This window comes from Longispora albida DSM 44784 (assembly GCF_000379825.1).
Taxonomy (GTDB): domain Bacteria; phylum Actinomycetota; class Actinomycetes; order Mycobacteriales; family Micromonosporaceae; genus Longispora; species Longispora albida.
On sequence record NZ_KB903839.1, the window covers coordinates 166,673 to 222,095 of the forward strand.

At 70.3% G+C, this 55,423-nt stretch carries 55 protein-coding genes (2 of these 55 cut by a window edge); 32 read left to right on the plus strand and 23 right to left on the minus strand.

Annotated features, from left to right (window positions below):
• The 3 genes from A3G1_RS0132055 to A3G1_RS0132065 all read right to left on the minus strand — a co-directional run.
• On the minus strand, nt 1-137 hold the start of the coding sequence (locus A3G1_RS0132055; protein WP_018353596.1) for a DUF2617 family protein. Its footprint begins 337 nt before the window's first position; only the first 137 of its 474 coding nucleotides appear in the window; the start codon lies at nt 135-137; its stop codon lies beyond the left edge, outside the window.
• Entirely contained in the window at nt 134-772 is a 639-nt protein-coding gene (locus tag A3G1_RS0132060; protein WP_018353597.1) for a DUF4178 domain-containing protein, read from the minus strand. Before A3G1_RS0132060 ends, A3G1_RS0132055 begins: the two co-directional genes overlap by 4 nt.
• An 86-nt stretch (nt 773-858) precedes the next feature.
• Nucleotides 859-1,596, minus strand: coding sequence for a CPBP family intramembrane glutamic endopeptidase (locus tag A3G1_RS0132065; RefSeq protein ID WP_018353598.1), 738 nt, complete (start codon nt 1,594-1,596; stop codon nt 859-861).
• Nucleotides 1,597-1,642: 46 nt separating this feature from the next.
• On the opposite strand from A3G1_RS0132065, the gene A3G1_RS0132070 reads away from it, so the two are divergent.
• On the plus strand, nt 1,643-2,758 hold the full coding sequence (locus A3G1_RS0132070; RefSeq protein WP_018353599.1) for an acyltransferase family protein: 1,116 nt from the start codon (nt 1,643-1,645) through the stop codon (nt 2,756-2,758).
• Nucleotides 2,759-2,762: 4 nt separating this feature from the next.
• On the opposite strand, the gene leuE is transcribed toward A3G1_RS0132070, so the two are convergent.
• Complete coding sequence (leuE, locus tag A3G1_RS0132075) at nt 2,763-3,410, minus strand: leucine efflux protein LeuE (protein WP_157641552.1); 648 nt, start codon at nt 3,408-3,410, stop codon at nt 2,763-2,765.
• A complete protein-coding gene (locus tag A3G1_RS0132080) occupies nt 3,362-4,594 on the minus strand; it encodes a bifunctional pyridoxamine 5'-phosphate oxidase family protein/GNAT family N-acetyltransferase (RefSeq protein ID WP_018353601.1) in 1,233 nt (410 codons plus the stop codon). Before A3G1_RS0132080 ends, leuE begins: the two co-directional genes overlap by 49 nt.
• Nucleotides 4,595-4,630: 36 nt before the next feature.
• Between A3G1_RS0132080 and A3G1_RS0132085 the strand changes: the two genes are divergently transcribed.
• From A3G1_RS0132085 to A3G1_RS0132120, 7 genes are all read left to right on the plus strand, one after another.
• Entirely contained in the window at nt 4,631-5,956 is a 1,326-nt protein-coding gene (locus A3G1_RS0132085; protein ID WP_018353602.1) for an aminotransferase class I/II-fold pyridoxal phosphate-dependent enzyme, read from the plus strand.
• 47 nt (nt 5,957-6,003) lie between these two features.
• Nucleotides 6,004-7,311: an MFS transporter gene (locus A3G1_RS0132090; protein ID WP_051110734.1), complete on the plus strand. Its 1,308-nt coding sequence runs from the start codon at nt 6,004-6,006 to the stop codon at nt 7,309-7,311.
• A gap of 70 nt (nt 7,312-7,381) precedes the next feature.
• A complete protein-coding gene (locus A3G1_RS0132095) occupies nt 7,382-7,582 on the plus strand; it encodes a DUF3046 domain-containing protein (protein ID WP_026212735.1) in 201 nt (66 codons plus the stop codon).
• Between the two features lie 266 nt (nt 7,583-7,848).
• Entirely contained in the window at nt 7,849-8,892 is a 1,044-nt protein-coding gene (gene recA, locus A3G1_RS0132100; RefSeq protein WP_026212736.1) for a recombinase RecA, read from the plus strand.
• A gap of 1,332 nt (nt 8,893-10,224) precedes the next feature.
• Nucleotides 10,225-10,761: a regulatory protein RecX gene (locus tag A3G1_RS37865; protein ID WP_083937258.1), complete on the plus strand. Its 537-nt coding sequence runs from the start codon at nt 10,225-10,227 to the stop codon at nt 10,759-10,761.
• 852 nt (nt 10,762-11,613) lie between these two features.
• Complete coding sequence (gene rny / locus A3G1_RS0132115) at nt 11,614-13,266, plus strand: ribonuclease Y (protein WP_425411419.1); 1,653 nt, start codon at nt 11,614-11,616, stop codon at nt 13,264-13,266.
• A gap of 78 nt (nt 13,267-13,344) precedes the next feature.
• A complete protein-coding gene (locus A3G1_RS0132120) occupies nt 13,345-13,875 on the plus strand; it encodes a GNAT family N-acetyltransferase (RefSeq protein WP_026212738.1) in 531 nt (176 codons plus the stop codon).
• Between the two features lie 56 nt (nt 13,876-13,931).
• On the opposite strand, the gene A3G1_RS0132125 is transcribed toward A3G1_RS0132120, so the two are convergent.
• The 4 genes from A3G1_RS0132125 to A3G1_RS0132140 all read right to left on the minus strand — a co-directional run bounded on the left by A3G1_RS0132125 (nt 13,932) and on the right by A3G1_RS0132140 (nt 17,442).
• Nucleotides 13,932-14,969: an amino acid ABC transporter permease gene (locus A3G1_RS0132125; protein WP_018353609.1), complete on the minus strand. Its 1,038-nt coding sequence runs from the start codon at nt 14,967-14,969 to the stop codon at nt 13,932-13,934.
• Complete coding sequence (locus A3G1_RS0132130; RefSeq protein ID WP_018353610.1) at nt 14,966-15,673, minus strand: amino acid ABC transporter permease; 708 nt, start codon at nt 15,671-15,673, stop codon at nt 14,966-14,968. Before A3G1_RS0132130 ends, A3G1_RS0132125 begins: the two co-directional genes overlap by 4 nt.
• A gap of 38 nt (nt 15,674-15,711) precedes the next feature.
• Nucleotides 15,712-16,596 (minus strand): glutamate ABC transporter substrate-binding protein, encoded by an 885-nt coding sequence (locus A3G1_RS0132135; protein ID WP_018353611.1) that lies wholly within the window; start codon nt 16,594-16,596, stop codon nt 15,712-15,714.
• 105 nt (nt 16,597-16,701) lie between these two features.
• Complete coding sequence (locus A3G1_RS0132140) at nt 16,702-17,442, minus strand: amino acid ABC transporter ATP-binding protein (RefSeq protein WP_018353612.1); 741 nt, start codon at nt 17,440-17,442, stop codon at nt 16,702-16,704.
• A gap of 78 nt (nt 17,443-17,520) precedes the next feature.
• Between A3G1_RS0132140 and miaB the strand changes: the two genes are divergently transcribed.
• A complete protein-coding gene (gene miaB, locus A3G1_RS0132145) occupies nt 17,521-18,987 on the plus strand; it encodes a tRNA (N6-isopentenyl adenosine(37)-C2)-methylthiotransferase MiaB (RefSeq protein WP_026212739.1) in 1,467 nt (488 codons plus the stop codon).
• 127 nt (nt 18,988-19,114) lie between these two features.
• Here the strand turns inward: miaB and A3G1_RS0132150 are convergent, their stop codons facing one another.
• Nucleotides 19,115-20,323 carry a DUF349 domain-containing protein gene (locus A3G1_RS0132150; protein WP_018353614.1) on the minus strand — a complete coding sequence of 403 codons (1,209 nt, stop codon included), beginning with the start codon at nt 20,321-20,323 and terminating at the stop codon, nt 19,115-19,117.
• Nucleotides 20,324-20,465: 142 nt separating this feature from the next.
• Here A3G1_RS0132150 and miaA point away from each other — a divergent pair, with 142 nt between their 5' ends.
• Nucleotides 20,466-21,386, plus strand: a complete 921-nt coding sequence (gene miaA / locus A3G1_RS0132155; RefSeq protein ID WP_018353615.1) for a tRNA (adenosine(37)-N6)-dimethylallyltransferase MiaA — start codon at nt 20,466-20,468, stop codon at nt 21,384-21,386.
• Here miaA and dapF read toward each other — a convergent pair.
• Together dapF and A3G1_RS0132165 are read right to left on the minus strand one after the other, a co-directional pair.
• Complete coding sequence (gene dapF, locus A3G1_RS0132160; RefSeq protein ID WP_018353616.1) at nt 21,383-22,159, minus strand: diaminopimelate epimerase; 777 nt, start codon at nt 22,157-22,159, stop codon at nt 21,383-21,385. The genes miaA and dapF overlap by 4 nt on opposite strands.
• 124 nt (nt 22,160-22,283) lie before the next feature.
• Nucleotides 22,284-23,765, minus strand: a complete 1,482-nt coding sequence (locus A3G1_RS0132165) for a malic enzyme-like NAD(P)-binding protein (protein WP_083937244.1) — start codon at nt 23,763-23,765, stop codon at nt 22,284-22,286.
• 141 nt (nt 23,766-23,906) lie between these two features.
• Here A3G1_RS0132165 and hflX point away from each other — a divergent pair, with 141 nt between their 5' ends.
• Both hflX and A3G1_RS37870 read left to right on the plus strand, forming a co-directional pair.
• The gene (hflX, locus tag A3G1_RS0132170) at nt 23,907-25,307 is read left to right on the plus strand and encodes a GTPase HflX (RefSeq protein ID WP_245563652.1); all 1,401 of its coding nucleotides are present in this window, start codon (nt 23,907-23,909) and stop codon (nt 25,305-25,307) included.
• Nucleotides 25,308-25,379: 72 nt separating this feature from the next.
• Nucleotides 25,380-27,122, plus strand: coding sequence for an NHL repeat-containing protein (locus A3G1_RS37870; protein ID WP_051110736.1), 1,743 nt, complete (start codon nt 25,380-25,382; stop codon nt 27,120-27,122).
• 153 nt (nt 27,123-27,275) lie between these two features.
• Here the strand turns inward: A3G1_RS37870 and lexA are convergent, their stop codons facing one another.
• Nucleotides 27,276-28,064, minus strand: coding sequence for a transcriptional repressor LexA (gene lexA / locus A3G1_RS0132180; RefSeq protein WP_425411420.1), 789 nt, complete (start codon nt 28,062-28,064; stop codon nt 27,276-27,278).
• A gap of 250 nt (nt 28,065-28,314) precedes the next feature.
• Between lexA and A3G1_RS37875 the strand changes: the two genes are divergently transcribed.
• From A3G1_RS37875 to A3G1_RS0132205, 5 genes are all read left to right on the plus strand, one after another.
• Entirely contained in the window at nt 28,315-28,599 is a 285-nt protein-coding gene (locus A3G1_RS37875) for a LysM peptidoglycan-binding domain-containing protein (protein ID WP_018353620.1), read from the plus strand.
• A 261-nt stretch (nt 28,600-28,860) separates the two neighbouring features.
• Entirely contained in the window at nt 28,861-29,445 is a 585-nt protein-coding gene (gene nrdR / locus A3G1_RS37880) for a transcriptional regulator NrdR (RefSeq protein WP_083937249.1), read from the plus strand.
• The gene (locus A3G1_RS0132195) at nt 29,442-32,249 is read left to right on the plus strand and encodes a vitamin B12-dependent ribonucleotide reductase (RefSeq protein WP_018353622.1); all 2,808 of its coding nucleotides are present in this window, start codon (nt 29,442-29,444) and stop codon (nt 32,247-32,249) included. Before nrdR ends, A3G1_RS0132195 begins: the two co-directional genes overlap by 4 nt.
• A gap of 75 nt (nt 32,250-32,324) precedes the next feature.
• Nucleotides 32,325-32,627, plus strand: a complete 303-nt coding sequence (locus A3G1_RS37885) for a hypothetical protein (protein WP_018353623.1) — start codon at nt 32,325-32,327, stop codon at nt 32,625-32,627.
• A gap of 48 nt (nt 32,628-32,675) precedes the next feature.
• Entirely contained in the window at nt 32,676-33,530 is an 855-nt protein-coding gene (locus A3G1_RS0132205) for an alpha/beta fold hydrolase (protein WP_281167864.1), read from the plus strand.
• On the opposite strand, the gene A3G1_RS0132210 is transcribed toward A3G1_RS0132205, so the two are convergent.
• The gene (locus tag A3G1_RS0132210) at nt 33,503-34,474 is read right to left on the minus strand and encodes a GlxA family transcriptional regulator (protein WP_018353625.1); all 972 of its coding nucleotides are present in this window, start codon (nt 34,472-34,474) and stop codon (nt 33,503-33,505) included. The two genes, A3G1_RS0132205 and A3G1_RS0132210, sit on opposite strands and share 28 nt — an antisense overlap.
• Before the next feature lie 40 nt (nt 34,475-34,514).
• Between A3G1_RS0132210 and A3G1_RS0132215 the strand changes: the two genes are divergently transcribed.
• Entirely contained in the window at nt 34,515-35,390 is an 876-nt protein-coding gene (locus tag A3G1_RS0132215; RefSeq protein ID WP_026212745.1) for an NAD-dependent epimerase/dehydratase family protein, read from the plus strand.
• Here A3G1_RS0132215 and A3G1_RS42030 read toward each other — a convergent pair.
• The 3 genes from A3G1_RS42030 to A3G1_RS0132230 are packed head-to-tail and all read right to left on the minus strand — an operon-like array spanning nt 35,380 to nt 38,107.
• Complete coding sequence (locus A3G1_RS42030; protein WP_018353627.1) at nt 35,380-36,651, minus strand: alpha/beta fold hydrolase; 1,272 nt, start codon at nt 36,649-36,651, stop codon at nt 35,380-35,382. The two genes, A3G1_RS0132215 and A3G1_RS42030, sit on opposite strands and share 11 nt — an antisense overlap.
• 25 nt (nt 36,652-36,676) lie before the next feature.
• A complete protein-coding gene (locus A3G1_RS0132225; protein ID WP_018353628.1) occupies nt 36,677-37,156 on the minus strand; it encodes a GNAT family N-acetyltransferase in 480 nt (159 codons plus the stop codon).
• 21 nt (nt 37,157-37,177) lie between these two features.
• Nucleotides 37,178-38,107 carry a GlxA family transcriptional regulator gene (locus A3G1_RS0132230; protein ID WP_018353629.1) on the minus strand — a complete coding sequence of 310 codons (930 nt, stop codon included), beginning with the start codon at nt 38,105-38,107 and terminating at the stop codon, nt 37,178-37,180.
• 73 nt (nt 38,108-38,180) lie between these two features.
• Here A3G1_RS0132230 and A3G1_RS0132235 point away from each other — a divergent pair, with 73 nt between their 5' ends.
• Complete coding sequence (locus A3G1_RS0132235; protein ID WP_018353630.1) at nt 38,181-38,774, plus strand: MBL fold metallo-hydrolase; 594 nt, start codon at nt 38,181-38,183, stop codon at nt 38,772-38,774.
• Here A3G1_RS0132235 and A3G1_RS0132240 read toward each other — a convergent pair.
• Nucleotides 38,764-39,702: an NADP-dependent oxidoreductase gene (locus A3G1_RS0132240; protein WP_040480504.1), complete on the minus strand. Its 939-nt coding sequence runs from the start codon at nt 39,700-39,702 to the stop codon at nt 38,764-38,766. The genes A3G1_RS0132235 and A3G1_RS0132240 overlap by 11 nt on opposite strands.
• Nucleotides 39,703-39,786: 84 nt before the next feature.
• Here A3G1_RS0132240 and A3G1_RS0132245 point away from each other — a divergent pair, with 84 nt between their 5' ends.
• Together A3G1_RS0132245 and A3G1_RS0132250 are read left to right on the plus strand one after the other, a co-directional pair.
• Nucleotides 39,787-40,179, plus strand: coding sequence for a winged helix-turn-helix transcriptional regulator (locus tag A3G1_RS0132245; protein ID WP_018353632.1), 393 nt, complete (start codon nt 39,787-39,789; stop codon nt 40,177-40,179).
• Nucleotides 40,180-40,258: 79 nt separating this feature from the next.
• A complete protein-coding gene (locus tag A3G1_RS0132250) occupies nt 40,259-40,705 on the plus strand; it encodes a hypothetical protein (RefSeq protein ID WP_018353633.1) in 447 nt (148 codons plus the stop codon).
• A 103-nt stretch (nt 40,706-40,808) separates the two neighbouring features.
• On the opposite strand, the gene A3G1_RS0132255 is transcribed toward A3G1_RS0132250, so the two are convergent.
• Together A3G1_RS0132255 and A3G1_RS0132260 are read right to left on the minus strand one after the other, a co-directional pair.
• Nucleotides 40,809-41,432 carry an RraA family protein gene (locus A3G1_RS0132255; RefSeq protein WP_018353634.1) on the minus strand — a complete coding sequence of 208 codons (624 nt, stop codon included), beginning with the start codon at nt 41,430-41,432 and terminating at the stop codon, nt 40,809-40,811.
• A gap of 152 nt (nt 41,433-41,584) precedes the next feature.
• A complete protein-coding gene (locus tag A3G1_RS0132260; protein WP_018353635.1) occupies nt 41,585-42,238 on the minus strand; it encodes an MBL fold metallo-hydrolase in 654 nt (217 codons plus the stop codon).
• Nucleotides 42,239-42,375: 137 nt separating this feature from the next.
• Here A3G1_RS0132260 and A3G1_RS0132265 point away from each other — a divergent pair, with 137 nt between their 5' ends.
• The 3 genes from A3G1_RS0132265 (at nt 42,376) to A3G1_RS0132275 (ending at nt 44,698) form a co-directional block, all read left to right on the plus strand.
• On the plus strand, nt 42,376-43,401 hold the full coding sequence (locus tag A3G1_RS0132265) for an aspartate-semialdehyde dehydrogenase (protein ID WP_026212748.1): 1,026 nt from the start codon (nt 42,376-42,378) through the stop codon (nt 43,399-43,401).
• Between the two features lie 96 nt (nt 43,402-43,497).
• Entirely contained in the window at nt 43,498-44,376 is an 879-nt protein-coding gene (locus A3G1_RS0132270; protein ID WP_018353637.1) for an NAD(P)H-binding protein, read from the plus strand.
• A gap of 124 nt (nt 44,377-44,500) precedes the next feature.
• Nucleotides 44,501-44,698, plus strand: a complete 198-nt coding sequence (locus tag A3G1_RS0132275) for a hypothetical protein (RefSeq protein ID WP_018353638.1) — start codon at nt 44,501-44,503, stop codon at nt 44,696-44,698.
• Nucleotides 44,699-44,757: 59 nt separating this feature from the next.
• Here the strand turns inward: A3G1_RS0132275 and A3G1_RS39290 are convergent, their stop codons facing one another.
• Complete coding sequence (locus A3G1_RS39290) at nt 44,758-45,243, minus strand: hypothetical protein (protein WP_018353639.1); 486 nt, start codon at nt 45,241-45,243, stop codon at nt 44,758-44,760.
• A 380-nt stretch (nt 45,244-45,623) separates the two neighbouring features.
• Between A3G1_RS39290 and A3G1_RS0132285 the strand changes: the two genes are divergently transcribed.
• The 6 genes from A3G1_RS0132285 to A3G1_RS0132310 are packed head-to-tail and all read left to right on the plus strand — an operon-like array spanning nt 45,624 to nt 50,905.
• On the plus strand, nt 45,624-46,322 hold the full coding sequence (locus A3G1_RS0132285) for an acyl-ACP--UDP-N-acetylglucosamine O-acyltransferase family protein (RefSeq protein WP_018353640.1): 699 nt from the start codon (nt 45,624-45,626) through the stop codon (nt 46,320-46,322).
• Between the two features lies 1 nt (nt 46,323).
• Nucleotides 46,324-46,563, plus strand: coding sequence for an acyl carrier protein (locus tag A3G1_RS0132290; protein WP_018353641.1), 240 nt, complete (start codon nt 46,324-46,326; stop codon nt 46,561-46,563).
• Nucleotides 46,556-47,287 carry an SDR family NAD(P)-dependent oxidoreductase gene (locus A3G1_RS0132295; RefSeq protein WP_018353642.1) on the plus strand — a complete coding sequence of 244 codons (732 nt, stop codon included), beginning with the start codon at nt 46,556-46,558 and terminating at the stop codon, nt 47,285-47,287. The genes A3G1_RS0132290 and A3G1_RS0132295 overlap by 8 nt, the downstream gene beginning before the upstream one ends.
• Nucleotides 47,287-48,636 (plus strand): AMP-binding protein, encoded by a 1,350-nt coding sequence (locus tag A3G1_RS0132300; protein ID WP_018353643.1) that lies wholly within the window; start codon nt 47,287-47,289, stop codon nt 48,634-48,636. Before A3G1_RS0132295 ends, A3G1_RS0132300 begins: the two co-directional genes overlap by 1 nt.
• A complete protein-coding gene (locus A3G1_RS0132305) occupies nt 48,633-49,685 on the plus strand; it encodes a LuxE/PaaK family acyltransferase (RefSeq protein ID WP_018353644.1) in 1,053 nt (350 codons plus the stop codon). The genes A3G1_RS0132300 and A3G1_RS0132305 overlap by 4 nt, the downstream gene beginning before the upstream one ends.
• Nucleotides 49,682-50,905, plus strand: a complete 1,224-nt coding sequence (locus tag A3G1_RS0132310) for an acyl-CoA reductase (protein WP_018353645.1) — start codon at nt 49,682-49,684, stop codon at nt 50,903-50,905. The genes A3G1_RS0132305 and A3G1_RS0132310 overlap by 4 nt, the downstream gene beginning before the upstream one ends.
• Before the next feature lie 310 nt (nt 50,906-51,215).
• Here the strand turns inward: A3G1_RS0132310 and A3G1_RS0132315 are convergent, their stop codons facing one another.
• Nucleotides 51,216-52,253 (minus strand): lysylphosphatidylglycerol synthase transmembrane domain-containing protein, encoded by a 1,038-nt coding sequence (locus A3G1_RS0132315; protein WP_245563645.1) that lies wholly within the window; start codon nt 52,251-52,253, stop codon nt 51,216-51,218.
• Nucleotides 52,254-52,452: 199 nt separating this feature from the next.
• Here A3G1_RS0132315 and A3G1_RS0132320 point away from each other — a divergent pair, with 199 nt between their 5' ends.
• Nucleotides 52,453-53,553 (plus strand): DegT/DnrJ/EryC1/StrS family aminotransferase, encoded by a 1,101-nt coding sequence (locus tag A3G1_RS0132320; RefSeq protein WP_018353647.1) that lies wholly within the window; start codon nt 52,453-52,455, stop codon nt 53,551-53,553.
• Nucleotides 53,550-54,500, plus strand: coding sequence for a Gfo/Idh/MocA family protein (locus tag A3G1_RS0132325; protein ID WP_018353648.1), 951 nt, complete (start codon nt 53,550-53,552; stop codon nt 54,498-54,500). Before A3G1_RS0132320 ends, A3G1_RS0132325 begins: the two co-directional genes overlap by 4 nt.
• Before the next feature lie 59 nt (nt 54,501-54,559).
• Here the strand turns inward: A3G1_RS0132325 and A3G1_RS0132330 are convergent, their stop codons facing one another.
• Nucleotides 54,560-55,423, minus strand: partial view of a glycosyltransferase family 4 protein gene (locus A3G1_RS0132330; protein ID WP_018353649.1) — the 3' portion only. It continues 342 nt past the right edge of the window; only the last 864 of its 1,206 coding nucleotides appear in the window; the start codon falls outside the window, past its right edge — the gene reads right to left on this strand; it ends in the stop codon at nt 54,560-54,562.

A 55,423-nucleotide genomic window follows, 5' to 3' on the forward strand; every position in this document is an offset into this window, starting at 1 on the left:
AGCAGCCGCAGCTCCAGCCGGTACCCGTGGCCGGAGACGACCAGCGCGTCGAGGGGCTCGATGAGCTCGCCGCCCAGCCGGAAGGACAGCTCGGCGGCGCTGGTGTCCACATAGGGCACCGAGATCGTGGTGATCATGCGGAGGAGGAGGGGAACACGCGCAGCTCGTGCCGCTGGACGCGCTCGCCGCGCCCGGCCTCCCAGCTCTCGGAGTCACCCCAGCGCTCGAAGGACAGCTGGGTGCCGTCGGCCGCCTCGTAGTCGTGGTACCTGACGGTGCCCTGCGGGTCGAGCCCGGTGTGCCCGGCAGCCGTGTACGTGGCCCGCCCCGACTCGTCGGACGTGTACCGCCGGCCATCGAGATCGATGGTCTTCGGGCCGGGGGAGACGGTGAGGCCGCGCAGCTCGGTCCACAGTACGAGCTGGAGGTCTGGATCTTCTTCCACCGACAGCCAGAGCTTGGGGCCGGTCGCGTCGTCGAGCAGGTGCTCCTGCCAGGACCACGCGCCTTCCTTGCAGTGGATCGACCCGCGCACGGCGTAGGCGTGCCCGCGGACCTCCACGGTGTCGCCCGGCTTGAGCTGCCGGGGGTCGCCGAGCATGGCGTCGGTCTCCGGCGAGGCGAACGGATCGGCTCCGGAGGCGCGCTTGAGCGTCGCCGCGTCGGAGGCCTGCTGCCGCTGGGCGGCCCGGCGCGCGGCGAGCAGCACGATCGCCACTACGGCCAGCAACGCGATCACTACGAGCAGCAGCACGATGACCAGGGTGTCCACCGCTTGTCCAGCCTTCTGCGTCAGTTGTTCCCAGTGGGTTGGCTCGTCAATATAACGGAGCCGGGCGACACTGCTGGGACGTGCCGCTAGGACACCAGCAGCCAGGCGAGCAGGTAGCCGCCCGAATTTGTCGCGGTGTGCAGCAGAATCGGCGCCAGCAGGCCCCGGCCGGCGTGACGCCAAGCTGACAGGAAGATCCCGGCGCCCATCGCGGCGAGCATGGCCGCGACCGGCGCGATCACGGCCCCGGTCGAGCCGAGCAGGTCGTGGACAGCCTGGTTGCGCTGGGCGAGGTGCAGGGCCGGGAAGAAATGCCAGAGCCCGAACATTGCGCTCGCCGCCAGTACCGGGCGCCAGCGCCACTCGCCGTGCCGCGCGCCGAACAGCGCGGGCAGGACGCCACGGAAGGCCACTTCCTCCAGCAGTACCGTGCCGAAGGGAACCCGGATCAGCATCGCCCAGGCCACGGCGCCGGCGGTCAGCCCTGCGGCCCGCGAGTCGCGGAACGCCGCCTGGGTCTCGGGGAGGGCCATGCCGACCGCGTACACGGCGGCGACCCCGGCCACGCCGAGTGCCGCGACGAGAGCCGTACGGCGGGTGATCGTGAGGCCGAGCGTGCGCGGTGTGAAGCCGGCGGCGAGGGCCATCGCGATGAGGAGGAGTGCGGCCGCCGAGTTCCACAGGGGGTAGGCCCAGGACGGCAGGTAGAAGGCGACCATCAATGCCGTCGCGGCGAGGAGCGCTGCCGATCCGGCCACAGCGGAGCGGACGCGCAGCCTGGCCGGGGTTGTGAGCTGCGCCTCTTCGCGTACGAGAAGGTCCATACTAGGGGGCAACGATACCGGCGGATGCGGCGGAAGTGAGGGCGCAGTGGCGACGGACACCCGGGCTGAGCGCAATCGTTACGTCGACTTCCTGCGCGGGTTCAGCCTGGTTGTGGTGGTGGTCTGGCACTGGGCCTTCACGATCATCCGGTGGCGGGCCGACGGGCCGCACGCGACCAGCCCGCTGCGCTTCACCACCGGGATGTGGATCCTCACCTGGCTGTTCCAGGTCATGCCGCTGTTCTTCTACATCGGCGGCTTCGTGCACCTGCGGTCGTGGGAGCGGGCCAGGGAACGCGGTACCGGACTGGCGGTCTTCGTCTGGCGGCGGATCAAGCAGCTCGCGATCCCCTCGCTGGCCCTGCTGCTGACCTGGGTCGCGCTCGGCCTGGCGCTGGAGGGCGCGTACGGCCTGACCTGGATCAAGCAGGCGGTCAAGCTGGTGGTGAGCCCGCTGTGGTTCATCGGGGTGTACCTGATGCTGGTCACCCTGCTGCCGGTCGCGCTGTGGCTGCACCGCCGGTTCGGCTCGCTGACCCTGGTGTGGCTGGCTGGCCTGGCGATGATGATGGACATCCTGCGCTTCAACTACGGCCAGTCGTGGGCTGGCTGGGCCAACCTCGTCATCGTCTGGGGCCTGGCCCACCAGGCCGGGTTCTTCTACCAGCGGGTCGTGGCGGCGCCGAGGCGTTCCGACTGGGTCCTGCTGTGGATCGGCCTGTTCGGCCTGATGGGGCTGGTGTTCTCCGGCCTGTACCCGGGCTCGATGGTCGGCGTCCCCGGCGACAAGTGGTCGAACATGGCCCCGCCGACCTTCGTGATCGTGGCGCTGCTGCTGTTCCAGATGGGCGTGGTCGAGGTCGCCAGGCCCCGGATGGAGTCCCTGCTGACCAGGTCGCGCTGGCAGGCCTTCACCGAGATGATGAGCCGGTTCGCCCTGCCGCTGTTCCTCTTCCACACCACCGGCATGGCGATCTCGCGGTTCATCGGGTGGCTGGTCTTCGACCAGAAGATCGACGACCGGGTGCCCCCGGACGTGGTCTGGTGGCTCTACCGGCCGCTGGCCATCATCGGCCCGCTGATCTGCACCCTGCCGGTGATCTGGCTCTTCGGCCGGCGCTGGGTCCGCAAACCCGTGCCGGTCACCGAAGCGGCCGGCTGACTCGCTAGTTGAGGGATGCGGTGGCCAGCTTCGCGCTGAACCCGACGAACAGCGCGCCTGCGCCGGAGGTCAGCCCGGCGGCCAGCTTCCGGCGGCGGCGGAAGTGCGTGGCCAGCAGCGTGCCCGAGAAGATCAGCGTGCTCAGGTAGGCGAAGCTGAACAGCTGGACCACGGCACCGAGCACGAGGAACGACAGGGCCGGGTGCGCGTAACCCGGGTCGACGAACTGGATGAAGAACGAGACGAAGAACAGGATCGCCTTCGGGTTGAGCAGGCTGATCGTCAGCGCCTTGCGGAACGGCCTCGGTGACTCCAGCTCCGGCTCGGCGGCCTCCGACTCCGCCGCCGGCGTCCGCCACGACTTGATCGCGCCCCACAGCATCCGCAGCCCGATGTACGCCAGGTACCCGGCGCCGGCGTACTTGATCACCATGAAGGCGGCCGGCACGGCACGGAGCAGCGAGGCCACCCCGGCCGCGGACAGCACCATCAGCACCGTGTCGCCGGCGAACACGCCGCACGCCGCCCGGTACCCGGCCTTGACGCCGTGCCTGGCGGCCGTGGTCAGCACGTAGAGCGAGTTGGGGCCGGGGAGCAGGACGATCAGGAACGTGCCGAGGACATATGTCCAGAAGTCGGTGACACCCAACACAGCGACTCCTCCATCCGAGCGCGCGCGGCTGGCCACTCGGCGGCGGTCATGCCATAGAGATACGTGTCCCGCATCGTCCCGTCCGGCCGGATCCTGTGGTTACGGATGACGCCTTCGAGCGTGGCGCCGAGCCGTTCGATCGCGGCCTGCGACCTGGTGTTCATGCGGTCGGTGTGCCACGTTACCCGCAGCGCGCCCAGGTCGTCGAACGCTCTTGTGAGGAGCAGGTACTTCGATTCGCTGTTGACGCCCGAGCGCCACCACGGCTTGCCGATCCAGGTGTACCCGATGCCGAGCGAGCGGTTCGCCTCGTCGATCTCGTAGAAGGAGGTCGTGCCGATGACCCGGCCGGTCGCCGTGTCGATCTGCGCCCACGGCACCCGGTCGGCTGTCGTCAGCGCCGCCCGGATCACCGCGGCCATGCCGTCGGGAGTGGACGGTCGCGGGGTCGACAGCCACGACCACACGTCGTCGTCCTGGCTCGACTCGAACAGCTCCTGCGCGTGGGCCGGGGACAGCGGCTCCAGCCGGACCTTCTCGCCTTCGAGTACCTCGGGGAACAGCCAGGGGCTGCGGGCCAGGTAGGAGGGCTGTGGCTCGGTGCCGTGAGGAACCGGTACACCCCGCACTGTGGACATGGGCAGCACGCCGGACCAGAACGGGAGAGCCAGATCCTCGTCGTCGTCCATCGGGCCGCCGGCCCTGGCCTTGATCGTGGCCTCGGTCAGGTCGATGGCGAGCAGGGAGGTCTGGGCGAGTTCCTTGTCGTTCGCCGGGCGGGCGTCGGCGGACCGGCCAGCCGCGATCTTGTCGACGAAGGCCGCGAGCACGGTGTCGCGCTCGACCGGATCGGTGACGACCCTGGCCGCGCCGTGCACGACAACGGACCGGTAGTTGGCGGTGTGGTGGAACTGGGACTTCGCCAGCACCAGCCCGTCGAGCAGCGTGACGCTCAGGCACAGGCGCAGCTCACCATCGCGGGCCCCGAGCCCGAACCGGCCGCCGGTCGACCCGTGCACGTACACGTGCTCGCCGACCCGGACGTGGAACATCGGGAGCACGCGGGGCTCCCCGTCCACGACCATCCCGATGTGGGCGACGTAGCCCTCGTCGAGCACCTGGTGCAGCACCGTGCGGTCGTCGGTGAACCGGATCGAGCGCCGGAGGGGAGTGGTGCGGCTCATTTGACTCCGCCTTTGTTCTAGTACAAACTGTTGACTGTGCCAGTACATTATCAGCTCACCGGGCGGTCAGCGAGTGCCATCTCGGCCAGCGTCGAGGCGGGCATCCGCACGGGCGGGCTCCCGCCGGGCAGCCCGCTGCCGCCGATCCGCACCCTCGCCGCCGAGCTGGGAGTCAGCCCGGCGACGGTCGCGTCCGCGTACACGGCACTGCGGCAGCGCGGGCTGCTGGAGAGCGCCGGCCGGGCTGGCACGCGGGTCAGGGAAAGGCCTGCGGTCAGTTTCCGGAGCGCCGAGCTGCTCGCGGTACCGGAGAATGCTGTTGATCTGTCGTCCGGAGCGCCTGCGCTGGACCGGCTGCCGCGGCTCGCCCCGATCCTGGCCAGCCTCGATCCGGCCCCGGTCAGCTACCGCGACGCCGGGGTGCTGCCGGAGCTGGCCGCGATGGCGCGTGACCGGCTCGCCGCCGAGGACATTCCCGCCACCGAGATCGTGCTGACCAGTGGCGCGCTGGACGGGATCGAGAGGCTGCTCGGCGCGTATGTCGCCCCCGGTGACGCGGTCGGCATCGAGGATCCGGGCTGGGCCAACGCGATCGACCTGGTCGCGGCGATGGGCCTGCGCGCGGTGCCGATGCCGGTCGACGAGCACGGTCCGACGCTGGAAGGCGTGACGGCGGCGCTGGCGGCAGGCGTCCGGGCGGTCATCATCACGACCCGCGCGCACAACCCGACCGGCGCGGCCCTCAGCCCGGAACGCTCGGCGGCACTGCGGGTCCTGCTCGCGGCGCACCCCGACGTGCTGGTAATCGAGGACGATCACTGCGGAGACCTGGCGGAAGTCCCGCTGTACCCGCTCGCCGGGCTCACCCCGGCCTGGGCGTACATCCGGTCGGTCTCGAAGGCCTACGGTCCCGACCTGCGGCTCGCCGTCGTCACCGGCGACCCGGTGACCGCCGGGCGGGTGGCCGGGCGCCAGAGATTCGGCGCCGGGTGGGTCTCGACGATCCTCCAGCACGCTGTCCTGCGCATGTGGTCATCGTCCGAAGTGGCAGATCAAGTGCGCACAACCAGTGAGGTGTACCGGGCGCGCCGCGAAGCCCTCATCGCCGCCCTCGCCGGGCACGGGCTGCACGCCACCGGCCGCAGCGGCATCAACGTCTGGGTACCGGTACCCGACGAGACCGTCGCCGTCGCCCGCCTCCGCGACCTGGGCTGGGCTGTCGCGCCCGGCGCCGCGTACCGGCTCGCCAGCCCGCCAGCCCTGCGGATCACGATCAGCACCCTCGGGGCGGAGCAGGTCGGTCCACTGGCCGAGGCGATCTTCACGGCTGCGGCCCAGGTACCGGGCCGGGGCCGGGTCTGACTGCCGGTTCCCTGCCCCGTTTCCCGGCCTGTTTCTCTTCCCCGACCATGATCGCGGAGCGGGGCGGTGGCTGTGCGAGGATCGCTCATGTGGATGTCCCCCGGATCCAGCGGCGTACACTGACCCTCCTCATGATCACGCAGGTGATCGGCGGGGTCGGTGTCGCGATCGGTATCGCCGTCGGCGCGCTTCTCACCAAGCAGATCACCGGCAGCCCCGGGCTCTCCGGCCTGGCCCAGAGCTCCGCCGTGGTCGGCGGTGCGCTGCTGGCGATCCCGGTGACCCGGCTGATGACCAGGTCCGGGCGCCGTCCCGGCCTCATGCTGGCGTACGCGGTGGGTGTCGCGGGGGCGCTCCTGATCGTCGCGGCCGCCGCCACCGGGTCCTCGCTGCTGGCCTTCGCCGGTATGTTCTGCTTCGGCGGGGGTACCGCGGCGAACCTCCAGGCCCGTTACGCCGCAGTGGACCTGGCCGAGCCCGCCCGGCGCGGCTGGCAGCTGTCCATTGTGGTCTGGGCGACCACCGTCGGCTCGGTGGCCGGGCCGAACCTGGCCGCGCCAGCAGACCGGCTCGTCCGCAGCTACTGGAGCGGGATGCCGGACATGGCCGGCCCGTTCGTGTTCAGCGCGCTCGCGTTCGGCATCGCTGGCCTCGTGCTCTGGCTGCTGCTCCGCCCCGACCCGCTGCTGCTGTCCCGCGAGCTCGCCGGCGCTCCGGCGGCGGCCACCGGCAAGAAGGCCGGGATGCGGGTCGCCTTCCGGCTGGTGATGGGCATCCCCGGTGCCCGGCTGGGCCTCGCCTCGGCGGCGATCGGCCACCTCGTGATGGTCGGCGTCATGTCGATGACCCCGATCTACATCGAGCAGGGCCCCGGCCACTCCCACGCCGACGTCCTGAACATCGTCGGCATCGTCCTGAGCATCCACATCGCCGGCATGTACGCGCTGAGCCCCATCGTCGGCTGGGCCACCGACAAGCTCGGCCGGCGTCCCGTGGTGATCACCGGCATCGGGCTGCTCCTCGCGGCCTGCGCCGTGTCCGGTACCGCCGACCACGGCACCCCGCAGCTCGCCGTCGGCCTGGGTCTGCTCGGCCTCGGCTGGTCCTGCACGATGATCTCCGGTTCGACCCTGCTCGCCGAGTCCGTGCCGCTGGAACAGCGCCCGGTCGCCCAGGGCCTGTCCGACCTGACGATGGGGCTGGCGGGAGCCGGGGCCGGTGCGCTGGCGGGGCTCGTGGTGCAGATCGCCGGATACCCGATCCTGACCCTGCTCGCGGCGGTCTGCGCGATCCCGGTACTCGGACTGGCCCTGCGCGGCGCCGGCCGCCCGGACCCGGTGCCCTCGGAGCGCTGAGCTTCAGGCCAGGCCTGCTCGTCCGGAGCGCTGAGCCGGGGCGGCGGTGGGGTCCCACTACTATGGCCGGGTGAGACTCACCGACTTCTGGCAGCGGCTGGAGCTGGCTTTCGGAGCCGGGTACGCCGAGAGCGTCGCCACCGACCAGACCCTGACGGAGCTGGGCGGTCGCACGATCCGCGAGGCGCTGGCCTCCGGCGCGGAGACCGTGACGGTGTGGCGGGCGGTCGTCCGGGCGTACCCGGACAGGATCCCGGCGAGGCTGCGCTGAGCCCCGGTCCGCCCCCGCACTGACCACCGCTCCCTCCTGCCCTGATCTTGTGCCATTTTGCCGAGTTGTATGTACGCCTTTGCCGGATTTGTTATCACCTGTTCTAGGTGATCTCCGTGTTGCGACTTGAATAGAACACGTGTACGGCTATTGTGCTTACTCGTGGCAGGTGGGTGTCGGGCGGAAAACTGTCAGACCCTCCGCTTACGGTGTCAGGCGTGAACAAGCGAGCGACCGCGAAGACGGCGAATACAGGGGTGACGGCGATGGCAGCAGGCCAGGATCGGGAGAAGGCGCTTGAGCTAGCCCTCGCCCAGATCGACAAGCAGTTCGGCAAGGGCTCGGTGATGCGCCTGGGCGACCGCACCGCGGCCCCGGTCTCCGTGATCCCCACCGGCTCCATCGCGCTGGATGTCGCACTCGGCATCGGCGGCGTGCCGCGTGGCCGGATCATCGAGATCTACGGCCCGGAGTCCTCGGGTAAGACCACCCTGACCCTGCACCTGATCGCCAACGCCCAGGCGAACGGCGGCATCGCGGCGTTCATCGACGCCGAGCACGCCCTCGACCCGGAGTACGCGAAGGCGCTCGGCGTGGACACCGACGCGCTGCTGGTCTCCCAGCCGGACACCGGCGAGCAGGCGCTGGAGATCGCGGACATGCTGATCCGCTCCGGCGCGATCGACATCATCGTGATCGACTCGGTGGCGGCCCTCGTGCCGCGCGCCGAGATCGAGGGCGAGATGGGCGACAGCCACGTCGGCCTCCAGGCCCGGCTGATGAGCCAGGCCCTCCGGAAGATCACGGGTGCGCTGAGCACCTCGGGCACCACCGCCATTTTCATCAACCAGCTCCGCGAGAAGATCGGCGTCATGTTCGGCTCCCCGGAGACCACGACCGGTGGTAAGGCGCTGAAGTTCTACGCCTCCGTCCGGATGGACATCCGCCGGATCGAGAGCCTGAAGGACGGCACCGACGTCGTCGGTAACCGGACCAGGGTCAAGGTCGTGAAGAACAAGGTCGCCTCGCCGTTCAAGCAGGCGGAGTTCGACATCATGTACGGCAAGGGCATCAGCCGCGAGGGCTCCCTGATCGACGTCGGCGTCGAGCAGGGCATCATCCGCAAGTCCGGCGCCTGGTACACGTACGAGGGCGACCAGCTCGGCCAGGGCAAGGAGAACGCGCGGAACTTCCTCCGGGAGAACCCGGACGTCGCCGCCGAGATCGAGAAGCGGATCAAGGAGAAGCTGGGCGTCGGCGCGGTCGTGGACGCCGAGGCCGCCCCGCTGGCCCCGCCGGTCGACTTCTAGGCCTTCCGGGCACACGTCGCTCGTGTCTGCCACATCGTGAAGGAGCAGCAGGGGGAGGGGCGTGCCACCGGCCGGACTCCGGCCGAAGGCACCCCCAGCCCGCCCGAAGAAGACCGTTCCCTGCTGGACTGGCACGGCTACTGGCCGTCCAAGCCGGGCACGGGGGCCGGGGCCCGCCGCAAGGGGCCCGACCTGGGGTTACCTGCTGGGGACGACCAGCAGGGCGAGGCCACCGACCTGGGTCCGGCGAACGCAAGTCTTGCCGATCCTGGATCCGTTCGAGAGCCCGTTCACGGGTTTGATCCTGAGCCCGATCCCGATCGTGATCGCGGGTTCGATCCCGGATTCGGTTCCCGGCCCGGGTTGGAGTCCGATCCTGGGCTCGATCCCGGTTCCGATCCCCGTTCGCGTTCCGGGTCCGGAGCCGGTTCCGATCCCGAGTTCGGTTCCCGGCCCAGTCCTGGGTTCGATTCCAGGCCTGGTCGCAGGCCCGTTCATGGCCGGGGAGCGGAGGAAGCCCACCCTTGGGCCGCGTACGGCGATCCGGCCGACCGGCCCGGCGGCGAGGCTGCCCGCTGGCTGGGCGACCTTGCCCAGCCCGAGCAGCACCACCAGGCCGGGGCGGCTTTCGCCTGGCCGTTCCAGGAGGAAGCCCCCGCCGGAGACGCTGGCAGCCCACCGTGGCTGTCCGCTGAGGACGATCAGGCTGAAGGTGCGCCGAGGCGCTGGCCGGTAGCGGAGCCAGAGGATGCCCGCCCGGAGTTTCCGGCCGCCTGGCCGCTGCCCGAGCCGGAGGAAACGCCGGCGCGACGCCGAGGCTGGCCAGGTGCCGCCGAACGCAAGCCGCGATCGGAGGCCCGGGTAAGGCGGGGTCGCGCTGCGGCTAGCCCACCTTCATTGTCCGAAGAGGACAGTCCGGAGGGCGGCCCGCAGGGCGGATCACGGCGCGGCTGGGGCGCTCGGCGAGTCACCGGCGAACGCACCGAGCCCGGCAACGAGTTCGCCACCGAGCCCGACACCGAGTTCGGCAACGAGCCTGGCACCGCGCTGGGCTTCACTGCCAACAACGACAGCGACGACAACACCGCCGGCCGGCGCGCCACCGGCAGCCAGGGCAGTACCGGCAGCCGAGACGGCCGGAGGTCCCGCCCTGCGGCGTCGCAGGACGCAGGTCCGCCGCTGCAGTTCTCGCCGAATGAGACGGGCGAGATAGGTGAGGCCGGCGAGGATGAGGCCCCCGGGCGGAGTACCGGCGGCAGGCGTGGTCGCGCGCGCGAGGCGGGGTCCGGCGAGGGCACACGGGGTCGCCGGTCGCGGCGCCAGCCCGGCCAGATGACCGAGGAGGAGGCCCGTGATCCGCTGGCCGCCGCCCGGAACATCTGCCTGCGGCTGCTGACCGACCGGCCGCGTACCCGGGCTGAGCTCGCCACGGCCCTCGCCAAGCGCGGTATCCCGGCTGAGGCGGCCGATGCGGTTCTCGACCGGTACGACGAGGTGGGGCTGATCGATGACGCGGCCTTCGCCCGTGCCTGGGTGAGCAGCCGGCACCACGGCCGGGGGCTCGCCCGCCGGGCGCTCGGCCAGGAGTTGCGCCGCAAGGGCGTGGACACCGACACGATCGGGGAGGCGCTCGGCGAGCTGGACTCCGACACCGAGGAGGAGACGGCGCGGGCTCTGGTCGAGCGGAAGCTCCGGAGTACCCGGGGCGAGCCGGAGGCCGTGCTGCGCAAGCTCGTCGGGATGCTGGCCCGGAAGGGCTACGCGCCAGGGCTCTCGTTCCGCGTGGTCAAGGAGGCGCTGGAGCGGGCCGGGGAGGAAGCGGAGTTCGACCCGGAGGCGCTCAGCGACGGGTACCTGGGGGAGGTGTGAGGGGGGCCGCCGGGCGGTGGTGCGCGGGGCGCACGTGCACGGCCCCTCCGGTACCTGGGAAGATGGCGGGGAGGCGGCCACGTGGCCGATGGTGCTTCCTTGACCGGGACAGCTCTTTCGACCTAGCCTCGCAGTAACAACGAGGAGAACGTCCGAGTACAGCGGGTTACCCGCACTCATATAGCGCATGTCATGAAAGCGATCTTTGGCACGGCACGCCCGGCTTGACCATCCGGCTTGACCTTCCGGCTGTGGCCGGATGGCTCGGTGACAGCTCGGTAGCGGGGCCGGCCCGAGCCTGCATACTCCTCGGCAGCGGCGGTGACGACAGCGGCGGGAGCCGCGAGGTACGGGGAGGAGGCGGCCGTGACCGCGATCGAGTTCGGGGTTCTGGCTGCTGTCGTTGTGCTGGCCGTTCTGGTGCTGGCCTGCCTGTTCCTGGTGCTCCGGCGCCTGCAGGGCGTCCCGGGAGCCGCTGTGGCCCCGGGAGGGTCCGAGGCGGCCAGGCTGCGTGCCGAGGAGGAGGCTGCCCGGATCGCCGAGCGGGCCACGCTGGAGGCCGAGCGGCTCCAGGGCCGGGCGGAGAGCGAGCTGGCCAGGGCCCGGGCAGAGGCCGTGGAGGTCGTGGCCGAGGCCAAGACGCAGGCGCAGGAGGCTGTCGCCCGGGCGCGCGCCGAGGCAGAGCAGCTCACCGCGACGGCCAAGGCTCAGGCCGAGCGCTCGGCGGCCGAGGCTCGCTCGGGTGCCGAGACCCTGCTGGCCCAGGCGAAGTCCGACTCGGAAGCACTGATCACCCAGGTGCGCGCCCGGGCGGAGGAGACGGCCGCCGAGGCGAAGACCCGGGCCGCCGAGCTGTCCGCTGAGGCGAGGTCCCGGGCGGAGCAGATCGCCGCCGACGCCGCGGCGAAGGCCGAGCGTGTGCTGGCCGAGGCGACCGCCCAGGCGAGCCAGCTGGCCGCCGACGCGAAGACGCAGGCCGAGCGGCTGATCGCCGACGGTACGACGCAGGCTGAGCAGACTCTGGCCCGCGCGGCGGCCGACCGCGACGCCCTGACCGCGCAGGCGGAGTCCCTGCGGGCCGAGGCGGTCCGGATCAGGGACGGTGCCGCGCAGGCCGCGGCGGACGCGCGGACGGCTGCGCGTGCCGAGTACGACCAGAAGCTTGTGCAGCTCACCAGCCGCCTCGCCGCCGTCGAGCAGCAGCAGGCGCGGATCGACGAGCGGGAGCTGCGGCTGGCCAGCGAGGCCGAGCGGCTGACCGAGCGGGACAAGCGGATCGCCACGGCCGAGGCTGGCCTGGCCAGCCGCGAGGCCCAGCTGGCCGAGCAGGAGGTCGTCCTGGCCGAGGCGCACGACGAGCGTCTCAAGGAGCTGTCCCGGGTGGCTGGCCTGACCGCCGACGCGGCGAAGGCCGAGCTGGTCTCGACGCTCGAGGGCCAGGCCAAGCGCCAGGCCGCGGTGCTGATCCGCGACATCGAGGCCGACGCGCGTTCCACGGCGGAGACCAGGGCCAGGCACATCGTGGTCGACGCCATCCAGCGGGTGGCCAGCGAGCAGACGGCCGAGAGCGTGGTCAGCGTCCTGCACCTGCCGAGCGACGAGATGAAGGGCCGGATCATCGGCCGGGAGGGCCGCAACATCCGGGCCTTCGAGTCCGTCACCGGGGTCAACCTGATCATCGACGACACGCCGGAAGCCGTGCTGCTGTCGTGCTTCGACCCGGTCCGGCGGGAGATTGGCCGGGTCACGCTGGAGAAGCTGGTCCTGGACGGCCGGATCCACCCGCACCGGATCGAGGAGATCCACGACCTCGCGAAGTACGAGGTGGAGAAGCTGTGCCGCCGGGCGGCCGAGGACGCGCTGGTCGAGGTCGGCATCACGAGCATCCATCCGGAGCTGATCGGGCTGCTCGGCAGGCTGCGGTACAGGACGAGCTACGGGCAGAACGTGCTCAAGCACCTGGTCGAGACCGCGCACATCGCCGGCATCATGGCCGCAGAGCTGGGCCTCAAGCCCGACCTGATCAAGCGGGGCGCGTTCCTGCACGACATCGGCAAGGCGCTCACCCACGAGGTCGAGGGCAGCCACGCGCTGATCGGCGCGGAGGTGGCCCGGCGGTACGGCGAGCCGGAGGAGGTGGTGCACGCGATCGAGGCGCACCACAACGAGGTGCAGCCGCAGACCATCGAGGCCGTGCTGACCCAGGCGTCGGACTCCTGTTCCGGTGGCCGTCCGGGTGCCCGGCGGGAGAGCCTGGAGGCCTACGTCAAGCGGCTGGAGCGGATCGAGGAGATCGCCGGGGACCGCGAGGGCGTGGACAAGGTGTTCGCCATGCAGGCCGGCCGGGAGATCCGGGTCATGGTCAAGCCGGACGACGTCGACGACATCGGGGCGGCCGTGCTGGCCAGGGATGTCGCCAAGCAGATCGAGGACGAGCTGACCTACCCGGGGCAGATCCGGGTCACGGTGGTCCGCGAGTCCCGGGTGAGCGAGATCGCCCGCTGACCCGGTGCGCCGCAGGCCCGACCGGGGGACCGGGCAATCCGCTGTCGCCGTCCCGGTGACTGTCGGTAGTCTCGCCCGGTGATAGAGATCAAGACTGAGCGGTTGCTCCTGCGGGACTGGCGCGACGAGGACCTGCCGGCCTGGACGGCCATCAACGCCGACCCGGAGGTCCGTGAGTACCTGGGGCCGGTGTGGGACGAGGCGCAGTCCGCCGCGTCGATGGTGAAGTACCAGGAGGCGTACCAGCGCAACGGCTTCAGCTTCTGGGCCGTGGAGTCCCTGGCCACCGGCGAGCTGCTCGGGCTGGCGGGGCTGGACCCGGTCGAGCCGGAGGTACCCTTCGACGGCATCGAGATCGGCTGGCGGCTCGCCCGCTCGGCGTGGGGCAAGGGCTACGCGTCCGAGGCGGCGCTGGCCGCGCTGGACTTCGGGTTCCGTACGGCTGGGCTGGCGGAGATCTTCGCGATCACGCTGGCCGGGAATGTCCGCTCACAGGCGGTGATGACCCGGGTCGGCATGACGCACGTACCGGAGCGTGACTTCGTCTACCACGAGACGCCGGGCGACGAGGGCTACCAGCACGTGGTGTGGAGCAAGAAGGCCGCGTAACGCAAAGGTGCCCGGGACGGCAGCGAGCCGGTCCGGGCACCTTTCAGCGCTACCCCTCAGATGGGCCCGGTGCCGTCGACGCCGGTCTCCACGACGGTCGGCGCAGCGGCCGCGACGTCCTTCGTCTTCTTGCCCGTGGCGAGCCGGTGCTGCACGTACTGGGCGAGCTTCGACAACGCGTAGTTCGCGGTGATGAACATGACCGCGATGACGGTGTACACCTGGATCGGGTTGCCCAGGGTCCCGACGATCTGCTTGCCAACGTTCAGCAGGTCCTCGTAGGAGATGATGAAGCCCAGTGACGTGTCCTTGAGGACCACGACGAGCTGGCTGATCAGCGCCGGGAGCATCACCTTGAAGGCCTGCGGCAGCAGGATGATCCGGGTGGTCTGGAAGGTGCTCAGCCCGAGGGCGGAGGCGGCTTCGGCCTGCCCGCCGGGGAGCCCGGCCATGCCGGAGCGGAGGATCTCGGCGATGACGACGCTGTTGTAGATGCCCAGGCCGATGACCAGGTACCACAGGGGCTCCAGGTTCAGGCCGACCGTCGGCCCGAACCGGGCGACGAAGAAGATCGTGATGACGACCGGCAGGCCACGGGCGATCTCCACGTACCCGCGGAGCAGGGCGTTGCCCGTCCACACCAGACCGCGCAGGCCGCCAGCCTCGACCCCGCGGAGCCGCGTCGGTGTCGCGTTGGGTGAGTCGACAGTGGTGACGACCGGATTGCCCAGCAGCGTGGAGAAGCGGCGGCTTCGCAGCCCGCCGAGCTGCACGCGCGCGATGGCCAGGGCTGTGCCCGCGGCGACCGAGACGACGATCGCGAGTACGGCGGCGAGCAGCGTCATCTGCGCGCCTTCCCAGATCCGCTGCCAGACCAGCGCGAACGCGTCGACACCCTCGAACTCGTAGCCGGGGATGAGGAGCGGGCCCCACTTCTCCTCCGTGAACTGCCCGTTGCGTTCGAGGGGGAGGTACACGAAGTAGTACAGGCCGGCCACGACGGCAGCCAGCACGACGATGCTGCCGATCAGGGTGACGCGCTTGGCGCGCGGGCCTGGGGCGTCGTAGAGGACGCTCGCCTGCTGGTTCTTCATCGGGCCACCGCCCGGCGCTTCTCGATCCGGTCGAGGAGCAGCCCCAGCGGGATGGTCATGATGAGGTATCCGATCGAGATGCCGATGAACACGGGGATGATGGGCTCACCGCCGGCCCCGGTGAGCCGGTCGGCCACCGAGGACAGGTCGCCGACGACGCCGAAGAAGCCGGCCAGCGCCGAGTTCTTGATCATGGCGATGATGACCGAGCCCAGCGGGACGATCGCGGCCTTCCAGGCCTGGGGGAGCACGACGTGCCGCAGGTTCTGGGTGAAGGTCAGGCCCAGTGACCTGGCGGCCTCCGCCTGCCCGGCCGGGACGGCGTTGATGCCGGCCCGCAGTGCCTCGCACACGAACGCCGCCGTGTAGAGGGTCAGCGCGATGACCGCGAGCCGGAAGAACGGCAGGTCGGTACCGAGCCGCCGGAACAGCTGATCCAGCAGCGGGATCTTCAGGAAGTTCCCGTTGACGCCGATCGTCGGCAGCGCGAACGCGCAGAAGAACATGACGATCGTCAGCGGCATGTTCCGGAACACCGTCACGTACGCGGTGCCGACAGCCCTCAGCGGCGGCACCGGTGAGATCCGCAGTACCGCGACGGCGGTGCCCACGACGAGGGCACCGATCGCGGACAGCAGGCAGAGCTGGAAGGTGACCCAGAACCCGGACACGAACTGGTCCGAGTACTTGATGAGTACGTCCACTCGGCTACCTCTTCACCTTCCAGCTCTCCTCGTACTGCCTAGTACCGGTTGACGGCGGGCATGGTCGGGGCCGGGGCGAACTTGCCGGCCGTGGCGTCCCACGCCTTCTTGTACCTGCCGTCGGTGTTGATCTTCTCGAGCGTGTTGTTGATGAAGGTGCGGAACTCGTTGTCGCCCTTCTTCACGCCGATGCCGTACGGCTCCTTGGTGAAGGTGTCGCCGGCCAGCTTGAAGGAGGCCTCGTCGCGGGCGACGTAGCCGAGCAGGATCACGTTGTCGGTGGTGACCGCGTCGACCTGCTTGTTCTTCAGCGCGTCCCGGCACTTGTCGTACGTGTCGAACAGGACCAGCTGGGCTGCCTTGTCCTTGATGTACTTCTCGATGTTGACGGCCGGGGTCGAGCCGGTCACGGAGCAGACCTTCTTCGAGCCCTCCTTCAGCGAGTCCGGCCCGGTGATCGAGTTGTCGTCCTTGCGGACCATCAGGGCCTGGCCGGCCTCGTAGTACGGCCCCGCGAAGTCGATCTTCTGCTTGCGGGTGTCGTTGATCGTGTACGTGGCGACGACGAAGTCGACCTTGCCCTGCTCGATGACCTCCTCGCGGACCTTCGACGGGGTCTCCACCCACTCGATCTTGTCCGCGGAGATGCCCAGCTCGGCCGCGATCAGCTTGGCGATCTCGACGTCGAAGCCGGCCGGCTTGCCGTCGAGGCCCTTGAGGCCGAAGCCGGGCTGGTCGAACTTGGTGCCGATGGTGACCTTGCCGGCCTTGTTCAGCGTGTCCATCTTCGTACCGGCGGCGAAGCTGGGCTTGGCCACCGGGTCACCGTTGCTGCCCTTGTCGGCCTTGTCGCCACCACAGGCGGCGGCGGACATGGCGAGTACTGCGATGGCGGCGGTGGCCGCCAGGCGCGTGAAACGCATCGTGCTCTCTCCTCCTCAAGCACCGCCCAGCCGCATGGCGGGCGGGTCCGCAGGCTCGGATGAGACATCCAAGCCCTTGGTTCAATACAAGCCCACGGAACCGTTCTAGTGCAGGATCTTGGACAGGAAGTCCTGGGCGCGCGCGCTCTTCGGCCGGGCGAAGAACTCCTCCGGCCCCGCCTCCTCGACCACCTGGCCGTCGGCCATGAACACCACCCGGTTGGCTGCCTGGCGGGCGAAGCCCATCTCGTGGGTGACGACGACCATCGTCATGCCTTCCCTGGCCAGCGAGGTCATCACGTCGAGCACCTCGGAGACCATCTCGGGGTCCAGGGCGCTGGTCGGCTCGTCGAAGAGCATCGCCTTGGGCCGCATGGCCAGCGCCCGGGCGATCGCCGCCCGCTGCTGCTGGCCGCCGGAGAGCTGCGCCGGGTACTTGTCGGCCTGGTTGGCGATCCCGACCCGGCTGAGCAGCGCCATCCCGGCCTCCTTGGCCTTGGACGGCGAGTCCTTCAGTACCTTGACCGGCCCGAGCGTGACGTTCTCCAGGATCGTCTTGTGCGCGAAGAGGTTGAACGACTGGAACACCATGCCGACCTCGCTGCGCAGCCTGGCCAGCGCCTTGCCCTCGGCCGGCAGCTCCCGGCCGTCGAACCTGATGCTGCCGGACGTGATCGGCTCCAGCCGGTTGATCACGCGGCACAGCGTGGACTTGCCGGAGCCGGACGGCCCGATCACGACAACGACCTCGCCCTTGGTGATCTCCAGGTTGATGTCCTGGAGGACGTGCAGCGGGCCGTACCACTTGTTCACGGCCGTGATCTGCACCAGGGGGGTATCAGTCATGTGAACTCCATCATCGCCTGCCAGTGCACGTCACTGTAGCGGGCTGCGCAAACCGGTTGGCGTAACCTTGCTGGCGAGATGAGCGCTGAAACGAGAACCTACGAAGTCCGTACCTACGGGTGCCAGATGAACGTCCACGACTCCGAGCGGATCGCTGGGCTGCTGGAGGATGCCGGGTACGCCCCGGTCAACCCGGACGAAACCGCAGATATTGTGGTATTCAACACCTGTGCTGTCCGGGAGAACGCGGACAACAAGCTCTACGGCAATCTCGGCCATCTCGCCCCGGTGAAGAAGAACCGCCCCGGCATGCAGATCGCGGTCGGCGGCTGCCTCGCGCAGAAGGACCAGGGCGACATCGTCAAGAAGGCGCCCTGGGTCGACGTCGTGTTCGGCACGCACAACATCGGGTCGCTGCCCGCGCTGCTGGAGCGTTCCCGGCACAACAAGTCGGCAGAGGTCGAGCTGCTGGAGTCCCTTGAGGTCTTCCCGTCGACCCTCCCGACGAAGCGTGACTCTACCTACGCCGGCTGGGTGTCCATCTCCGTCGGGTGCAACAACACCTGCACGTTCTGCATCGTGCCCGCGCTGCGCGGCAAGGAGAAGGACCGCAGGCCGGGCGAGGTCCTCGCCGAGGTCGAGGCGCTGGTCGCCGAGGGCGTCCTGGAGGTGACCCTGCTCGGGCAGAACGTCAACTCCTACGGCGTCGAGTTCGGCGACCGCTTCGCCTTCGGCAAGCTGCTGCGGGCCTGCGGCTCGATCGAGGGCCTGGAGCGGGTCCGGTTCACCAGCCCGCACCCGAAGGACTTCACCGACGACGTGATCGCGGCGATGGCCGAGACGCCGAACGTCTGCCCCCAGCTGCACATGCCGCTCCAGTCGGGCTCCGACGCCGTTCTCAAGGCGATGAAGCGCAGCTACCGCTCGGACAAGTATCTCGGGATCATCGAGAAGGTCCGTGCCGCCATGCCGCACGCCGCGATCACCACCGACATCATCGTCGGCTTCCCCGGCGAGACCGAGGAGGACTTCCAGGAGACCCTGCGGGTCGTCAGGGAGGCGCGGTTCTCGGCGGCGTTCACCTTCCAGTACTCGATCCGGCCCGGCACCCCGGCGGCCACCATGCCGGACCAGGTGCCGAAGGCGGTCGTGCAGGACCGCTACAACCGCCTGATCGCCGAGCTCGAGCAGATCATGTGGGACGAGAACAAGTCGCAGGTCGGCCAGACCGTCGAGGTGCTGGTCGCGGTCGGTGAGGGCCGTAAGGACAGCGAGACCGGCCGCATGTCGGGCCGCGCCCGCGACGGCCGCCTGGTCCACTTCACCGCGCGTGAGGGTGTCCGCCCCGGCGACATCATCGAGACCGTCGTGACCTACGCGGCCCCGCACCACCTCAACGCCGACGGCGAGATCCTCTCCCACCGTAAGACCCGGGCCGGCGACGCCTGGGAGGCGGGCAAGGCCGTCAAGACCAAGGGCACAATGCTCGGCCTGCCCTCGGTCGGCGTCCCTGCCCCGCTCCCGCAGGTCAACGCCTGCGGCTGAAACCCTTTTCCTTTGTACGAGCCGGTGACCTCCCACGGTCACCGGCTCGTACTGTCCCGTCAGGAATCGCCCGGGCACAAGAACAGAAGGGCGCACCGCGAACGGTGCGCCCTTCTGAAACCACGTACTAGCTGGTGCCCTCAGCGAGGCGCAAGAACTGCTGCTTGGAAGCCAGCGCCTCCTGAGCCTGCTTGATCCGCTTGGCGTCGCCGGCCGCCTGGGCCTTGGCCAGGCGCTCCTCGGCCTCAGTGACCTGGGCGCGCATCTGGGCGAGCAGCGGGTTGTCCTCGGGGGCCGTCCGCCGCCAGGCCACGTCCATCGCCTGGCGGAGCTTGTCCTCGACGCCGCGCCAGCGGCGGTCAAGGCTGGCCATGTTCTCCCGGGGGACCCGGCCGACCTCGTGCCAGCGGCCCTGGAGCTCGCGGAGGGTCTCCTGCGCGGCCTTCGGGTCGGAGTCGATGTCGAGCGCCTCGGCCTCGGCCAGCAGGGCCTGCTTGGCGGTCAGGTTCTCCTTGAACTCGGCGTCGCGGGCCGAGAAGACCTCGCTGCGCCGGGAGAAGAACGCGTCCTGCGCCGCGCGGAACCGGTCCCACAGCTTCTGCTCGGTCTCCTTGGAGGCCCGGCCGGCTTCCTTCCAGGAGGCCATGAGGTCCTTCAGGCGAGCGGCGGTGCCTGCCCAGTCCTCGGAGGACGACAGCTGCTCGGCCTCGGCGACCAGCTCCTCCTTCTGGGCCTGGACGCCCTTGCGCTGCTGGTCGAGGGTCGCGAAGTGCGCGCCACGACGGCGGGTGAAGCCGTCACGAGCCCCCGCGTACCGCTTCCACAGCTCGGTGTCGGTCTTGCGGTCGACACCCTTGATGGTCTTCCACTCGTCCAGGATCTCCTTGAGCCGGTCGCCGGCCACCTTCCACTGGGTGGACTCGGCGGCCAGGTGCTCAGCCTCGGCGACGAGGGCCTGCTTGCGGCCCAGCGCCTCGGCCTTGGCGGCCTCCCGGGCCTGCTTGGCGGCCCCGACGCGTTCCTCAGCGGCGCCGGCCAGCTTCTCGAGCCGGGCGGCCAGGCCGTCCAGGTCGCCGACGGCGTGCGCGGAGTCGACCGACTCGCGGAGCCGCTTGATGCTGGTCAGGGACTGCTGCGGGTCGGCGGTGCCGGTGGCGAGCCGCTTCTCGAGCAGGACAACCTCAGTGTGCAAATCCTCGAACCGGCGTACGAAGTGCGCCAGCCCTTCCTCGGGGGTGCCGGCCTGCCACGAGCCAACAGCCCGCTCGCCTGCCGCCGTCTTGACGTAGACCGTGCCGTCCGCGTCCACCCGCCCGAAGGCCGCCCAGTCGCTCATCAGCCCATCCTCGTTCTCACCGGTGCCACGTGCCCCGTCGCGGGGAGCCGGCGCCGCCAGTGCGCAGTCATGAATCGTCCCCTGGCATTCTCACAGGTCGGCACCGGAGCGCGTCGAGCACCCACTGCCCAACCGTGACCGGATGGAAACCAAGGTGATTCGTTACGGTTATTCGGTGACGAATGTGATCGCAGTGGTCGGGCCGACCGCAGCCGGAAAGACAGCGCTCGGCATCGCCCTGGCCAGCGTACTCGGCGGCGAGGTCGTGAACGCCGACTCCATGCAGCTCTACCGGGGGATGGACATCGGCACCGCGAAGGTGACCCCGGTGGAAGCGGCGGGAATCCCGCATCACGTTCTGGATATTTGGGATGTAACGGAGCCGGCAAGCGTAGCGGAGTATCAGCGGCTCGCTCGTACTGCAATCGATTCGTTATTAAATGCCGGCCGGACGCCGATTCTCGTCGGCGGTTCCGGGCTCTACGTCCGGGCGGTGCTCGACGACTTCGACTTCCCGGGTACCGATCCGGCGATCCGCGCCCGCCTCGAAGCCGAGCTGGCCGCCCTGGGCCCGCAGGCCATGCACGCCCGGCTCCCCGCGGAGATCGCCGACCGGATCCTCGACTCCAACGGCCGCCGGATCGTCCGCGCCCTCGAAGTGATCGAGCTGACCGGCTCGTTCACGGCAGCGCTGCCGGCGGAGCCGGTGCCGCACTACCCGGCGATCCAGCTCGGCGTCGACCTCGACCCGGCGGCCCTCGACGAGCGGGTCGCGCTGCGCGTGGACCGGATGTTCGAGGCTGGCCTGGTCGACGAGGTCCGTGGCCTGATCCCGCTCGGGCTGCGCGAGGGCCGGACCGCCCGGGCGGCGCTCGGCTACGCCCAGGTCCTCAAGTACCTCGACGGGGAGATCGGCGAGGCTGCCGCGCGGGCGGAGACGGTGTCGACGACGCGGCGTTTCGTCCGGCGGCAGCGATCGTGGTTCCGCCGGGACGACCGGATCCACTGGCTTCAGGGCCCCGGCCTGCTCGCCGAGGCCCTCGAAGTGGTCAAGGCCGGCTAGAGCTTCGTCTCTCCGCGCGCGACGATCTCGGCGGGGCCTGCCAGCCAGCAGGTCTCGCCGTCCAGCGTCACGGTGAGCCGCCCGCCGGGTACGTCGACGGGGGTGCTGCCCAGCGCGCCCTTCAGCGCCACGACGGCCACGGCGCAGGCACCGGTGCCGCAGGAGTTGGTCTCGCCGACGCCCCGCTCGTACACGCGCATCCGGACGCCCTGGGTGAACTCCACGTTCACCCCGGCAGGGAACAGCCCGGTGTCGAAGCCGGGCGCGGTCTCCAGGTCGAGCGCGTCGAGGTCGTCCACCGCGCACACGAGGTGCGGGTTGCCCATGTCGACGCCGATGCCCTGGTACGCCACGCCGGCGTGGGTCGCGGTCGACGGGCCGAGCAGCTTCGGCACGCCCATGTCGACCCGGACCTCTTCGCCGTCCTTGATGGAGCGGCGGACACCGGCCCTGGTCGCCACCGGCACCTCGGGCCCCTCGGCCAGGCCCTCCTCCAGCAGGTACTGGACGAAGACCCGGACGCCGTTGCCGCACATCTCGGCGTAGGAACCGTCGGCGTTGAAGTAGTCCATGAACCACTCGGCGTCGGCGACCTGGCCGGCCGAGTCGGGGTGCTTGGCTGAGCGGACGACCCGGAGCAGGCCGTCGCCGCCGATCCCGGTCCGCCGGTCGCAGAGCGCGGCGACCCGCGCGGGCGTCAGATCCAGTGCACCGTCAACGTCAGGCACGATCACGAAGTCATTACCCGTGCCGTGCCCCTTGGCGAAACGCATACCGTTCAGCCTACCCTTCCGCGGATCTTGTGCCGGTGAACCGGGCCTTGCGCAAGATGTCCGGCTGACCGGCCCCGGCGCGGCAAACGCCGTGCTGACAGGGCCGGCCCGACGCCAGATACGCCTACGGCGCCGGTACCACGACGGTGTCCGGGCGCTCCGGCTTCTCGCCCTTGGCGACAGCGCGGACGGCGGCGGCCACGGCCGGCGCGACCCGGGCGTCGAACACGCTCGGCACGATGACGCTCGCGTTGACCTTGTCCTCGCCGACCACGTCGGCGATGGCCCGCGCTGCGGCCAGGCCCATCTCCTCCGTGTACTCCTCGGCCTGCGCGTCGAGCATGCCGCGGAACACGCCGGGGAAGGCCAGCACGTTGTTGATCTGGTTGGGCTGGTCGGACCGTCCGGTCGCGACGATCGCCGCGTGCTTGCGGGCCTCGCGGGGGTCGACCTCCGGGTCCGGGTTGGCCAGTGCGAAGACGATCGAACCCTCGGCCATCGTCGCGATGTCGTCACCGGTGAGGATGTTCGGCGCGCTCACGCCGATGAAGACGTCGGCACCGGCCAGGGCCTCGCGCACGGTACCGGAGAAGTTGCTCTTGTTCGTGTTGGCGGCCAGCCACTCCCAGTTCGGGGTGAGGTCGGCCATGCCGCGGTGCAGCGCGCCCTTACGGTCGCACGCGATGATGTCCCCGGCGCCCTGCTTCAGCAGCAGCTTCATGATCGCGGTACCCGCGGCGCCAGCCCCCGACACCACGATCCGCACGTCCTCGATCTTCTTCCCGACCACCCGCAGCGCGTTGGTCAGCGCGGCGAGCACGCAGATCGCCGTACCGTGCTGGTCGTCGTGGAACACCGGGATGTCCAGCAGCTCCCGCAGCCGGGCCTCGATCTCGAAGCACCGGGGCGCCGAGATGTCCTCCAGGTTGATCCCGCCGTACACCGGGGCCAGCGCCTTGACGATGCTGATGATCTCCTCGGTGTCCTGGGTGTCCAGGCACACCGGCCACGCGTCGACGCCGCCGAACTTCTTGAACAGGGCAGCCTTGCCCTCCATCACCGGCAGCGCGGCCGACGGCCCGATGTTGCCCAGCCCGAGAACGGCGGAGCCGTCGGTGACCACCGCGACGGTGTTCCGCTTGATGGTCAGGCGGCGGGCGTCCTCCGGGTTCTCCGCGATGGCCAGGCAGACGCGCGCGACCCCGGGGGTGTAGGCCCGGGACAGCTCGTCACGGGTACGCAGCGAGACCTTGCTCTGGACCTCGATCTTGCCGCCGAGGTGCAGCAGGAACGTCCGGTCGGACACCTTGCGGACGTCGAACCCGTCCTCGGCCCGCAGCCCGGTGACGATCTGGTCGGCGTGCGCGGCGTCGGACGTGTCGCAGGTGATGTCGACCAGGACCCGCAGGTGGTCGGAGTCCACCACGTCCAGCGCGGTGACGATCGCGCCGGCGGAACCGACGGCCGTCGTCAGGCGGCCGATGGCAGAGGAGTCGGCGGGCAGCGCGACACGGATGGTGATGGAGAATCCGGCGCTCGGCAGGCTGGCGGCCACGAAATGTTCCTTCTCTCTCGCACTTCGACGGGCGGTTAATTCTCTCCCCATCGTCACTGCTCGTGCCCGCAGGCCCGGTTACTCGCAGGTAGGTCACTTCTGCCCGGCCCGTGTCAGCACGGGTTATGGGGATGCGCTGGCTGGCCGGCCGTGCCACCCTTGGTATTAGCGATGGGAGTGCACTTGTCTGACATCAACGTATTCGTCTCGGATTTGGAAGAAGAGACGACCACTGGCGACTACGACCTCGAAGAGCGTAACGCGCTCCGGCGGGTGGCCGGGCTCTCGACAGAGCTCCAGGACATCACCGAGGTCGAGTACCGCCAGCTCCGCCTGGAGCGGGTCGTCCTGGTGGGGGTCTGGACAGCGGGCACCGTCGCCGACGCGGACAACTCCCTGGCTGAGCTCGCTCAGCTGGCGGAGACCGCCGGCTCACAGGTGCTCGAGGGCCTGGTCCAGCGGCGCCGGACCGGCGTCGACCCCGCGACGTTCATCGGCCGGGGCAAGGTGGACGAGCTGCGTGACGCGGTCGTGTCCACCGGAGCCGACACCGTCATCTGCGACGGTGAGCTGTCCCCGAGCCAGCTGAGGAACCTGGAGGAGAGGCTCAATGTCAAGGTCGTCGACCGCACGGCGCTGATCCTCGACATCTTCGCCCAGCACGCCAAGAGCAAGGAAGGTAAGGCCCAGGTCGAGCTGGCCCAGCTCCAGTACCTGGTACCCAGGCTGCGAGGCTGGGGTAAGACGCTGTCCCGGCAGGCCGGCGGTAGTGCCAGCGGCGCGGGCGGCGTGGGACTGCGTGGTCCCGGTGAGACCAAGCTCGAGATCGACCGGCGGCGGATCAACACCCGGATCGCGAAGCTGCGCCGGGAGATCAAGGCCATGCGGGTCATCCGGGACACCAAGCGGGCCAGCCGGTCGCGCAACGCCGTACCGGCGGTGGCGATCGCCGGCTACACCAACGCCGGGAAGTCCAGCCTGCTGAACAACCTGACCGGTGCCGGGGTGCTGGTGGAGAACGCGCTGTTCGCCACCCTCGACCCGACCACCCGCCGGGCGCGGGCCTCCGACGGCCGGGAGTACACGCTCTCGGACACGGTCGGCTTCGTCCGGCACCTGCCGCACCAGATCGTGGAGGCGTTCCGGTCCACCCTGGAAGAGGTGGCGGCCGCCGACCTCGTCCTGCACGTGGTGGACGGCTCGCATCCCGACCCGGCCGAGCAGGTCCGCGCGGTGCGCGAGGTGCTCGCCGACGTGGATGCCGACCGGGTGCCGGAGCTGCTCGTCGTGAACAAGATCGACGCGGCGGATCCGGAGCAGATCCTGCTGATCAAGCGGGACTGGCCCGGCGTCCTCTTCGTCTCGGCCCGTACCGGCGAGGGCATCCCTGAGCTGCGTGCGGCGATCGAGGAGCGGCTGCCCCGCCCCGCGGTCGAGCTGACCGCCGTCGTCCCGTACGACCGGGGTGACCTGGTGGCCCGGCTGCACCGCCTGGGTGAGGTCCTGAGCACGGAGCACACCGAGGGCGGCACGAAGCTGCACGTCAGGGCGCCCGAGGGCCTGGCTGCGGAACTGGAGCCGTACAAGGTGTGAGCACGCGGGGACAATCCGGGCAGCCGACCCGGGTTGTCTCCATGATCAATGAACTGCTGGCACACTAGGCCGATGCGCCGCCACGTTTTCGTGCTCATCGGGTCGATCGTGGCCGCCGGGTTACTCGTTACCCCGGCGGCCTTCGCAGCCCCCACGCCTGGCCCGAGCGGGTCGGCGGGGCCTGTGATCCCGGCCCCGGTGAAGGGCACCCAGGTCTGCAAGATCACAGACACCTCGGACCCGCGCCTCCAGGAGCTCAGCGGGCTTGCGTCGTTTGGTGACGGCTACGCGGCGATCGCCGACGGCCCCGACGACGGCGCGCGCGAGATCCTGCGCCGGGTCACGGTGTTCTTCTTCGACGGGGCCTGCAAGCTGACGAGCAAGTTCCAGGGCACCCAGGGCCAGGACATCTTCGACACCGAGGACGTGGCTGTCGCCAAGGACGGCACGATCTGGATCGCCGACACTGGCGACAACAACGCCTTCACCGCCACCGGCACCACCCGGAAGACCGTCGCCCTCTGGAAGGTCACCGGCGAGGGCACCAAGCGCAAGGCCCAGCTCTACCGCCTGGCGTACCCGGACGGGGCGAAGGACGCCGAAGCCCTGCTGCTGAACGGCGACGGTACCCCGATCATCGTCACCAAGAGCCTCACCGAGTCCGGCATCTACGTCCCGGAGGCCCCGCTCGCCGAGGGCCCGAACGGCGTCCCGCTGAAGAAGGTCGGCACGTTCACCGCCACCAAGACCGGCACCCCCGGCGGGCCGGTCCCCGCGATGCTCGGCCAGATGATGGTCACCGGCGGCGCGAACTCGCCGGACGGCACGAAAGCCGTGCTCCGCACCTATACCGACGCCTATGAATGGGACGTGGCGAATGGTGACGTGATCGGCGCGCTCACCAAGAACAAGCCCCGGATCACCCCGCTGCCGGACGAGCCGCAGGGCGAGGCGATCGCGTACAGCAAGGACGGCACGGCGTTCCTGACCGTGTCGGAGACGTCCGGCGACAGTGTCACGGACAAGAAACCGTCGATCCTCAAGTACACCCCTGCCGTACCGCCGCCGCCCGCCAAGAACAACCCGGCCGGTACCGCGGCGAAGTCGGGCGACGCCCCCGACAGCCTCACGCTCGGCGAGATCGCGATGATGGTCGGCGCCGTCGGCGTGCTCGGCCTGATCATGGTCATCGCCGGTGTCGTCGGCATCCGCAAGTCCCGTACCGCCCGCGCCAAGGAAGCCCGCGTCCGCAAGGCCACCGGCCGGGCCCGCCCCGACGGTGGCCCGGACGGCCCAGGCCCCGGCGGCCCGGGCGGTGGCCCCGGCATCCCGCCGCCACCCGGCCCGATCCACCCCGGCGGCGGCAGCCCGGCGGCCCCCGAGGTCCCGAAGGCCCCAGCTGCGAAGGGCGCCGTCTACGGGCGCCCGCCGGTCCCGGCCAACGACGACACCTCGGCGATCCCGCGCGTACCGGCCGAGCCGGACCCGCTGGCCTTCCTCGACGAGCCGAAGCCCGCCCGGGGTGTCCGCGCCCGAGCCGCGGGCCGGCCCACCGCGCCCGGCATCGTCCAGCCCGCCGCAGGTCCGCCGCGCCCGTCGGCCTCAGCTGGCCGCGCCCGCCCGGCGGCAGCCGCAGCCCCCGTACCGCCCCCGCCAGCCCCGGCCCCGGTGCCGGACCGCCCGGTCAAGGCGGCAGCGAAGCCGAAGGCCCGCAAGGCCCGCCCGGTGGAGGACGACATGAGCTTCGGCTTCGACGACCTCCGAGCGGGCGACAACGACCCGGACCTAGGCCTGCGCTCCCCCAAGAAGAAGTAGGTTGTGCCGACCCGCTGAGCGAAAATCTGAGCTGCGCAACGCAAAAGCCCGTGTACAGACCAGTACACGGGCTTTCGCGTTGCTTGTCAGATTTCCGCTCAGCGGGCCACCGCGCGTTAGATCAAGAGCAAGGGACCGAGGGGACCGAGAGTTCTAGAGGCGACGTAGTACGGAGACGACTTTGCCCAGGATGGTGGCCTCGTCGCCGGGGATGGGGTCGTAGGAGGGGTTGCGGGGCATGAGCCACAGGTGGCCGTCCTCGCGGCGGCGGTAGGTCTTCACGGTCGCCTCGCCGTCGAGCATGGCCGCGACGATGTCCCCGGTCTCGGCGTCGGGCTGCTGGCGGACGACGACCCAGTCGCCGTCGCAGATCGCGGCCTCGATCATCGAGTCACCCTTGACCTTCAGCATGAACAGGCTGCCCTCGCCGACCAGCTCGCGGGGGAGCGGGAAGGTCTCGTCCATGGTCTGCTCCGCGAGAATCGGGCCACCGGCCGCGATGGCGCCGAGCATGGGGACCATGACCGGCGCGGGACGCTCCGCGCGGTCGGCCAGGTGGCTGACGGAACCGCCGCCAGCCGAGCCACGGCCGGGCCCGGAGGCGCCGGAGCGGATGTCGACGGCCCGCGGGCGGTTGGCGTCGCGGCGCAGGTAGCCCTTCTGCTCGAGCACGCCGAGCTGGTAGGCCACGGAGGAGGCCGAGGCCAGGCCGACAGCCTCGCCGATCTCCCGGACACTCGGCGGGTAGCCGAGGCGCTCGACGGACTCCGAGATCACCTCGAGGATCCGCTGCTGACGCTGGGTCAGCGGCCGGGTGGCGTTCTTCTTCGCTCCCGCACGGGGGGCGGCAGCGGGCCGCTGGTCGGCGCCGTCGTGGGAAGCCACGTCGATCCTCCGGGGTCGGCCGGGGGTCACCCGGCGGTGCTGAGCGACGGGATAGATCCCGCCCAGGGTCTCGGCATCACGTTAGCCGGTTTTGCGAGCCGGTTCAAACGCTTGTTCGTAAGACACGCCGCCGGGCACTCGCTTCGGGCGCCGGTTTCTGCTAAACATCGTACGGGCGTTCGATCGAACTTGTGTTCGGCAGGGGGATGCTATGACGGCGATTTCCGCTGGTCAGCGGGCTGGCGCGGGGGGCGCGCGGCCGGCTGGTGCTCGTGCTGGTGTTCGAGTTGCAGCCGGCAGGCGGCCGGTGCGGCTCACCCGGCGCGGCCGGTGGGTGCTGACCGCGATCCTGACCATGATCCTGCTCGGCCTGCTCGCGCTGGCGGCCCCGTCGAGCCTCGCCGCCGGTACGCACGGGGAGGCCGCGGTGGCTGTCGTGCTGCCGGGTGACAGCCTGTGGTCGATCGCGGCACGTGAGCTGCCCGACATGGACCCGTACACGGCTGTGCAGCGCCTCAAGGCTGCTAATAGGCTGCCCGCCGGGTACCAGATCCACCCGGGGCAACATCTTGTGCTCCCGGTGCGCAGCTGACCCCACCGGTCGTTTAGGGTAGCCCGCTGTCGGGCTCCTCACAGTTCATCTGAAGCTCATCTCGCGGTTGCTCCGCGCGTCCTGCGCAAACGCGCCGGCACGACCGGCGGGTTTATCCGATCAGCTTGCACGAAGGGCGCGTGCGGCCTAGCGTTACCCCCACATCTAGTAGTCGTACCGGGGTAGCTCACCTACAAGTTGGGGTTTAGCTACTCACGGTGGCGACGCGTGCGTGGACAATAGAGGCTGGGGGGTGAGGTCGTGCGCTGTCCGTATTGCCGTCATCCGGACTCGCGGGTCGTGGACTCCCGCGAAGCCGAGGACGGCCAGCTCATCCGCCGCCGGAGGTCCTGCCCGGAGTGCGGCAAGAGGTTCACCACGGTCGAGGAGGCGATCCTCGCCGTCGTGAAGCGCAGCGGCGTGACCGAGCCGTTCAGCCGCGCCAAGATCATCAGCGGGGTACGCAAGGCCTGCCAGGGCCGCCCGGTGACCGAGGACGCGCTGGCACTGCTCGCCCAGTCGGTCGAGGAGGCCGTCAGGGCGCGCGGGTCGGCGGAGGTGAACAGCCACGAGGTCGGGCTGGCCATCCTGGGCCCGCTCCGGGATCTCGACGAGGTCGCCTACATGCGGTTCGCCAGCGTGTACCGGAGCTTCGAGTCGCTGGCCGACTTCGAGCGCGAGATCGCGGTGCTGCGCAGCGAGCACGACTCGGAGAGCGCGGTAGCGGTGAAGCCGGACGGTGCAGTGCGCCCTGACGGGGCGGCGCGCCCGGACGGTACAGCGAAAAAAGACGTTTTCAAGGTTTTCAACGCGGCAGAGGCCGCCCATCGAGGGGGAGCAGCATGACCGAGGCGGTGAGTCAGCGCAGTACGGCTGGCGGGGGGCGCCGGGGCAAGGGGCTCAAGGTCGACCGGGTGTGGACGACCGAGGGCACGCATCCTTACGACGAGGTGCAGTGGGAGCGCCGTGACGTCGTGATGACCAACTGGCGGGACGGCTCGATCAACTTCGAGCAGCGCGGGGTGGAGTTCCCCGAGTTCTGGTCGGTGAACGCCGCCAACATCGTCACCACCAAGTACTTCCGGGGAGCAGTCGGCGCCGAGGGCCGTGAGTGGAGCCTGCGCCAGCTCATCGACCGGGTGGTGAAGACCTACCGCAAGGCCGGTGAGGACCACGGCTACTTCGCGACCGGCGGCGACGCCGAGGTCTTCGAGCACGAGCTGACCTGGATGCTGCTGCACCAGGTGTTCAGCTTCAACTCCCCGGTGTGGTTCAACGTCGGCACGAAGTCCCCGCAGCAGGTCAGCGCCTGCTTCATCCTCGCAGCCGACGACTCGATGGACTCGATCCTCGACTGGTACAAGGAAGAGGGCCTGATCTTCAAGGGCGGCTCCGGCTCGGGTGTGAACCTGTCCCGGATCCGGTCCTCGAAGGAGCTGCTGTCCTCCGGGGGCACCGCCAGCGGCCCGGTCTCCTTCATGCGCGGCGCCGACGCCAGCGCCGGGACGATCAAGTCGGGCGGCGCGACCCGCCGGGCGGCCAAGATGGTCATCCTCGACGTCGACCACCCGGACATCGAGGAGTTCATCGAGACCAAGGCGCGCGAGGAGGACAAGATCCGCGCGCTGCGGGACGCTGGCTTCGACATGGACCTGGGCGGCAAGGACATCGTGTCCGTGCAGTACCAGAACGCGAACAACTCCGTCCGCGTCTCCGACGAGTTCATGCGTGCCGTGGAGACCGGCGGCCAGTTCGGCCTGCGTGCCCGGATGTCGCACGACATCATCGAGCACGTCGACGCCAAGGACCTGTTCCGCAAGCTGGCCCAGGCCGCGTGGGAGTGCGCCGACCCGGGCATCCAGTACGACGGCATGATCAACGACTGGCACACCTGCCCGGAGACCGGCCGGATCACCGCGTCGAACCCGTGCAGCGAGTACATGCACCTGGACAACTCGTCCTGCAACCTCGCCTCGCTGAACCTGCTCAAGTTCGTCGACGCGCACGGCACCTTCGACGTGCAGAGGTTCGTCAAGTCGGTCGAGTTCGTGATCACCGCGATGGACATCTCGATCTGCTTCGCCGACTTCCCGACCGAGAAGATCGGCGACACGACCCGCGCGTACCGGCAGCTCGGCATCGGCTACGCCAACCTCGGCGCGCTGCTGATGGCCGCCGGCCTGCCCTACGACTCGGAGACCGGCCAGGCGTACGCGGCCGCGATCACCTCGCTGATGACCGGCACCGCGTACCGGCGCTCGGCCGAGCTGGCCGGCATCGTCGGCGCGTACGACGGCTACGCCCGTAACGCCGACGCCCACCAGCGGGTCATGCGCAAGCACGCCGCGGCCAACGACGCGCTGCGTCACTACGCCGTGAACGACGCCGCGATCATCAAGCAGGCCACGAAGGAATGGGCCGAGGGCAACAAGCTCGGCGCCAAGGGCGGCTGGCGTAACTCCCAGGCCTCGGTCCTCGCCCCGACCGGCACCATCGGCCTGATGATGGACTGCGACACGACGGGCGTCGAGCCGGACCTGGCGCTGGTCAAGTTCAAGAAGCTGGTCGGCGGCGGCTCGATGCAGATCGTCAACCAGACCGTGCCGCGCGCCCTGCGCAACCTGGGCTACCAGGAGGAGCAGGTCGAGGCGATCGTCGCCTACATCGCCGAGCACGGCCACGTCGTCGACGCGCCGGGCCTGAAGCTGGAGCACTACCCGGTCTTCGACTGCGCGATGGGCGAGCGGACGATCGCCCCGATGGGCCACGTCCGGATGATGGCCGCGATCCAGCCCTTCATCTCCGGCGCGATCTCGAAGACGGTCAACATGCCGGAGACGGCCACCGTCGCCGACGTCGAGGAGATCTACTACCAGGGCTGGAAGCTCGGCCTGAAGGCCCTGGCGATCTACCGGGACAACTGCAAGGTCGGCCAGCCGCTGTCCGTCGGCAAGAAGAAGACGGAAGAGGCCCCGGCTGTCGCGGAGAAGGCCCCGGTCGTCGAGTTCCGCCCGGTCCGCAAGCGGCTGCCGAAGAAGCGGGCCTCGCAGACCGTGTCGTTCTCGGTCGGCGGCGCCGAGGGTTACCTGACCGCCTCGTCCTACCCGGACGACGGCCTGGGCGAGGTCTTCCTCAAGCTCGGCAAGCAGGGCTCCACCCTGGCGGGCATCATGGACGCCTTCTCGGTGGCGGTCTCGGTCGCCATCCAGTACGGCGTGCCGCTGGAGACCTACGTCGAGAAGTTCATGAACACCCGGTTCGAGCCGGCCGGCATGACGGACGACCCGGATATCCGGATGGCCAACTCGATCATCGACTACATCTTCCGCCGCCTGGCCCTGGACTTCCTCCCGTTCGAGAAGCGTGCCGAGATGGGCATCTTCACCAACGCTGAGCGGATCGCCCAGGTCAACGGCGAGGCGGTCGAGGTCGACCTGGTGGGCCTGGCGTCCTCGGCCGAGGTCACCACCGAGGCCCCGGCGGCCCCGGCCCCGGAGCAGCGCGCCTTCGGTTCCTCGACGGAGCTGCTGGAGCTGGTCCAGGGCAAGGCAGCCGACGCGCCGCTGTGCTTCACCTGCGGCACGAAGATGCGCCCTGCGGGCAGCTGCTACGTCTGCGAAGGCTGCGGCTCCACCTCCGGGTGCAGCTAGCGATTATCTGGTACTAGTGCAGAGGGCGCCGGGTTCACCCGGCGCCCTCTGCCGTTCCCGCAGATCGGAGACCTTGTGGACAACCTGAGTACGGGGCAGGTCCTCGTCTGGCATGACGAGGACGGCTGGGGTGTCGTGCGGAGCCCCGACGTGCCGGGCGACGTATGGGTGCTCTGGGCGGCACTCAGGATCGAGGGAGCCCGGGGCCTGGAACCCGGCGCCGTCGTCCAGTTCTCGTGGGAAGAGGCTGCCCAGGACGGGTTCGCGTACCGGGCGGTCGAGGTGTTCGTCGAGGGCCGTCCGGCCGTGTACCCGGTCAGCCAGCTGGGCGGCACGGCCTACCGGTCGCAGCTGAGCATCGAGTTCGACCCCGAGTAGGGCCGCCGCTGTCCACGCTGGACCTATGCTGGCCGGATGTCGGTTGTCATGGGGGATGGCGCGGAGCTCTGGACCACTGTGGAGGGTCCGGAGGGTGGGGCGCCGGTTGTGTTGTGTCACGGTGGGCCGGGCATGTGGGACTATCTCGGGCCGGTGTCGGGGATGCTCGCTGACCGGTACCGCGTGTATCGGTTTGACCAGCGGGGATGCGGGCGGTCGAGCGGGCCGGGGGACTACGGGCTGGCTCGGGCCGTGGCGGATCTCGACGAGGTCCGGGCGGGCCTCGGGGTGCGGCGGTGGGCGGTGTTCGGCCACTCGTGGGGCGCGACGCTCGCCCTGGCCTATGCCTGGCAGTACCCGGATCGGGTCACCCGGCTCGTCTACTGCTCTGGTGTCGGCCCCGGTGACGCGTGGCGCGAACCGTTCAAGGCGGAGTTCGCCCGGCGTCTGACCGAGGACCAGCGCACCCGGCTGGCGGCTCTCCAGGGTCTCGCGGTCCGCAGCGCTGCGGAGGAGCACGAGTACCGGGTACTGAGCTGGCTGCCCGACTACGCCGATCCGGTGCGCGCGCCTGGCTGGGCCGCCGAGGAGGCTTCGGCCCCGTACCCGATCAATGTGGCGGCCAACGTCCAGCTCTCGGCAGACGCGGCGACGATCTCCGTGGCCGAGGCCCTGGCGCGCACCGCGAAGCTGGCCATGCCGGCCCTCTTCGTCCACGGCAGCGAAGACCCCCGGCCGGCCTGGAACGTCGCCCAGCTCGCCGAAGCCCTGCCCGGAGCCCGGTTCACGGTGATCCCCGGAGCCGGGCACAGCCCGTGGCTGGAGACTCCGCAGGACCTGGCGAAGGTGTTGCGGGACTTCCTGCAGGTGACGCCTCACGCCCGGGTGAACGCCGAGCGGTAGGCGCTCGGGGTGAGGCGGACGTGGCGGCGGAGGTGGTCGCGGAGGGAGTCGGCGCTGCCCAGGCCTGCGTGCCGGGCGACCTGGTCCATCGGGAGGCTGGTGGTCTCCAGGAGTTCCCTGGCGCGTTCGACGCGCTGGGCGAGCAGCCAGCGCAGCGGGCTCAGCCCGGTCTCCGCCTTGAATCTGCGGGTGAGCGTGCGCAGGCTGATGTTGGCGTGCCGGGCCAGGTCGGTGAGGCTGATCGGCTCGCCGAGCCGGGTCAGTGCCCAGGCGCGGGTGGGTGCGAGGGTCGTGCCGCGTTCGGGCGGCAGCGCGGACTCGACGAACTGCGCCTGGCCGCCGTGCCGGACCGGTGCGACCACGGCAGCCCTGGCAACCTCGTTCGCGACCGCCGCGCCGTGGTCGGATCGGACCAGGTGCAGGCACAGGTCGATCGCCGCGGCGACGCCGGCCGAGGAGAAGATGGGGCCGTCCTCGACGTACAGGACGTCGGGCCGGACGTCGACCTGCGGATAGCGGCTGCTCAGTTCGGCTGTGGTCTGCCAGTGAGCCGTCGCGCCGCGGCCGTCGAGCAGCCCGGCGGCGGCCAGGGCGAAAGCGCCCGTGCACATCGAAGCGATCCGGGTACCGGCGGCTGCGGCCGCGCGCAGTGCCTCCAGCACTGCTTCGTCCACAAAGGTCTGTGAACCCTTGCCGGTGACCAGCACGGTGTCGGCCTCGGCCACGATCTCCAGCCCGTGCCGGGCGGTCAGGCCGGTGCTGCCGAAGCTGGCGATCGGCCCCGGTTCGGCGGCGCAGACGCGGATCTCGTAGCGCGGGCGGCCATGGTGGACGACCGCTCCGAAGATCAGTTCTGGTACGGCGAGGTCGAAGGTGAAGACGGGTGGCACGGCGATGACGGCGATCCGGTGCGTGGCCAGATCCTCCGGTTCCCTGGCATTCACGCCACTAGGCTAGCCGGGCCTGCGGCGAGACGCTTGGGCCATGACTTTTCATGTGGTTGTCGGTGCTGGTGCTGTTGGTATGGCCACGGCTGCGCGGCTGGCCGAGGCGGGTGAGCGGGTCCGGCAGGTCACCCGTTCGGGGAGTGGTCACGAGCATCCCCTGATCGAGCGGGTGGCTGCCGACGCGTCCGACGCCGACGCGCTGACCAAGCTCGTCGACGGTGCGGAGACTCTCGTGCAGGTCTCGGCTCCGGCGTACGACCGGTGGGTCCAGGAGTTCCCGGCGCTGGCCAGCGGGCTGCTGACCGCGGCGGAGCGGACGGGCGCCGGGTACGTGATGCTCGGCAACGTGTACGGCTACGGCCCGGCCGACGGCCCGTTCCGCCCGGACCAGCCGATGCGGCCGGTGAGCGCGAAGGGCCGGGTACGGGCAAGGATCTGGGAGGAAGCGCTCGCCTCGGACGCCCGCGTGACCGAGGTACGAGCCAGTGACTTTCTCGGTCAGGGCGCGCTGTCGGTGTTCACCCTGCTCGCCGAGCAGCAGATCCGGGCCGGGCAGCCGGTCCGGATCCCGGGCGGGCTCGACGTGCCGCACGCCTGGTCGGTTGTCGATGACGTGGCCGCGACGCTGATCGCGGCGGCGCGGTCCCCGCAGTCCTGGGGCCGGGCATGGCACGTACCGTCCACAGTGCTCACTGTCCGTGAGCTGGCGCGGCTGGTCGCCCGTCTGGCCGCCGCCCCGGAGCCGGTACTGGCGGAGATGACCGTCGGCGAGCTGCGTTCCGGTGGACCGATCTTCGCCGAGGTCGAGGAGATGCTCTACCTGGACGAGCAGCCACTCGTGCTGGACGCCTCGGACACCGAGCGCCTGCTCGGTGTCCGGGCCACGCCACTGGAGCGGGTGTTCAGGAGGTGAGGCGGAGCGTGAGGTACGTGCCTTCCTCGCCCTCGGGCTGGTACCGGTCGGTTTCCTCCGTGTAGCCGTTCGCTGCGGCGAAGCGGAGGCCGGAGGTGTTGGGAACCCAGACGATCGTCTCCACTGCCTCGGCTCCGAGTACCTCGCGGGCGTGTGCGAGGGCCTGGTGGTGGATCTCGGTGCCGAAGCCCTGGCCACGGTGTTCCGCGAGGACCCGCGCGATCACGATGGCCGGGGCGCCGGGTTCGGCCGGGGGCCGGACGGTGGAGCAGCCGACGATGGTGCCTGCGGCGTAGGCGACGTCGAGCCGGTTGCGCGTGACCCGCTCGCGGACCTCTTCCAGGCTCAGCGCGTCGGCCGGGATGATCGCGTTGTGGACGTGCTGCCAGTCCTTGATCTCCGCCGTCGTCCCGGCTGGCCGGACGTGGAGCCCGCCGTCCACAGCGGACGCGAAGGCCGCCGGGTTGTCGAGCCACGGGAAGTGGCCAGCCTCGGGGATTGTCACGTGCCGCGAGCCCGGTACCTGGGTGTTCAGGGCCGCCAGCGCTTCCCGGGTGGGCCAGATGTCGAGGTCACCGCCGATGATGAGTACCCGGTCGCCCAGCTTCGCGAGTTCCGCCAGGACGGCCGCACCGTCCACATCGAACTCCGCGTAGAACCCGGCTTCGGCCTCGGGGGCGAACTCGGCGCGTTCCCGTCCGGCCTGGGCCTGCGTCACCGCGTTCCACTCGCCGTACAGGAACGGGGCCGACGCGTACCGGAGCCGCCACAGCTCGTCGGCGTCTCCGGCCTCGGCCGTCAGCGCCCGGACGGCCTCCGCGTGCCACGGCTCCCCGGCCCGGCTGGCGATCACGGCGTCCGCGCCGAGGCCGGACGGCAGCCCGGTGACCCGCAGGGACGGGCTGGCCAGGATGAGCCGGCCGACCCGGTCGGGGTACGCCGCCGCGTACAGCATCGCGGTGCCGCCGCCCGCCGAGTGGCCCAGCAGGTCGACCCGCTCGTACCCGAGGTGGATCCGCAGCGCCTCGATGTCCTCGGCGAGCTGGCTGATCCGGTACGTGGCCGGGTCTGCGGGGGCCGCCGACGCCCCGGTACCCCGGTTGTCCAGCAGGACCAGGGCCCGGTACGCCGTGAGGCCGCCCAGGTCTCCGAGGTAGGCGGAGGCCTGCCCGGGCCCGCCCGGCACGCACACCAGCGGCGGGCCGTCACCCGTGACCCGGTAGGCCAGCTCCGTACCGTCCGGCGTCGTGAACGTCTGCATCCCGGTGACTCCCTCGTACTCGAACCTAGAGAACCCTGCGGTACCGGGTGTAGTCCTCGAACTCGGCGACCTGCTCGAAGCCGAGCCGGTCGAGGACTGCGACGCTCTTGTCGTTGCCGTGCGTGACGCCGGCGTAGATCTCGGTCGCGGCCAGTTCCTTCCCGGCGTAGCGGATCAGCGCCTCGCAGCCAGCCGTGGCCAGCCCCTTGCCGGTGTAGGTGCCGCCGAGCCAGTAGCCGAGGACGAAGTGCGGCGGGTTCACCGGGTTGAGGTCGGCGCGCCCGGCGAGTTCGCCCTGGTACCACAGGCCGAAGCGGTAGTTGTCGTCGTCAGGGTTCCTGAAGTACTCGCGGACGTCCTCAAGGGACTGTGCGAGGTCGTCCTCGTAGTTCCCGAACTGGGTCAGGTGCCCGGCGCTCGCCTGGAGGAGCGCGTGGTAGGCCTCGGTGTCCGCGATGGTCAGCTCGCGGAGTACCAGATCTTCGATGTCTGTTCTGAGTTGCACGCCGCGGACTGTAATAGCGATCTAGGCGAACGTCTTCCGGTATTCACTGGGCGGTACGCCGCGCCGGCGGACAAACTGCTCGCGCAGCATGGCGGCACTTCCGTAACCGGCCAGCCTGGCGACCTCCTCCAGCGGCAGGCTCGTGCGTTCCAGCAGCTCCTCGGCGAGCTGGAGCCGCTGCGCGATCAGCCACGCTCCGGGTGAGGTCCCGGTCGCCTCCTGGAACCTGCGGATGAACGTGCGCCGGCTCAGCCGCGCCCGGGCCGCCAGATCGTCGACCGACGGGCTCTCGCTCAGGTGTGCCTTCGCCCAGTCGAGCACTTCGGACAGCCCGGTCGTCCCGGGCGGCGGCAGGGGAGCCGCGACGAACTGCGCCTGCCCGCCCTCGCGGTGCGGCGGCACGACCAGCTCCCGCGCGATGGCGTTGGCGACGCCCGCGCCGTGCTCACGCCGGACCAGGTGCAGGCACATGTCCAGGCCCGCAGCTGCCCCGGCCCCGGTGAGGATCTGGCCCTCGTCGATGTACAGGTGGTGCGGCTCGATGACGACTTCCGGGTACCCGCTGTGCAGCTTCGCCGCGAACCGCCAGTGCGTCGTCGCGCGCCGGCCGTCGAGCAGCCCCGCCTCGGCCAGCAGGAACACCCCGACGCAGTGCCCGGCGACCAGCGCCCCGCGCCCGGCTGCCGCCCGGAACCCGGCTACCGCCCCGGCACTCCACCGGTCATAGTGGATGCCGGGCAGCGCGAGGACGAGATCGGCACTGTCCAGCGTGCTCAGGCCGTGCTCCACGTGCACGGTCAGCCCCGGGTCGGTCAGCACCGGGCCGGGCTCGTCGGTGCAGACCGCCAGCTCGAAGGGCGGCAGGCTGGGCCGGGGGCTGAACACCTCGGCGACCAGGCTCAGCCCGAAGGCTCCGGTGCCCGGGGGAGCGTACGCGGCGATCGACAACATCTTGGCATGATACCTGCGATGGTTGGCAATCGTGCCACTGGCGCCCGGGTACAAGATCAGAAATGATCTAGGCATGACTGACGCACCCCGCGAGACCAGCGCCTTCTACCAGATCCTCTCGATCGGCTACACCACCTCGACCGGCCCCGGCGTCGCCGCCACCGTGTCCTACCTCGCCGAGGGCGACCGGCGCATCGTCGTCGACCCGGGCATGGTCCCGGGCCAGGACGCCATCCTCAAGCCCCTCGCCGACCTCGGCGTCACCCCGGACCAGATCACCGACGTGGTGCTCAGCCACCACCACCCGGACAACACGATCAACGCAGGCCTGTTCGGCAACGCGCGCATGCACGACCACCACGCCATCTACACCCACGACCAGTGGGAGGACCGCGACGCGGAGGGCTACGAGCTGACCCCGTCGATCAAGCTGATCCGCACCCCCGGCCACAGCCACGAGGACATCACCGTCCTGGCTGGCACGGCAGACGGCGTCGTGGCCTTCGCCGGCGACCTGTGGTGGCGGGAGACCGGCCCGGCCGAGGACCCGATCGCCCCCGACCGGGACCGCCTGCGCGCCAGCCGTGAGCGCGTCCTCGCCGTCGCCGACGTGATCGTCCCCGGCCACGGCGCCCCGTTCAAGCCCACCTCTTCGTCTATCCGCTGACTGTCAGCACCAGCTTTCCCCTGGTCCGCCCGGTGTCACTGAGCGCGAACGCTTCGGCGGCGCGCTCCACCGGGAGCCGGCCGGCCACGGCCAGCCTCAGCTGACCGCCATCGACCAGCTCCGCCAGCCGGCTCAGACCAGGACCATCAGGGTGTACCAGGTGAGTGGCCGCCCGCACGCCCCTCGCGGCGGCGGCAGCCCTCAGCTCGTCGTCGACCGGCCCGACCAGCCGGTACACGACGCCGCCCGGCCGGAGTACGCCGAGTGACCGGTGGCTGTACTCGTCGCCGATCAGATCCAGCACCACATCCACATCGGACACCTGCGTCTCGAACGGGGCTGCCGTGTAGTCCACGACCTCCGCAGCCCCGAGCCCGCGCACGAACTCGTGGTTGACCTGCCGGGCGGTACCGATCACGTGCGCGCCCCGGGCCGCAGCCAGCTGCACCGCCAGATGCCCGACCCCGCCGGCCGAGGCATGCACGAGCACCCGCGTCCCGGTACCCACACCGGCCAGGTCGAGCGCCTGGAGGGCCGTCAGCCCGGCGAGCGGCAGCCCGGCGGCCGTGGCGTGGTCCACTGTGCCCGGTTTCCTGGCGACCTGGTACGACGGGGCCAGCGCGAACTCCGCGAACGTGTTCGCCGGTACGGGGAACAGCGGCATCCCGAACACCTCGTCGCCCGGCTCCCACCGCGCGCCCGGCCCGCTGGCCACGACGACACCGGACACGTCCCAGCCCGGTACGTAGGGAGCGGCGCCCACCAGGTCGCCGAGGTCGCCGGAGCGCTTCTTCGCGTCGACCGGGTTCACGCTGGTCGCGTGCACCTCGATCAGCACCTCGCCGAGGCCGGGCTCCGGGCGGACGGCCTCACCGGGCACGACGGTCTGCGGCTCGGTACCGAACTTCTCAACTGTGATCACTCGCATGACCCCAGCCTCGGACACCTGGTTACCGGCGGCAAGAAGGCACAAACTTGTGCTGTAGGTACCTTGCCGTGTTATAGGTACCCGATGGAAACCACCTACGACGTGTACCTTCGCGACTGCCCGAGCCGGTACGTGCTGGGCCTGGTGTCCAACCGCTGGTCGCTCCTCGTCATCTGCGCCCTCCAGGAACGCCCGCACCGCTTCGGCGAACTCCGCCGCCTCCTGGACGGCGTGAGCCAGAAGGTCCTCACGCAGACCCTCCGCGAGCTGGAGAAACACGGCCTCGTCACCCGCACGGTCTTCCCGACGGCCCCGCCCAGCGTCGAGTACGCCCTCACCCCGCTCGGCCACGGCCTCTGCGGCCCGCTCCAGGCCGTCCGCGAATGGGCCGAGCGGCACATCGAGGAGATCGACGCGGCGTGCGAGGCATACGAGGCCCAGCCGGTCCTCACGCCACAGTCCACTGTGCCCGTGTGAGGTCGAAGCCGTTCGATTCATGCGGAACGCTAGCGAGATGAAAGCGCGGCGAAACCGGGTTACGGCAGGCTGGCCGGATATGAAGAAGCAGATCGCCATCATCCTCGCCGCGGCCCTCGTGGTCACCCTGCTGCCGGGCTGCAAGCGCCGGTCGCGGACGCGCACGCACACCAACACCCAGGTCACCGCCACCGCGACGCCGACAACGGCGAAGTACGGCGCGGCCACCGCCACCCCGAAGGCCACCGGTACCAAGGTTGGTGCTGGCGGCGGCGGAGCCGTGACGCTGGAAGTCACCGGTACCGGCACCGCCAGCAGCCTCAACTACAACACCGCCGCCGAGGCCGACACCGCGAGCAACGTGAGCCTGCCGTGGCGGAAGACGGCCACCGTCGGCCAGTCCGGCATGATCAGCATCGCCGCCAGCGGCACGGGCACCCTCACCTGCAAGATCTCGCAGGCCGGCAAGGTGCTCGCCACCAAGACCGCCAGCAAGAGCGTGACCTGCTCGGCCACCCTCAAGTAAGCAGCCACGAAGTAAGCAGCGGGGCCTCGCCGGTCAGGGTCGCGGCGTTCTGGGGAGTCCAGGAAGCCGATCGGCCCGGCGGGCGAGGCCCCGGTTTCAGTTGTCAGCCGGTGAAACCCAGCCCGGCCAGCGCCTTGTCGACCTTGGCTCGGTGGGCGGCCTCCCAGTCGCTGAGGCTCTCGGCGGCCTCCTTCGCCAGCTTGGCCTGAGCCACGGCGAGGATCTCCGCCGCCCGGGCAGCCGGTACGGCGACCACGCCCTCCTCGTCGGCCACGACGATGTCGCCGGGCGCCACGGTCACGCCGCCGCACCGCACCGGCGTGTTCAGTGGCCCGGCCGCGCCCTTCGTGCCGGGGATCGGGATGATGCCACGGGCGAAGACCGGGAAGCCGTTCTCGCGTATCTCGCCGAGGTCCCGGATCAGGCCGTCCAGCACGAATCCGGCCACGCCACGGCGCTGGGCGACGGCGCAGACGTTCCCGCCGGCCAGCGCGTAGTCCAGGTCACCGGACTCGACCACGATCACGGAACCGGGGGCTGCCCGGTAGATCGCGGCGTGCAGCATCAGGTTGTCGCCCGGCGGGCACCGCACGGTGAAGGCCGGTCCCGCGATCCTCGGCACCGGCGTCCACAGTGGCCGGATGCCGATATCCATGACCTGTGCCCGGCCGAGGCTCTCGGCCAGCGTCGTAGCAGGGATCTCCCGGAATGCTGTGAAGTCGTCCATAACCATCCTCTGAGCTTTAGAGGTTCTAACTCAATGACTGGCGGCGCTCTGGCGGCCCCAGAAGACGACCGGACTGCGCAGAATTCCGCCGCCTCCTGGACCTCGCCATAGCACCACCGCCATTGAGTTAGAACCTCCTACTGATCCCCAGCCTACGAGCCCAGCGACGCCACCTGCTCCCGGACCCACACCGCCTGGTCGTGCGCGAAGCACACCCGGCCGGGCCGGAACTCGGCGATCCGGTCCAGCCACTGTGGATACGGCCCGGCCCCCGTCGCCCTGGCCATCCAGTCGGTACTGAACTCCGAGGCGAAGTCCCGGGCCTGCCCGGCCAGCACGGTCACGCCGCCCGGCTCGCGGACCACGAGCGACTGGTGCCCCGGGGTGTGCCCGGGAGTCGGGACAACCCAGACACCCGGCCAGATCTCGGCCTCGCCGTCGAGCTCGACGTAGCCGCCGCCAGCCACCAGGTGGTCGAAGGTGTACTGCCCGGCCCGCGCCCGGGCCAGCTCGCCGGCCTGCGTGTAGATCGGCGTGCCCGGGAAGTCCGGATTCCCGCCGCAGTGGTCGAAGTGCAGGTGGCAGTTGACGATGATGTCGACCCGGCCGAGGGCCGGGCTCCGGCGGACCGGCTGGTAGTGAGCCTCGGTCTCCGGGTCGCCACGCCCGATGCCGGTGTCGAAGAGGAGCACGCCCTCCGGCCGGCGCACGAGGTACCCGAGGACCGGCTCCGCGCGGGGGTGCTCGGTGCCGGCCTCGCTCGCCGGCCGGAGGATGTGGCCGAAGTCCACGCGCTCGATGCTCATCTGACCGAGTGTGCTGCGCGGGGGCGGCCGTTGCCACGCCGGACGGAGATCGTGGCTCGTCAGGTACGAGATGAAAGGGGTTTTCCCGCTGGTCACCGGCGTGGGCCTGAAACCTTCCGTGGGGATAGGCTCGCTGGATGAGGATCGGGATTGTGGGAGCCACCGGCCAGGTCGGTGGCGTCGTGCGGAACATTCTGGCCGAGCGGGCCTTCCCCGTGACGGAGCTGCGGCTGTTCGCCTCGGCCCGTTCGGCGGGCCGGACGCTGCCGTGGGCCGGCGGCGAGGTCACGGTGGAGGACGCGGCGACGGCCGACTACACCGGCCTCGACATCGTGATCTTCTCGGCGGGCAAGACCACGGCTCTCGCGCTGGCGCCCAAGGTGGCCGCCGCCGGTGCCGTCGTCATCGACAACTCCTCCGGCTGGCGGATGGACCCGGAGGTCCCGCTGGTCGTCTCCGAGGTCAACCCGCACGCCGCCCGCAACCGGCCGAAGGGCATCATCGCCAACCCGAACTGCACCACGATGGCCGCCATGCCGGTGCTCCGCCCGCTGCACGAGGAGGCCGGCCTGCTGAGCCTCGTCGTCTCCACCTACCAGGCGGTGTCCGGCAGCGGCCTGGCCGGCGCCGGCGAGCTGGACGAGCAGGTCCGCAAGCTGGGTGACCGCGCGACGGAGCTGGTCTCCGGCGCCGCGAACGTCGAGCTGCCCGCCCCGCAGCTCTACGCCCGGCCGATCGCCTACAACGTGCTCCCGATGGCCGGCTCCATCGTGGACGACGGGCTGTTCGAGACGGACGAGGAGCAGAAGCTCCGCAACGAGAGCCGCAAGATCCTGGAGATCCCGGAGCTGAAGGTGTCCGGCACCTGCGTGCGGGTCCCGGTCTTCACCGGCCACTCGCTCCAGGTCAACGCCAGCTTCGCCCGGCCGCTGAGCGTCGAGCGGGCCCGCGAGCTGCTGGCCGGCGCACCCGGCGTCGAGCTGTCCGACATCCCCACCCCGCTCCAGGCCGCCGGCAACGACCCGACCTATGTCGGCCGGATCCGCAACGACGAGACCGTCGGGCACGGCCTGGCGTTCTTCTGCTCCAACGACAACCTGCGCAAGGGCGCCGCGCTCAACGCGGTCCAGATCGCGGAACTGGTCGCCGCCGAACTCCGGTAGCGACTCCCCGGGCCGGTGCCGCGATCAGGCACCGGCTCGGCATCGGTTCGGCATCGTGCGTTCCCGCGCCGATCCGCTGCTCATAACCTCCCCAGCATGCTGCTGATCACTGGTGCGAATGGACAGTTCGGCCGGCGGGTGGTCCATCACCTGCTTCATCGTGTACCCGCTGAGCGCGTCGCCGTCAGCGTCCGCAACCCCGCGGAAGCCGCCGAACTCGCCGAGCTGGGCGTCGACGTCCGCCGAGGCGACTTCGACGAACCCGGCAGCCTCCCGTTCGCCGGCGTCGACCGGATGCTTCTCGTCTCCACGACGGCCCTGCCGCACTCCGAGCGGTACCGGCAGCACGCCTCCGCCGTCACCGCCGCAGCCGAGGCCGGCGTCAAGCACCTCGTCTACACGAGCCTCGCGCTCGGCCTGCCGCCCTGCATCAGCGAGGTCCACCGCAAGACCGAGGACGCCATCCTGGCCGCCGGGCTGCCGTACACCTTCCTGAGGCACCCGCTCTACACCGACAACTTCCTCACCGGCATCACCGCCGACCCCGACCTGGTGTCCGCGACCGGGGACGGCCGGGTCGCCACCGCGTCCCGTGACGACCTCGCCGAGGCGGCAGCCCAGGTACTCGCCAGCCCCGGCCCCGAGCACGAGGGCCGGGCGTACGACCTGACCGGGGCCGAGGCGTGGAACTTCGCGGAGCTGGCCGGGCTGCTCACCGCCGGTACCGGCACGCCGTTCCAGCACCGGCCCGTCTCCGGCACCGAGCTGGCCAGCCTCCTGGCTGCCGAGGGCGTACCCGACTTCCTGAACGCGATCCTGGTCGACATCCACACCACGATGGCCGCCGGAACCCTCGCCGGGACCACCCCGCACCTGGCGGACCTGCTCGGCCGGGCGCCGGTCACGCTCGCCGCCGCCGTCCAGGCCGAACTCGCCCGGGCCGGGAAATCGGATGCGGTTGGCGGGAACGGCTGATACCGTGCCGGGCATGTGGTTCTTCGAGCTTCTCTACGGGTAGGCATCGCCTCCGCCGCCGTACGCCCCTTCCCGCGTGACGGCCAGGTCCGGACATCCACACGCTTATCGTCAGGAGACACCCATGACCGAGAACCACGAAACCCAGCCTGACCACGCTGCGGCAGACGCCACCCAGCCGGCCGAAGAGGCCCAGCTCACCCGGGCCGAGCGCCGGGCGAAGGGCAAGCAGATCCAGCAGCAGCACGGCTTCGCCCCGCCGAAGGGCAAGGGCTCCGTCATCCCGGCCCGCCGTTCCTACTCGAACCGGCGCAGCGGCTAGCTCACACAGTGAAGCGGCCGGAGGATCATCCTCCGGCCGCTTTTCCGTGTTCGCCCCGTTTACTTGACCCGGGTGTACTTCTGGGTCCAGTTGGTGTCCCAGTTGACCCCGTCGTAGGACAGGCACTGGCGCCACTCGCACGAGTCCTCGGTGATGTTGTCCCAGGTGAACCGGAGCTGGAACGGCTTGCCCTCGCCGTCCTTCAGGTCCTGGAAGAACTCGCCGACCGTGCCGTCCTCGTTGAACTTGCCGACCAGCGGGGTGAAGTCGGGGGCCTCGACATTCGACAGCCACACGATCTTCCAGAGCTGGGCGTCGTGGTCGAAGGCGTAGACGGCGACGGCCTTCAGCGGGCCGTCCTCCTTGCCCGGGAACGGGCCGAGGTAGTGCTCGATCAGGATCGAGCCGTCGAGGTGCCGCTCGTTGACCTGGTCGGCGGGGAACTCCTCCCACACGCCGTCCCGGTTGCGGCGCCGGTTGATCAGCTTCCACGTACCGAAAAAGAACTCGAAGTCGTGGACGCCGGATTTCTGCGTCTGCGTCATGCTGGTGTGTCCTCACGTGAATCGGGCCGGGGCCGCACCTCGCCCCCGCGCCGCCACCATACCCGGCACCCCCGACATTGGACAGTCAGCTGCCGGCCTGCGACGGCGGCGGGAGCAGCGGGGACGGCTCGGGGCCGGCGAGCGGAGCCGGGGGTGAGCCCCGCCACGCGCCGGGTACTGTCAGCTGCCCGCGGCACACGCCCGCTGGTGCCTCCGGCGAGCCCGCGACCACGGGTAAGACGGCGGGTCCTGGCCCGGTGAGCCGGTCTGGCCGGGGAGCCGGCCAGCGGCGGGGCGGCTGGCAGCGTGGGTACACTCGCGTGGGCCGGGCCTGTGCGCCCTGGCCCCTTTTGCAGACATCGACGGAGTAACGGACTAAAGTGGCGAATCGCATCCATCCCACCGCCATCATCGGTGCGGGCGTCGAACTCGGCGACGACAACCTGATCGGCCCGTATGTCGTGATCACTGGTCCGTGCGTGATCGGTGACGGCAACCACATCGGCCCGCACACCACGATCGGCGGCCCGGCGGAGTCCCTCGGCGCCCCCCACCCGGCCGGCTGGGACGACGAGGTGGCCGGCGCCGGGGTGATCATCGGCGACCGCAACATCATCCGCGAGAGCGTCACCATCCACCAGGGCACGCACGAGCCGACCCGGATCGGCAACGACTGCTACCTGATGGCCCAGAGCCACGTCGGCCACGACGGCCAGGTCGACGACTTCGTCGTCCTCACCTCCGCCGTCCAGATCGCCGGGCACGCCCGCGTCTGGTCGCGCGCGAACGTCGGCATGGGCACCGTCGTCCACCAGCGGGCCCAGATCGGCCCCGGCGCGATGGTCGGCATGGCCTCAGCGGTCCGCAAGGACGTCCCGCCCTACACCGTCACGGTCGGCAACCCGGCCCGCGCGGTCAGCATCAACACCGTCGGCCTGTCCCGCCGTGGGCTGGACGAGGCCCAGGTCGCGGCCGTCGAGCTCTACCTGAAGGGCAAGGCCCCGCTGCCGGACGGCCTGCCCGCCGAAGTGTCCGACCAGCTCACCGAGTGGGCGAAGATCAACAACCCGGAGAACTGACATGTCACTGAACGACCGGCTCAAGAACGTGTTCGTCGAGGCCCTCGAGCTCGGCGAGGACGTGGATGTCGAGAACCTGAAGTACCGCGACATCGAAGCCTGGGACTCCCTCGGCCACATGACCCTGGTCGCCGCGATCGAGGACGAGTTCGACGTGCAGTTCGAGACCGAGCAGGTCATCGACATGAGCAGCTTCAAGGTCGCCGTGGACATGCTCGAGAAGCTGGGCGCCAATGCCTGACCTGACCGGGAAGGTCGCCGTCGTCACCGGCGGTACGCGGGGGATCGGCCGGGCCAGTGCCGAGGCGCTGGCCGCGGCCGGCGCCACGGTGATCATCACCGGGCGTGACGCGGAGAAGGCCAGCGAGGTCGCCAAGGAGATCGGCGCGGCCTCCGGCCTCGCCCTCGACGTCACCGACTTCGACGCCGTCGGCTCCGTGATCAAGGGCATCGCCGGTGAGCACGGGAAGATCGACATCCTGGTGGCCAACGCGGGCATCATGGAGAGCGGCCTGCTCGGCATGCTCAAGGAGGACCACGTCCGCCGGGTGCTGGACACCAACGTCACCGGCGCGGTGGCGGCGGTCCAGGCCGCTGCGCGGGTGATGACCCGGAAGAAGACCGGTGCCATCGTCCTGCTGGCCTCGATCGCCGGCGCGCAGGGCAGCGCCGGCCAGAGCGTGTACGCGGCGTCCAAGGCCGCCCTGGAGGCCCTGACCAAGTCGGCCGCCAAGGAACTGGGTGGCCGTGGCGTGCGGGTCAACGCTGTCGCGCCCGGCGTGATCGCGACCGACCTGACCGCCGGCCTGTCCGACGAGGTGCTGGCCAAGCAGCGGGCGGCGACCCCGCTGGGCCGGCTCGGCGAGGCATCCGACGTGGCCAAGGCGATCACGTTCCTGGTCAGTGACGACGCGGCCTTCATCACCGGTCAGGTGCTGGGGGTCGACGGAGGATTGGTGCTGTAATGCGACTGGTGGCGGACAGCGCCCGGGTCATCGACGCCGCGACGGGCGCGGTACTGACCGGCGCGGACCTCAGCCCGGCTGACCTGTACGACGCGGTGCCGCCCGGCGCGGTGTTCGCCCGCACCGGGCAGACCGTGGCTGCGGTCCGGCGGTACCTGGGCGCGTTCGCCGCCGGCCGTCCCGTCGCCCTGCTCGACCCGGCCCTGGCCCCGGAGACGCTGGCCGAGCTGGTCCGCCGGTTCGAGCCGGCCGTGGTCACCGGGATCGGCGAGGGCGGGGCCGGCGCTGACCCGGGCGAGCTGCCCAAGGGGTACGTGACCGGTGACGTCCTGGGCGAGGCATGGATCAGGGAGAACGCCCCGGAGCACCAGCCGCACCCCGACCTGGGCGTGCTGCTGGCCACCTCCGGCTCGACGGGCGACCCGAAGCTGGTCCGGCTGTCCCGCCAGGCGATCGTGCACAACGCCGGCGCCATCGCCGAGGTGCTCGGCATCACGGACGGCGAGGTCGCCCCGACCAGCCTGCCGTTGTTCTACAGCTTCGGCATGTCCGTGCTGAACAGCCACCTGGCCGCGGGCGCCACCGTGCTCGTCATCGAGGGCGGGGTGCTGGCCAGGGAGTTCTGGGCTGCGTTCGACCAGTACGAGGCGACGTCGCTGGCCGGCGTGCCGTACAGCTACGAGATGCTTTCCAAGATCCGCTGGACGCCGGCCAAGCACCCGAGCCTGCGCACGCTGACCCAGGCCGGCGGCAAGCTCCGTGACGAGCTGATCGAGAAGTTCAGCGGCCTGTCCGAGCGGTTCTACGTGATGTGGGGCCAGACAGAGGCCGGTCCGCGGATGACCACGCTCCCGGCGGACAAGCTCGCCGCGAAGCTGGGTTCCGTCGGCCTGCCGCTGCCCGGCGGCGCGGTGTCCATCGAGGACGGCGAGGTCGTCTACCGCGGCCCGAACGTGATGATGGGCTACGCCGAGACGGCAGCCGACCTGGCCCGTGGCGATGACGAGGGCGGCGTGCTCCGTACCGGCGACATCGGCCACGTCGACGAGGACGGCTTCCTGTGGCTGAAGGGCCGCACGAAGCGGTTCGGCAAGATCTTCGGGGTGCGCGTCAACCTGGCCGACATCGAGGCCCTGGTCACCGGGGCCGGCGAGGGCCCGGTGGCCGCCGTGTCCGGTAGCGAGTGCGTCGTCGTGCACATCGAGGGCGTGGACGCCGGGCGGGCCAAGGAGATCCAGAGCCTGCTGGCGGAGCGGCTGAAGCTGCACCGCACGGGCTTCGACGTCCGCCCGATCGACCGGCTGCCCCTGCTCAGCAATGGCAAGATCAATTACCGGGAGCTGTCATGAGCAGTGTCTTCACCCTCTCCCAGGCCGAGCGGGAGAAGCTTCTCCTTCCCGAGCTGGTCGCGCTGACCGAGCACCACCGCACGCACTCCCCGGAGTACGACCGGCTGCTGGGCGCGCTGGGCACCGTCGAGGCCAAGACCCTGGCCGACCTGCCGTGGCTGCCGGTCCGGCTGTTCAAGCAGCACGCGATCAAGAGCATCACCGAGGACGACGTCTTCAAGGTGCTGACCTCCTCGGGCACGACGGGCGACGTGAGCCGGATCTTCCTGGACAAGGAAGCCGCCGGTACCCAGCAGAAGATGCTCTCCGCCACCATGCAGAGCGTCCTCGGCCCGAAGCGGCTGCCGATGCTGCTCGCCGACACCAAGGCGCTGTTCACCAACCGCAAGTCGTTCTCGGCGCGCGGGGCCGGCGTCCTCGGCATGATGAACTTCGGCCGCGACCACACCTTCATCCTCGACGAGCAGGAGAAGCCGGACCCGGAGGCGGTGGCTGCGTTCCTCGCCAAGCATGGCGGCGAGCCCTTCCTGATCTTCGGCTTCACCTTCATGGCCTGGCTGTACCTGTACGAGCTGGCCAAGGAGCACAAGCTCGACCTGTCCAACGGCATCCTGATCCACTCCGGTGGCTGGAAGAAGCTGATCGACCAGTCGGTGGACAACGCGGAGTTCCGCCGCAGGTTCAAAGAGGACACCGGGCTGACCCGGATCCACAACTTCTACGGCATGGTCGAGCAGATCGGCGTGATCTACCTCGAGGGCCCGGACAGCACCGGCAGCTCCGCCGAGCTGTACTGCCCTGACCACGCCGACATCATCATCCGCGACCCGGAGACCTGGGCCGAGCAGCCGGTCGGCGTACCGGGCGTGGTCGAGGTGATCTCCACCCTGCCGAAGTCCTACCCGGGTCACGTGCTGCTGACCGAGGACCTCGGCGTCGTACACGGGATCGACGACGGCGCATGGCCGGGCAAGCGGTTCTCCATCCTGGGCCGGCTGCCCAAGGCCGAGGCCCGTGGTTGCAGCGACACCTTCGGAGGCGACAAGTGATCGAGCAGCGTTTCCCGGCCGGCCCGCCGGTCGAGATCACCGAGCTGATCGAGGGCGTGCGCCCCGAGCGGCAGCCGCTGAAGGTCGGCGACGAGCGGGTCATCAGCTTCCTGGTAGCCTTCGCGCGCAAGCTGCTCAAGCCGAGCGTCGCGCGCCGGTTCCCCGAGCTGGCCTCGCTGGGCTTCTTCCTCCGCCGGGTCGAGCTGGAGAAGGCCGTGGCCCGGCTGGGCTCAGAGCCCGGTCAGCTCCGCTTCGGCCGTGGCCTGGTCTTCCACGTGCCGCCGGCCAATGTGGACACCATCTTCGTGTACTCCTGGGCGCTGTCGGCCCTCGCCGGCAACCCGAACATCGTGCGGATCTCGTCCCGCTCGGCCGGCGCGGCAACCGTCATCCTCGACGCGCTGAACGAGACGCTGGCCGAGGCCGACCCGATCATCGCCCAGACCCAGCGCATGGTCACCTACGGCCGCGACGACAAGGTCACTGCGGCGCTGTCGGCTGCGTGCGACCTGCGGGTCATCTGGGGCGGCGACCGTTCCGTGCACGAGATCCGCAAGCACCCGCTGGCCCCGGCGGCCCGCGACCTCACGTTCCCCGACCGGGCCTCGTTCTCGGTGATCTCCGCGGCCGGCTGGCACGCGGCGAGCGCCGAGGAGCGCAAGGGCGCGGCGGAGGGCTGCTACAACGACGCGTACTGGTTCGACCAGGCCGCCTGCTCCTCGCCCCGCACGATCTTCTGGATCGGTGAGGAGAGCCAGGTCTCCTCGGCCCGCGCCGAGTTCCGCACCCTGCTGGAGGGCGTCCTCACCGCCAAGCAGCCGCTGGTCGACCCGGCGATGGCCGTCGAGAAGCGCGTCGCGACCTACGGCATGGCCATCGAGGGCGAGGCCACCGGCATCCACTTCACCGGCAACGCGCTGGCCACGGTGGATCTCGCCAGGCCCGAGACCCCGCCCCGCCGCTGGCTGGGCGTCGGTACCTTCCCGGAGGCCCGGCTCGGCTCGCTCAGCGAGATGGCCAGCCTGGTGGTCCGCCGCGACCAGACGGTCACCCACTTCGGCTTCGGCGAGGACGACCTGCTGGCCTTCGCCAACGAGCTGGCCGGCCGCGGCGTCGACCGGATCGTGCCACTGGGCCAGGCCCTGGACTTCGCGGCCATCTGGGACGGCTACGACCTCCCCCGAGAGTTCACCCGCCTTGTGACCGTTAAGACCCGCTGAGAACGACGCTGGACTGCGCATTGAGCCCGCCTAGATACAACACCGGTATCTAGGCGGGCTCAATGCTTGCCAGCCTCGCCCTCAGCGGGCCACTGCGCCTTAGATCAGGAGCCAGGTCAAGGGCATGAGTTTGTACGGGGGACGTAGCCCCCGGCCGGGTGCTGTGCCGGCCTGGTCCCGTGAGGAAGCGGTACGGTGCTCCGGAGGCCGGGCGTGCGCTGGTGTGACCCGGAGACGGTTACGGGCGGCGAGTGCATCGCCGCCCGTACCAGATAATGATTTTGATCTTGCTTTGCTCTGATCTGAAGCCTCAGCGGGTCCTGGTGGCCCCGAGCTTGAAGGCGGTGACCCAGGAGGCGCCGGCGGTCACCACGTCGGCGATGGTCAGGATCAGGCGGGAGGCCAGGGCGATGCCCAGTGCGGCACCGACGGCGCCCGGCTTGTCGCTCAGGAAGGGCACCAGGGCCGCGACCAGGACACCCTCCCGGACACCGAGGCCCGAGGGGGAGATGATGGCGAACATGCCGACATTCATCGCGATGGCGAACGCCGCGATGCAGACCAGGATGCCGGTGATGCCCGGGGCTGCCTGGGCGTTGATCAGGAACCACAGGTGCAGGCCGAAGAACGTCCAGCCCAGGGCGCTGTAGCCGACGACGCGGAGCACACCGGCCCAGGTGAGCGGGCTCTCCAGCGGCGGGCGCTTGACGAGCTTCAGGAAGAGCTGGACGAGCCGGGTCAGGACCGCGGGGACCGCGCACAGCAGGGCGATCGGCAGCAGGCCAGCCATGATCCAGAGGGAGACCTGCACGGCGCCCGCGTAGTCGGCGGCGCCGTCCCTGGCCTCCTGGAGCATCGTGGGCACGCCGGCCAGGCCGAGGACCAGGGCGGTGGTCAGGCCGAGGCCGGTGGCCAGCAGGGATGCGAGGAAGGCGCGGGGCCGGGGGAGACCGGCCCGCTTGCCCAGCTCCATCTGGAGGAGGTAGGCCCACACGCTGCCGGGCAGGTACTTGGCCATCCCGCCGACCAGGCAGATCTGCGCGGCGGCCGGGACGCTGATGTCGTGCTCGACGTCCTTGAGGGCCGCGCGCCAGGCGAGGGTGTTGACGAACATCGCAGCGATCGCCATCACCAGGGAGGCGGCGATCGACTGCCAGGCCAGCTGCTTCCAGGTGTGCTCGACGTCCGACCAGTTGTTCATCACGCTGGTGACGAGGAAGCCCGCGATGGCCAGGATGATCAGGTAACGGACGGCCAGGGTGGCCCAGCGCTTGAGCTTGCTTCCGCTCTTGGCCTCTGCGGCTTCCGCGGGAACGGCTTCTCCGGGGCTACCGGGGGTTGTGGTCACCACCACGATCGGATCGACCTTTCCTGGCCCGCGCGGCGAAAGCTGGCCTGCGCGAAGACGCGAAGAGTGTGCACAGAACGGATGCCACCGTAGCACGGCAATGTAGGCCGTTACACCGCGTCGCGGGCGGCTTGGCGAGCATCGTCACATGCCTGGTACGGTCACGGACGCTATCAAGAGTTTATCGAGGAGTGCGCTCGTGATCCCGATTTCCAAAGTCAAGCTCGACGAGGAGGCCGAGCGCCTCGCAGTCGAGGTCATCCGGTCCGGCATGATCGCCCAGGGCCCGATGGTCGCGCGGTTCGAGCGGGAGTTCGCCGAGCTGGTGGGCGCCAAGCACGCGGTAGCCGTCAACAACGGCACCACGGCGCTTGTCGCGGCCCTCCAGGTGCTCGACCTGCAGCCGGGTGACGAGGTGATCACGAGCCCCTTCTCGTTCGTGGCCACGCTGAACGCGATCCTGGAAGCCGGTGCCACCGCCCGGTTCGCCGACATCCGCGAAGAAGACTTCAACGTGGACCCGGCCGCGCTCGAGGCCGCGATCGGCCCGAAGACCAAGGTGCTCATGCCCGTGCACCTGTACGGCCAGGCCGCCGACATGACCGCGATCGCGCCGCTCGCCGCCAAGCACGGCCTGCACGTTGTCGAGGACACCGCGCAGGCGCACGGCGCGACGATCGACGGCAAGGGCGCCGGCACGTTCGGGATCGGCACCTTCTCGTTCTACGGCACCAAGAACCTCTCCACCGGCGAGGGCGGCATCATCACCACCAACGATGACGCCATCGACGACAAGCTCCGGGTGCTGCGCAACCAGGGCATGCGTGCCCGGTACCAGTACGAGATGGCCGGTCACAACTACCGGCTCACCGACCTCCAGGCCGCCATCGCGATCCCGCAGCTCGCCGCGTACGGCGACCAGGTCAAGCGGCGCAAGGACAACGCGGCCAGGCTGAACGAGGGCCTGGCCGGCATCGCGGGCCTGCGCCTCCCGGCCGAGCTGCCGGGCCGCTCGCACGTGTGGCACCAGTACACCGTGGTGCTCGGCGACGACGCCGCTGTCAGCCGTGACGAGTTCATCGCCAAGCTGACCGAGAAGGGCGTCGGCTGCGGCATCTACTACCCGAAGCTGATGCACGACTACGACTGCTACCGCAACCACCCGGGCGTGATCGTCGACCCGACCCCGGTCGCGGAGAAGGTCGTGGCCGGCTGCGTCTCGCTGCCGGTGCACCAGCACCTGTCCGAGGGTGACGTCGACACCGTCGTCGCCACGGTGCGGGAGGTGCTCGGCGCATGAGCAACCCGAAGATCGCGCTGGTCGGCGCGGGCAACATGGGCTCGCTGCACGCCCGGGTCATCTCGCAGCACGAGAAGGCCGACCTGGTCAAGCTGGTCGACCTGCGCGAGGAGCACGGCAAGTCCGTCGCGGAGCGCTTCGGTACCACCTGGGCGCCGGAGCTCGGTGACCTGTCCGGTGTGGACGCCGTCGTCATCGCCTCGGCGACCGAGGCCCACAAGGACCTCGCCCTCGAGGTGCTCAACGCCGGTGTGCCGCTGCTGATCGAGAAGCCGGTCTGCGCGAGCCTCGCCGACAGCGAAGAGGTCGTGGCGCTCGCCGAGAAGAACTCGATCCCGCTGATGTGCGGCCTGCTGGAGCGGTACAACCCGGCCGTCATCACCGCGCTGCAGCTCATCGACAACCCGGTGCACGTCACCGCGACCCGGCACTCGCCGTACGCGCCGCGGATCAAGACGGGCGTGGCCTGGGACCTGCTGGTGCACGACGTGGACCTGGCGATTCAGGTCTTCGGCGGCGTCGAGCCGGTGTCGGCCAAGGGCGCGCTGGGCCACTTCCACCCCAGCTCGCTGAGCGGCGCCGAGGACGTGGCCGAGGCCATGCTGACCTTCAGCACCGGCATGGCCAGCGTCTCGGCCAGCCGGATCGGGCACCGCAAGGTCCGTACGCTGGTCATCAACGAGGTCGACCGGCTCGTCGAGGTGGACCTGCTCCGCCGCGACGTGACGATCTACCGGCACGTCTCGCTGGACGCCGCCACCCCCGAGGGCCGCGGCTACCGTCAGCAGAGCATCATCGAGATCCCGGAGCTGATCACGGCCCGTGAGCCGCTCGCGGCCCAGCTGGACCGGTTCCTGGACATCCTGGCGGGCCGGGCGGACGCCGACGACGAGCGCCGTCGCATCCTGCCCTCGCACCGCGTGGTGGACGCCGTCATCGCGTCCTAGCCAGACCGCACGAAGAAGCCCCGGGCCGATCGGCCCGGGGCTTCTTCGTGTGCTCGGTGCTACTTGCTGCGGGTCATCTGCTTCTTGCTGGTCATGTCGGCGAACACGTCCAGGTGCTGCCGGACGACCTGCTGCATCGAGAACCGGTCCTGGACCAGCTGGCGACCGTGCGTGCCGACAGCCTGCCGGGCCTGCTCCGGGTGGGCCAGCACCTCGATGAGCGCGTCGGCCAGCGCCGCCTCGTCGTTGTGCGGGGCCAGGAACAGGTGCTCGCGGTCCTTCAGCTCGATGCCGGGGAAGTTGTCCGGCCGGACGACGGCGACGACCGGGCAGCCGGCCCCCATCGCCTCCAGGCTGGCCGTGCCGAAGCCCCAGGGCTCCAGCTCGTGGCACTCCAGGTCGGCGGCCGCGACGTAGTCGGGGATCTCCGACTTCGGCACGGCGCCGGGCGCGACGATCGCGTGCCGCACACCCAGCTCGTCGGCCAGCTTGAGGAACGCGTCGTAGTACACGCCTCCGACCACGAGGAGCTTGGTGTCCGGCAGCTTCTCCAGGACCCGGGGCAGGGCCTTCACCAGCTGGATGCGGTCCCGGAGCGGGATGACGTGCCCGATGGACAGGATCACCGGCGCGTCGCCGAGCTCGTGCCGCTCCCGGATCTTGGCCCGGTCGCCGCCGAGCAGCCAGTCGGGCTCGACGCCCACCGGGATGTTCTCCAGCCCGCCGATCGCCTTGCGGTACCGGGTGTGGATGTACTCGTCCATGTGGACGTCCATCACCACGAGCCGCGGCCTGTACCAGCGGAGGATCGGGTTGACCAGCATGGCGTCGGCCATCCGGAACACGAAGGAGAACAGCGGCTTCTTCGGGCTCTCCAGCCGGGTGTGGATGCTGAGCAGGGCCGGGATGCCCCGCTTGCGCGC

Excerpts from the sequence above, each read along its gene's own strand:
- A3G1_RS0132065 (WP_018353598.1), bottom strand. The coding sequence starts at position 1,596 with ATGGACCTTCTCGTACGCGAAGAGGCGCAGCTCACAACCCCGGCCAGG.
- A3G1_RS0132080 (WP_018353601.1), bottom strand. The coding sequence starts at position 4,594 with ATGAGCCGCACCACTCCCCTCCGGCGCTCGATCCGGTTCACCGACGAC.
- A3G1_RS0132090 (WP_051110734.1), top strand. The coding sequence starts at position 6,004 with ATGATCGCGGAGCGGGGCGGTGGCTGTGCGAGGATCGCTCATGTGGAT.
- recA (WP_026212736.1), top strand. The coding sequence starts at position 7,849 with ATGGCAGCAGGCCAGGATCGGGAGAAGGCGCTTGAGCTAGCCCTCGCC.
- A3G1_RS37865 (WP_083937258.1), top strand. The coding sequence starts at position 10,225 with ATGACCGAGGAGGAGGCCCGTGATCCGCTGGCCGCCGCCCGGAACATC.
- A3G1_RS0132125 (WP_018353609.1), bottom strand. The coding sequence starts at position 14,969 with ATGAAGAACCAGCAGGCGAGCGTCCTCTACGACGCCCCAGGCCCGCGC.
- A3G1_RS0132135 (WP_018353611.1), bottom strand. The coding sequence starts at position 16,596 with ATGCGTTTCACGCGCCTGGCGGCCACCGCCGCCATCGCAGTACTCGCC.
- A3G1_RS0132140 (WP_018353612.1), bottom strand. The coding sequence starts at position 17,442 with ATGACTGATACCCCCCTGGTGCAGATCACGGCCGTGAACAAGTGGTAC.
- miaB (WP_026212739.1), top strand. The coding sequence starts at position 17,521 with ATGAGCGCTGAAACGAGAACCTACGAAGTCCGTACCTACGGGTGCCAG.
- A3G1_RS0132150 (WP_018353614.1), bottom strand. The coding sequence starts at position 20,323 with ATGAGCGACTGGGCGGCCTTCGGGCGGGTGGACGCGGACGGCACGGTC.
- miaA (WP_018353615.1), top strand. The coding sequence starts at position 20,466 with ATGGAAACCAAGGTGATTCGTTACGGTTATTCGGTGACGAATGTGATC.
- dapF (WP_018353616.1), bottom strand. The coding sequence starts at position 22,159 with ATGCGTTTCGCCAAGGGGCACGGCACGGGTAATGACTTCGTGATCGTG.
- A3G1_RS0132165 (WP_083937244.1), bottom strand. The coding sequence starts at position 23,765 with ATGGGGAGAGAATTAACCGCCCGTCGAAGTGCGAGAGAGAAGGAACAT.
- A3G1_RS37870 (WP_051110736.1), top strand. The coding sequence starts at position 25,380 with ATGCGCCGCCACGTTTTCGTGCTCATCGGGTCGATCGTGGCCGCCGGG.
- A3G1_RS0132195 (WP_018353622.1), top strand. The coding sequence starts at position 29,442 with ATGACCGAGGCGGTGAGTCAGCGCAGTACGGCTGGCGGGGGGCGCCGG.
- A3G1_RS0132205 (WP_281167864.1), top strand. The coding sequence starts at position 32,676 with ATGGGGGATGGCGCGGAGCTCTGGACCACTGTGGAGGGTCCGGAGGGT.
- A3G1_RS0132215 (WP_026212745.1), top strand. The coding sequence starts at position 34,515 with ATGACTTTTCATGTGGTTGTCGGTGCTGGTGCTGTTGGTATGGCCACG.
- A3G1_RS42030 (WP_018353627.1), bottom strand. The coding sequence starts at position 36,651 with ATGCAGACGTTCACGACGCCGGACGGTACGGAGCTGGCCTACCGGGTC.
- A3G1_RS0132230 (WP_018353629.1), bottom strand. The coding sequence starts at position 38,107 with ATGTTGTCGATCGCCGCGTACGCTCCCCCGGGCACCGGAGCCTTCGGG.
- A3G1_RS0132235 (WP_018353630.1), top strand. The coding sequence starts at position 38,181 with ATGACTGACGCACCCCGCGAGACCAGCGCCTTCTACCAGATCCTCTCG.
- A3G1_RS0132240 (WP_040480504.1), bottom strand. The coding sequence starts at position 39,702 with ATGCGAGTGATCACAGTTGAGAAGTTCGGTACCGAGCCGCAGACCGTC.
- A3G1_RS0132245 (WP_018353632.1), top strand. The coding sequence starts at position 39,787 with ATGGAAACCACCTACGACGTGTACCTTCGCGACTGCCCGAGCCGGTAC.
- A3G1_RS0132250 (WP_018353633.1), top strand. The coding sequence starts at position 40,259 with ATGAAGAAGCAGATCGCCATCATCCTCGCCGCGGCCCTCGTGGTCACC.
- A3G1_RS0132255 (WP_018353634.1), bottom strand. The coding sequence starts at position 41,432 with ATGGACGACTTCACAGCATTCCGGGAGATCCCTGCTACGACGCTGGCC.
- A3G1_RS0132260 (WP_018353635.1), bottom strand. The coding sequence starts at position 42,238 with ATGAGCATCGAGCGCGTGGACTTCGGCCACATCCTCCGGCCGGCGAGC.
- A3G1_RS0132265 (WP_026212748.1), top strand. The coding sequence starts at position 42,376 with ATGAGGATCGGGATTGTGGGAGCCACCGGCCAGGTCGGTGGCGTCGTG.
- A3G1_RS0132270 (WP_018353637.1), top strand. The coding sequence starts at position 43,498 with ATGCTGCTGATCACTGGTGCGAATGGACAGTTCGGCCGGCGGGTGGTC.
- A3G1_RS0132275 (WP_018353638.1), top strand. The coding sequence starts at position 44,501 with ATGACCGAGAACCACGAAACCCAGCCTGACCACGCTGCGGCAGACGCC.
- A3G1_RS39290 (WP_018353639.1), bottom strand. The coding sequence starts at position 45,243 with ATGACGCAGACGCAGAAATCCGGCGTCCACGACTTCGAGTTCTTTTTC.
- A3G1_RS0132290 (WP_018353641.1), top strand. The coding sequence starts at position 46,324 with ATGTCACTGAACGACCGGCTCAAGAACGTGTTCGTCGAGGCCCTCGAG.
- A3G1_RS0132295 (WP_018353642.1), top strand. The coding sequence starts at position 46,556 with ATGCCTGACCTGACCGGGAAGGTCGCCGTCGTCACCGGCGGTACGCGG.
- A3G1_RS0132300 (WP_018353643.1), top strand. The coding sequence starts at position 47,287 with ATGCGACTGGTGGCGGACAGCGCCCGGGTCATCGACGCCGCGACGGGC.
- A3G1_RS0132305 (WP_018353644.1), top strand. The coding sequence starts at position 48,633 with ATGAGCAGTGTCTTCACCCTCTCCCAGGCCGAGCGGGAGAAGCTTCTC.
- A3G1_RS0132325 (WP_018353648.1), top strand. The coding sequence starts at position 53,550 with ATGAGCAACCCGAAGATCGCGCTGGTCGGCGCGGGCAACATGGGCTCG.